Source organism: Asanoa siamensis, assembly GCF_016862555.1.
Classification (GTDB): Bacteria; Actinomycetota; Actinomycetes; order Mycobacteriales; family Micromonosporaceae; genus Asanoa; species Asanoa siamensis.
Map to the genome: position 1 here is coordinate 1 of NZ_BONE01000032.1, position 54,957 is coordinate 54,957.

57 protein-coding genes and 1 pseudogene are annotated in these 54,957 nt (G+C 72.4%); 26 read left to right on the top strand and 32 right to left on the bottom strand.

Features of this window, described 5'->3' with window-relative positions; all coding sequences use genetic code 11:
• On the top strand, positions 1-624 hold a 624-nt coding region (locus Asi02nite_RS20070), incomplete at its 5' end, for an SRPBCC family protein (RefSeq protein ID WP_203715100.1).
• A 193-nt stretch (positions 625-817) separates the two neighbouring features.
• Here the strand turns inward: Asi02nite_RS20070 and Asi02nite_RS20075 are convergent.
• Positions 818-2,161: an FAD-binding oxidoreductase gene (locus tag Asi02nite_RS20075; RefSeq protein ID WP_203715102.1), complete on the bottom strand. Its 1,344-nt coding sequence runs from the start codon at positions 2,159-2,161 to the stop codon at positions 818-820.
• A gap of 94 nt (positions 2,162-2,255) precedes the next feature.
• Between Asi02nite_RS20075 and Asi02nite_RS20080 the strand changes: the two genes are divergently transcribed.
• Positions 2,256-2,729: a fluoride efflux transporter FluC gene (locus Asi02nite_RS20080; RefSeq protein ID WP_203715104.1), complete on the top strand. Its 474-nt coding sequence runs from the start codon at positions 2,256-2,258 to the stop codon at positions 2,727-2,729.
• Positions 2,726-3,091: a fluoride efflux transporter CrcB gene (crcB, locus tag Asi02nite_RS20085; RefSeq protein ID WP_203715111.1), complete on the top strand. Its 366-nt coding sequence runs from the start codon at positions 2,726-2,728 to the stop codon at positions 3,089-3,091. The genes Asi02nite_RS20080 and crcB overlap by 4 nt, the downstream gene beginning before the upstream one ends.
• Here the strand turns inward: crcB and Asi02nite_RS20090 are convergent.
• From Asi02nite_RS20090 to Asi02nite_RS20125, 8 genes are read right to left on the bottom strand one after another with little or no spacing between them, the layout of a single operon-like run.
• Positions 3,008-4,240 (bottom strand): MFS transporter, encoded by a 1,233-nt coding sequence (locus Asi02nite_RS20090; RefSeq protein ID WP_203715113.1) that lies wholly within the window; start codon positions 4,238-4,240, stop codon positions 3,008-3,010. The genes crcB and Asi02nite_RS20090 overlap by 84 nt on opposite strands.
• On the bottom strand, positions 4,237-5,409 hold the full coding sequence (locus tag Asi02nite_RS20095) for a 4-hydroxybenzoate 3-monooxygenase (RefSeq protein WP_203715115.1): 1,173 nt from the start codon (positions 5,407-5,409) through the stop codon (positions 4,237-4,239). Before Asi02nite_RS20095 ends, Asi02nite_RS20090 begins: the two co-directional genes overlap by 4 nt.
• A 2-nt stretch (positions 5,410-5,411) precedes the next feature.
• The gene (locus Asi02nite_RS20100; RefSeq protein ID WP_203715116.1) at positions 5,412-6,533 is read right to left on the bottom strand and encodes a 5-methyltetrahydropteroyltriglutamate--homocysteine S-methyltransferase; all 1,122 of its coding nucleotides are present in this window, start codon (positions 6,531-6,533) and stop codon (positions 5,412-5,414) included.
• A gap of 25 nt (positions 6,534-6,558) precedes the next feature.
• Positions 6,559-8,016 carry a benzaldehyde dehydrogenase gene (locus Asi02nite_RS20105; RefSeq protein ID WP_203715117.1) on the bottom strand — a complete coding sequence of 486 codons (1,458 nt, stop codon included), beginning with the start codon at positions 8,014-8,016 and terminating at the stop codon, positions 6,559-6,561.
• Entirely contained in the window at positions 8,013-8,801 is a 789-nt protein-coding gene (locus Asi02nite_RS20110) for an ABC transporter ATP-binding protein (RefSeq protein ID WP_203715118.1), read from the bottom strand. Before Asi02nite_RS20110 ends, Asi02nite_RS20105 begins: the two co-directional genes overlap by 4 nt.
• Entirely contained in the window at positions 8,801-9,574 is a 774-nt protein-coding gene (locus tag Asi02nite_RS20115; RefSeq protein ID WP_203715119.1) for an ABC transporter permease, read from the bottom strand. Before Asi02nite_RS20115 ends, Asi02nite_RS20110 begins: the two co-directional genes overlap by 1 nt.
• Entirely contained in the window at positions 9,571-10,386 is an 816-nt protein-coding gene (locus tag Asi02nite_RS20120) for an ABC transporter permease (protein WP_203715120.1), read from the bottom strand. Before Asi02nite_RS20120 ends, Asi02nite_RS20115 begins: the two co-directional genes overlap by 4 nt.
• Positions 10,386-11,351, bottom strand: coding sequence for an ABC transporter substrate-binding protein (locus Asi02nite_RS20125; protein WP_203715129.1), 966 nt, complete (start codon positions 11,349-11,351; stop codon positions 10,386-10,388). The genes Asi02nite_RS20120 and Asi02nite_RS20125 overlap by 1 nt, the downstream gene beginning before the upstream one ends.
• A gap of 191 nt (positions 11,352-11,542) precedes the next feature.
• Here Asi02nite_RS20125 and Asi02nite_RS20130 point away from each other — a divergent pair, with 191 nt between their 5' ends.
• The 8 genes from Asi02nite_RS20130 to Asi02nite_RS20165 all read left to right on the top strand — a co-directional run bounded on the left by Asi02nite_RS20130 (position 11,543) and on the right by Asi02nite_RS20165 (position 17,196).
• The gene (locus Asi02nite_RS20130; protein ID WP_203715131.1) at positions 11,543-12,343 is read left to right on the top strand and encodes a CoA transferase subunit A; all 801 of its coding nucleotides are present in this window, start codon (positions 11,543-11,545) and stop codon (positions 12,341-12,343) included.
• Positions 12,340-13,098 carry a CoA-transferase subunit beta gene (locus Asi02nite_RS20135; RefSeq protein WP_203715133.1) on the top strand — a complete coding sequence of 253 codons (759 nt, stop codon included), beginning with the start codon at positions 12,340-12,342 and terminating at the stop codon, positions 13,096-13,098. The genes Asi02nite_RS20130 and Asi02nite_RS20135 overlap by 4 nt, the downstream gene beginning before the upstream one ends.
• A complete protein-coding gene (gene pcaH, locus Asi02nite_RS20140; RefSeq protein WP_203715135.1) occupies positions 13,091-13,807 on the top strand; it encodes a protocatechuate 3,4-dioxygenase subunit beta in 717 nt (238 codons plus the stop codon). Before Asi02nite_RS20135 ends, pcaH begins: the two co-directional genes overlap by 8 nt.
• Complete coding sequence (gene pcaG, locus Asi02nite_RS20145) at positions 13,807-14,355, top strand: protocatechuate 3,4-dioxygenase subunit alpha (RefSeq protein WP_203715136.1); 549 nt, start codon at positions 13,807-13,809, stop codon at positions 14,353-14,355. Before pcaH ends, pcaG begins: the two co-directional genes overlap by 1 nt.
• Positions 14,330-15,508 carry a 3-carboxy-cis,cis-muconate cycloisomerase gene (gene pcaB / locus Asi02nite_RS20150; protein ID WP_203715138.1) on the top strand — a complete coding sequence of 393 codons (1,179 nt, stop codon included), beginning with the start codon at positions 14,330-14,332 and terminating at the stop codon, positions 15,506-15,508. The genes pcaG and pcaB overlap by 26 nt, the downstream gene beginning before the upstream one ends.
• Before the next feature lie 16 nt (positions 15,509-15,524).
• Entirely contained in the window at positions 15,525-15,902 is a 378-nt protein-coding gene (locus Asi02nite_RS20155; protein ID WP_203715143.1) for a carboxymuconolactone decarboxylase family protein, read from the top strand.
• Entirely contained in the window at positions 15,899-16,693 is a 795-nt protein-coding gene (locus Asi02nite_RS20160) for an IclR family transcriptional regulator domain-containing protein (protein WP_203715144.1), read from the top strand. Before Asi02nite_RS20155 ends, Asi02nite_RS20160 begins: the two co-directional genes overlap by 4 nt.
• A gap of 80 nt (positions 16,694-16,773) precedes the next feature.
• The gene (locus Asi02nite_RS20165) at positions 16,774-17,196 is read left to right on the top strand and encodes a YciI family protein (protein ID WP_203715145.1); all 423 of its coding nucleotides are present in this window, start codon (positions 16,774-16,776) and stop codon (positions 17,194-17,196) included.
• Here Asi02nite_RS20165 and Asi02nite_RS20170 read toward each other — a convergent pair.
• Positions 17,147-18,418 carry an RNA polymerase sigma factor gene (locus tag Asi02nite_RS20170; RefSeq protein WP_275410373.1) on the bottom strand — a complete coding sequence of 424 codons (1,272 nt, stop codon included), beginning with the start codon at positions 18,416-18,418 and terminating at the stop codon, positions 17,147-17,149. The two genes, Asi02nite_RS20165 and Asi02nite_RS20170, sit on opposite strands and share 50 nt — an antisense overlap.
• Positions 18,419-18,481: 63 nt before the next feature.
• Here Asi02nite_RS20170 and Asi02nite_RS20175 point away from each other — a divergent pair, with 63 nt between their 5' ends.
• The 3 genes from Asi02nite_RS20175 (at position 18,482) to Asi02nite_RS20185 (ending at position 20,473) form a co-directional block, all read left to right on the top strand.
• Positions 18,482-18,928, top strand: coding sequence for a hypothetical protein (locus Asi02nite_RS20175; protein ID WP_203715147.1), 447 nt, complete (start codon positions 18,482-18,484; stop codon positions 18,926-18,928).
• Positions 18,929-19,103: 175 nt separating this feature from the next.
• Positions 19,104-19,769, top strand: coding sequence for a GntR family transcriptional regulator (locus tag Asi02nite_RS20180; RefSeq protein WP_203715149.1), 666 nt, complete (start codon positions 19,104-19,106; stop codon positions 19,767-19,769).
• A 38-nt stretch (positions 19,770-19,807) separates the two neighbouring features.
• Positions 19,808-20,473: a GntR family transcriptional regulator gene (locus tag Asi02nite_RS20185; RefSeq protein ID WP_203715151.1), complete on the top strand. Its 666-nt coding sequence runs from the start codon at positions 19,808-19,810 to the stop codon at positions 20,471-20,473.
• 143 nt (positions 20,474-20,616) lie between these two features.
• Here Asi02nite_RS20185 and Asi02nite_RS20190 read toward each other — a convergent pair whose 3' ends face one another.
• Genes Asi02nite_RS20190 through Asi02nite_RS20205 form a run of 4 tightly spaced genes read right to left on the bottom strand, consistent with a single transcriptional unit; the run spans position 20,617 to position 25,370 of the window.
• Positions 20,617-21,474 (bottom strand): potassium-transporting ATPase subunit C, encoded by an 858-nt coding sequence (locus tag Asi02nite_RS20190; protein WP_203715153.1) that lies wholly within the window; start codon positions 21,472-21,474, stop codon positions 20,617-20,619.
• Entirely contained in the window at positions 21,474-23,618 is a 2,145-nt protein-coding gene (gene kdpB / locus Asi02nite_RS20195; protein ID WP_203715156.1) for a potassium-transporting ATPase subunit KdpB, read from the bottom strand. Before kdpB ends, Asi02nite_RS20190 begins: the two co-directional genes overlap by 1 nt.
• A gap of 7 nt (positions 23,619-23,625) precedes the next feature.
• On the bottom strand, positions 23,626-25,281 hold the full coding sequence (gene kdpA, locus Asi02nite_RS20200; protein ID WP_203715157.1) for a potassium-transporting ATPase subunit KdpA: 1,656 nt from the start codon (positions 25,279-25,281) through the stop codon (positions 23,626-23,628).
• Positions 25,281-25,370: a potassium-transporting ATPase subunit F gene (locus Asi02nite_RS20205; RefSeq protein ID WP_203715158.1), complete on the bottom strand. Its 90-nt coding sequence runs from the start codon at positions 25,368-25,370 to the stop codon at positions 25,281-25,283. Before Asi02nite_RS20205 ends, kdpA begins: the two co-directional genes overlap by 1 nt.
• A 207-nt stretch (positions 25,371-25,577) precedes the next feature.
• On the opposite strand from Asi02nite_RS20205, the gene Asi02nite_RS20210 reads away from it, so the two are divergent.
• Positions 25,578-26,192 carry a pyridoxamine 5'-phosphate oxidase family protein gene (locus tag Asi02nite_RS20210; protein WP_203715159.1) on the top strand — a complete coding sequence of 205 codons (615 nt, stop codon included), beginning with the start codon at positions 25,578-25,580 and terminating at the stop codon, positions 26,190-26,192.
• On the opposite strand, the gene Asi02nite_RS20215 is transcribed toward Asi02nite_RS20210, so the two are convergent.
• The 4 genes from Asi02nite_RS20215 to Asi02nite_RS20230 form a co-directional block, all read right to left on the bottom strand.
• Positions 26,189-27,421, bottom strand: coding sequence for an alanine--tRNA ligase-related protein (locus tag Asi02nite_RS20215; protein WP_203715161.1), 1,233 nt, complete (start codon positions 27,419-27,421; stop codon positions 26,189-26,191). The genes Asi02nite_RS20210 and Asi02nite_RS20215 overlap by 4 nt on opposite strands.
• Before the next feature lie 237 nt (positions 27,422-27,658).
• Complete coding sequence (locus Asi02nite_RS20220; RefSeq protein WP_203715166.1) at positions 27,659-28,387, bottom strand: aminotransferase class IV; 729 nt, start codon at positions 28,385-28,387, stop codon at positions 27,659-27,661.
• Positions 28,388-28,479: 92 nt separating this feature from the next.
• A complete protein-coding gene (locus Asi02nite_RS20225) occupies positions 28,480-29,493 on the bottom strand; it encodes a S1 family peptidase (protein ID WP_373312290.1) in 1,014 nt (337 codons plus the stop codon).
• Positions 29,494-29,675: 182 nt separating this feature from the next.
• Positions 29,676-30,440 carry an enoyl-CoA hydratase/isomerase family protein gene (locus tag Asi02nite_RS20230; protein ID WP_203715167.1) on the bottom strand — a complete coding sequence of 255 codons (765 nt, stop codon included), beginning with the start codon at positions 30,438-30,440 and terminating at the stop codon, positions 29,676-29,678.
• Between the two features lie 27 nt (positions 30,441-30,467).
• Here Asi02nite_RS20230 and Asi02nite_RS20235 point away from each other — a divergent pair, with 27 nt between their 5' ends.
• Positions 30,468-30,983, top strand: coding sequence for a mycothiol transferase (locus Asi02nite_RS20235; protein WP_308440167.1), 516 nt, complete (start codon positions 30,468-30,470; stop codon positions 30,981-30,983).
• Here Asi02nite_RS20235 and Asi02nite_RS20240 read toward each other — a convergent pair.
• Complete coding sequence (locus tag Asi02nite_RS20240; RefSeq protein ID WP_239126844.1) at positions 30,970-31,923, bottom strand: pirin family protein; 954 nt, start codon at positions 31,921-31,923, stop codon at positions 30,970-30,972. The genes Asi02nite_RS20235 and Asi02nite_RS20240 overlap by 14 nt on opposite strands.
• 41 nt (positions 31,924-31,964) lie before the next feature.
• Here Asi02nite_RS20240 and Asi02nite_RS20245 point away from each other — a divergent pair, with 41 nt between their 5' ends.
• Both Asi02nite_RS20245 and Asi02nite_RS20250 read left to right on the top strand, forming a co-directional pair.
• Positions 31,965-32,603, top strand: a complete 639-nt coding sequence (locus Asi02nite_RS20245) for a DUF2461 domain-containing protein (protein ID WP_203715169.1) — start codon at positions 31,965-31,967, stop codon at positions 32,601-32,603.
• Between the two features lie 17 nt (positions 32,604-32,620).
• Positions 32,621-33,355, top strand: coding sequence for a PIG-L deacetylase family protein (locus Asi02nite_RS20250; RefSeq protein WP_203715170.1), 735 nt, complete (start codon positions 32,621-32,623; stop codon positions 33,353-33,355).
• Here the strand turns inward: Asi02nite_RS20250 and Asi02nite_RS20255 are convergent.
• Positions 33,352-33,996 carry a response regulator gene (locus Asi02nite_RS20255; protein ID WP_203715171.1) on the bottom strand — a complete coding sequence of 215 codons (645 nt, stop codon included), beginning with the start codon at positions 33,994-33,996 and terminating at the stop codon, positions 33,352-33,354. The two genes, Asi02nite_RS20250 and Asi02nite_RS20255, sit on opposite strands and share 4 nt — an antisense overlap.
• Positions 33,948-35,840 carry a sensor histidine kinase gene (locus tag Asi02nite_RS20260; protein WP_239126845.1) on the bottom strand — a complete coding sequence of 631 codons (1,893 nt, stop codon included), beginning with the start codon at positions 35,838-35,840 and terminating at the stop codon, positions 33,948-33,950. The genes Asi02nite_RS20255 and Asi02nite_RS20260 overlap by 49 nt, the downstream gene beginning before the upstream one ends.
• 133 nt (positions 35,841-35,973) lie before the next feature.
• Here Asi02nite_RS20260 and Asi02nite_RS20265 point away from each other — a divergent pair, with 133 nt between their 5' ends.
• Positions 35,974-36,732: an ABC transporter ATP-binding protein gene (locus Asi02nite_RS20265; protein ID WP_203715172.1), complete on the top strand. Its 759-nt coding sequence runs from the start codon at positions 35,974-35,976 to the stop codon at positions 36,730-36,732.
• Positions 36,717-38,240: a hypothetical protein gene (locus Asi02nite_RS20270; protein ID WP_203715173.1), complete on the top strand. Its 1,524-nt coding sequence runs from the start codon at positions 36,717-36,719 to the stop codon at positions 38,238-38,240. Before Asi02nite_RS20265 ends, Asi02nite_RS20270 begins: the two co-directional genes overlap by 16 nt.
• A gap of 70 nt (positions 38,241-38,310) precedes the next feature.
• Here Asi02nite_RS20270 and Asi02nite_RS20275 read toward each other — a convergent pair whose 3' ends face one another.
• Positions 38,311-39,000: a fasciclin domain-containing protein gene (locus tag Asi02nite_RS20275; RefSeq protein WP_239126846.1), complete on the bottom strand. Its 690-nt coding sequence runs from the start codon at positions 38,998-39,000 to the stop codon at positions 38,311-38,313.
• Between the two features lie 183 nt (positions 39,001-39,183).
• Between Asi02nite_RS20275 and Asi02nite_RS20280 the strand changes: the two genes are divergently transcribed.
• Positions 39,184-42,306, top strand: a complete 3,123-nt coding sequence (locus tag Asi02nite_RS20280) for an EAL domain-containing protein (RefSeq protein ID WP_203715174.1) — start codon at positions 39,184-39,186, stop codon at positions 42,304-42,306.
• Here Asi02nite_RS20280 and Asi02nite_RS20285 read toward each other — a convergent pair.
• Positions 42,303-43,199: a Gfo/Idh/MocA family protein gene (locus tag Asi02nite_RS20285; protein WP_203715176.1), complete on the bottom strand. Its 897-nt coding sequence runs from the start codon at positions 43,197-43,199 to the stop codon at positions 42,303-42,305. The genes Asi02nite_RS20280 and Asi02nite_RS20285 overlap by 4 nt on opposite strands.
• A gap of 56 nt (positions 43,200-43,255) precedes the next feature.
• On the opposite strand from Asi02nite_RS20285, the gene Asi02nite_RS20290 reads away from it, so the two are divergent.
• Together Asi02nite_RS20290 and Asi02nite_RS20295 are read left to right on the top strand one after the other, a co-directional pair.
• Positions 43,256-43,624 carry a hypothetical protein gene (locus Asi02nite_RS20290; protein WP_373312291.1) on the top strand — a complete coding sequence of 123 codons (369 nt, stop codon included), beginning with the start codon at positions 43,256-43,258 and terminating at the stop codon, positions 43,622-43,624.
• Positions 43,617-44,036, top strand: coding sequence for a hypothetical protein (locus tag Asi02nite_RS20295; protein WP_203715180.1), 420 nt, complete (start codon positions 43,617-43,619; stop codon positions 44,034-44,036). The genes Asi02nite_RS20290 and Asi02nite_RS20295 overlap by 8 nt, the downstream gene beginning before the upstream one ends.
• On the opposite strand, the gene fabG is transcribed toward Asi02nite_RS20295, so the two are convergent.
• Both fabG and Asi02nite_RS20305 read right to left on the bottom strand, forming a co-directional pair.
• Positions 44,033-44,794: a 3-oxoacyl-ACP reductase FabG gene (gene fabG / locus Asi02nite_RS20300; protein ID WP_239126850.1), complete on the bottom strand. Its 762-nt coding sequence runs from the start codon at positions 44,792-44,794 to the stop codon at positions 44,033-44,035. The genes Asi02nite_RS20295 and fabG overlap by 4 nt on opposite strands.
• A gap of 38 nt (positions 44,795-44,832) precedes the next feature.
• Positions 44,833-46,491, bottom strand: a complete 1,659-nt coding sequence (locus Asi02nite_RS20305) for an alpha-amylase family protein (RefSeq protein WP_203715184.1) — start codon at positions 46,489-46,491, stop codon at positions 44,833-44,835.
• Between the two features lie 77 nt (positions 46,492-46,568).
• On the opposite strand from Asi02nite_RS20305, the pseudogene Asi02nite_RS42775 reads away from it, so the two are divergent.
• Positions 46,569-46,826, top strand: a pseudogene (locus Asi02nite_RS42775) (alpha/beta hydrolase); the annotation flags it as partial.
• Between the two features lie 23 nt (positions 46,827-46,849).
• Here Asi02nite_RS42775 and Asi02nite_RS20310 read toward each other — a convergent pair.
• The 5 genes from Asi02nite_RS20310 to Asi02nite_RS20330 form a co-directional block, all read right to left on the bottom strand.
• Complete coding sequence (locus tag Asi02nite_RS20310; protein ID WP_203715186.1) at positions 46,850-47,482, bottom strand: Fic family protein; 633 nt, start codon at positions 47,480-47,482, stop codon at positions 46,850-46,852.
• Entirely contained in the window at positions 47,475-48,593 is a 1,119-nt protein-coding gene (locus tag Asi02nite_RS20315; protein ID WP_203715188.1) for a hypothetical protein, read from the bottom strand. Before Asi02nite_RS20315 ends, Asi02nite_RS20310 begins: the two co-directional genes overlap by 8 nt.
• A gap of 69 nt (positions 48,594-48,662) precedes the next feature.
• On the bottom strand, positions 48,663-49,379 hold the full coding sequence (locus Asi02nite_RS20320) for a hypothetical protein (protein ID WP_203715190.1): 717 nt from the start codon (positions 49,377-49,379) through the stop codon (positions 48,663-48,665).
• A gap of 33 nt (positions 49,380-49,412) precedes the next feature.
• Positions 49,413-49,850 (bottom strand): hypothetical protein, encoded by a 438-nt coding sequence (locus tag Asi02nite_RS20325; RefSeq protein WP_203715191.1) that lies wholly within the window; start codon positions 49,848-49,850, stop codon positions 49,413-49,415.
• Positions 49,851-49,911: 61 nt separating this feature from the next.
• Positions 49,912-50,205, bottom strand: a complete 294-nt coding sequence (locus Asi02nite_RS20330; protein WP_203715192.1) for a DUF1330 domain-containing protein — start codon at positions 50,203-50,205, stop codon at positions 49,912-49,914.
• Positions 50,206-50,265: 60 nt separating this feature from the next.
• On the opposite strand from Asi02nite_RS20330, the gene Asi02nite_RS20335 reads away from it, so the two are divergent.
• Together Asi02nite_RS20335 and Asi02nite_RS20340 are read left to right on the top strand one after the other, a co-directional pair.
• Entirely contained in the window at positions 50,266-50,793 is a 528-nt protein-coding gene (locus Asi02nite_RS20335) for a GNAT family N-acetyltransferase (protein WP_203715193.1), read from the top strand.
• Between the two features lie 91 nt (positions 50,794-50,884).
• Entirely contained in the window at positions 50,885-51,718 is an 834-nt protein-coding gene (locus Asi02nite_RS20340; RefSeq protein WP_203715194.1) for an alpha/beta fold hydrolase, read from the top strand.
• On the opposite strand, the gene Asi02nite_RS20345 is transcribed toward Asi02nite_RS20340, so the two are convergent.
• Both Asi02nite_RS20345 and Asi02nite_RS20350 read right to left on the bottom strand, forming a co-directional pair.
• Positions 51,715-53,052 (bottom strand): DUF1501 domain-containing protein, encoded by a 1,338-nt coding sequence (locus tag Asi02nite_RS20345; protein ID WP_203715195.1) that lies wholly within the window; start codon positions 53,050-53,052, stop codon positions 51,715-51,717. The genes Asi02nite_RS20340 and Asi02nite_RS20345 overlap by 4 nt on opposite strands.
• A gap of 4 nt (positions 53,053-53,056) precedes the next feature.
• The gene (locus Asi02nite_RS20350) at positions 53,057-54,844 is read right to left on the bottom strand and encodes a DUF1800 domain-containing protein (RefSeq protein WP_203715196.1); all 1,788 of its coding nucleotides are present in this window, start codon (positions 54,842-54,844) and stop codon (positions 53,057-53,059) included.
• Positions 54,845-54,957: the final 113 nt, after the last annotated feature.

Sequence of the window (54,957 nt, forward strand, 5' to 3'; positions counted from 1 at the left end):
GCCTTCACCTGGCACCTCGACGGCATCGACACCACGACCGACATCGCCCTCGCGGCCGAAGGCGAGGACACCACCGTGATCGCCGTCGACCAGAGCCACTTCGACTTCGCCGACGTGATGAGCGGCAACATCCGCGGCGTCCTCCAGACCTTCTGGGCGCTGTCGATCGGCAACCTGGTCGACCACCTCGAGGGCCGGTCGCTGACCCCCAAGGTCGACTTCACCAGCAGCGAGTTCCGGGCGGCCTTCGAGGTCGACGCTCCCGCGGACCGCGTCTTCGCCTCGCTCGTCGACTCGGACCAGGCGACCGAGTGGTTCGGCTTCCCGGTCGGCATCGAGCCGTGGGAGGGCGGCCGGTTCGCGATGGGCGGCCTGGAGAACAACCCCCAGCCGGCAAAGATCCTCGAACTGGTGCCGGACACCAAGCTCTCGGTCGACTTCGGCCCGACGGGCGTCGGCACCTGGGAGCTCGCCGGCTCCGGCGGCAAGACCCGGATCACCCTGGTCCAGAGCGGCTTCGACACGACCAACCCGCCCTACGCGGCCTGGGGCGGCGTGCTCTCGGGCGCCGCGGGCCTGCGCCGCTACCACGAGGGCCTCCCCCAGGTCTGGCTAGCGGTCTGACGACCCGGGTGTAAGCCCACGCGGACACCCGAAGACCCACCGGGCTCGGCCACCGCCCACACCGGGACGGCGGCCGAGCCCGCAGGCCGTCCCGGGCCGAGCACACACCGCGTCGGCGTGCGGGCCTGCCGGCTCGCGCGAGGGCCAAGGCCAAGGCCAAGCCCAGGGCCAAGGCCAAGCCCAAGGCCCAAGGTCAGGCCGGCTTCGCCAGGACCGAGTCCGGGTCGTAGCGCCAGCGGACTTCCGCCAGGCGGGTGTTGGCGCCTTCTGACCAGACCGTGGCCAGGCGTTCGGGCGTTGTCGGTAGGCCCATCATGTTGGGGTTGTTGTCTGTGCGTGACCAGCGCCCCAACGCCTCCCGCACGTCGTAGGCCGCGTCGGGCAGAGGCTTCGCGAACAGGTCCGGCCGCACCCCCACCATCCCCAGGGCGAAGCTCGCCCCGCGGCCCGCCACCGCCGACCCGCCCTCGACGTCGCGGGACACCGCGCCGCCGAGGTGGCGTAGCTCGACCGCCACGAACGGTGAGTCGACGCCCGCGCCGAAGAAGGACAGGAACGTCGTCACGAAGTCCTGGTCGATCGGGTCGAGCAGGGCGCCGAAGTATTGGCTCGCCGCCGGCACCGTCGAGTCGTTGTGGATCGAGGCGATCGCCGCCGCCGGCATCTCGCCGAGCATGTCCAGGTAGACCGGCGCGGCCGCCCGCAGCGGCGCCGCCAGCGACGCGCCGGCGTCGACCGGCCCCGGGTAGGCGAACCGCAGCGTCAGCAGCGTGCGCCCGCGCAGCGCCTCGGGGATCTGCTCGAACGGCGGCATCCGGATGATCGCCGCGCTGGTCGAGACCTGCTCGTCGGCGGTCGCCGTCCAGGCGACCCAGGCCCGCAGCGCCGCCTCGATGTCGGCGACGTCGAAGAAGAGCGACCCGCCGTAGAGCGTCGCCAGCGACACCAGCCGAATCCGCATCGCGGTCACCACGCCGAGGCCCCACTTGCCGCCGCGCAGCGCCCAGAACAGGTCGGCGTGGTCGGTCGCGCTGGCCTCGACGATCTCGCCGGCCCCCGTCACCACCGTGAAGCTCTCGACGTGGTCGGACGCGACGCCGTGGCTGCGCACCAGCGGCCCGAACCCGCCGCCGGTCACCAGCCCGACGACACCGACCGTGGACGCGGCACCGGCGATCGGCGCCAGCCCGTGCGCGGCGGCCGCCGCGACGACGTTGCCCCACACCTGGCCGGCGCCGACGGTCGCGGTGCGGGCGGTCGGGTCGACGGTCAGCCCGTCGAGCCGCCGGGTGGTGATCAGCATCCCCGAGGTGATCGAGGACTCGGCACCGTGGCCGGTGCTCTGGACGTGGACGTGCATCCCGTGGTCGCCGGCCCACCGGACCGCGGCCGCGACGTCGTCGGCCGACGTCGCCCCCACCACGAGATCCGGGGTGTGGGTGGCGACCAGGTTGAACGCGGCGACCTCGTCGGCATAGCCCTCGTCGTAAGGGGCCAGCACGGGGCCTCTCACCTGAGCCGACAGGGTGGAAGTCATGGCACTCCTCCGTTGGCGGGTGTGTGTCCCGTCTGTTCTATCCGCCGGGTGCGACATTCCCACTACCATCGTGACGGGCGGCGGGGGGAGATTCATGAGGTTTACGCGGCCCACGCCGGGTCTGCCCACCGACTCCGACATCGACCTCGCCGTCCCGCGGCAACGCGCCGAACCCCAGTGGCCCGTGCTGGCCGTGATCTCGGTGGGCGGCATCGGCGGAGCGCTCGCCCGGTACGGCATCGGCCACGCCTGGCCCACCCCGCCCGGTGACTTCCCATGGGCCACTTTCGTCGTCAACGTCACCGGCTGTCTGCTGATCGGCGCCCTGATGGTGCTGGTTACCGACCTCTTCCCCCACCGGCGCCTGCTCCGCCCGTTCCTCGGCGTCGGCGTCCTCGGCGGTTACACGACCTTCTCCACGTACGCGGTCGAGATCCGGAACCTGATCGCGGCCGGCGCACCCGCCACCGCCGCGGCCTACCTGCTGGGGACGGTGGCCGCCGCCTGCCTGGCGGTGTTCGTCGGCATGACCGCGGCCCGGTTCGTCACGTGGCTGGTGACGGCATGACCGTGCTGTTCATCGCGCTCGGCGCGGCCGTCGGCGCACCGGCGCGCTACCTGACCGACCGCTGGATCCAGCGCCTGCACGGCGGCCGCTTCCCGTTCGGCACGCTCACGGTCAACGTGCTCGGCTCGCTGATCCTGGGCCTGGCCGCCGGTGGCACGGCCACCACGACAGGGGTGTACGCACTGGTCGGCACCGGCTTCTGCGGCGCCCTGACCACGTACTCCACGTTCGGCTACGAGACCGTCCGCCTGCTCGAGAGCCGCGCACCGCGCCGCGCGCTAGCCAACGCGGCTGTGAGCATCGCCGCCGGCCTCGGCGCGGCGTTCGCCGGCGTCGCCATCGGCACGGCGGTCTGGCACTGACGACCCGGCCAGCACACCGAACACGATGGTGACGAGACCGAAGACCACCAGCGCCAGGTACGGCACCCGGAAGTCACCGGTCAGGTCGTGCAGGAAGCCCACCGCGACCGGCCCGACCGCGGCCAGCAGGTAGCCGACGAAGAACGCCATGCCGGAGGCCCGCGGCGTGTCGGCCGGCGTCGGCGCGATCTGCCCGACCACCGTCAACGCCAGCGAGAAGTTGGCGCCGACCCCGACCCCCAGCACCCCGGCCCAGACCGCCGGCGCGGCCAGCGGCGCGACGCCGATCAGCCCGAGCGAGACGATGGCCAGCAGCAGCCCGACGACGATGGCCGGCCGCGGGTCCCGCCGGGCCAGCGCCGGCGCCACCAGCGCGGCGACCACCTGGGTCGCGCTGAACAGCGCGAGCAGCCCACCGGCCTCCGCCGCCGACCAGCCGAGCTCGGTGTAGCGCGCGGCCAGCCAGGCCAGCGGCGCGTAGTAGAGCAGCGACTGCGACCCCATGTAGAGGGTCACCATCCAGGCACCGCGGTCCCGCCACGGCGACCACCCCGCGACGCGCGCCGTCGCCGCCGGCTGCCGTGAGGCGGACGCCGGCCGGACGACCAGCCAGACCACCAGCGCCAGCGCGGCCGGCACCGCCCAGATCGCCAGCGCCACCCGCCACGACCCGCCCAGCGCCGTGCGCAGCGGCTCGGTGCCGCCCGCACCGATCAGCGCGCCCGAGATCAGCGCGGTCGTGTAGAGCCCGGTCACCGGGCCCACCCGTTCCGGGAAGCGGGCCCGCACCAGCGCCGGCATCAACGCGCCACCGACCGCGATCGCCACGCCGGCGAGCACGGTCGCGACGTAGAGCAGGCCCACCCCGAGCAGGGGACGGACCGCCGTCGCCACGGTCAGGAGCGCCAGCGCGAGCGCCATCGTCCGCCCGGTGCCCCAGCGCACCGCGGCCCACGCGGCGGCCGGCGCGAACAACCCCATGCAGACGACCGGCACCGACGTCAGCACCCCGGCGGCCGACCCCGACAGCCCGAGCGACGCGCGCACCGCGTCGACGATCGGGGGCACGGACGCGATGGCGGGCCGGAGGTTGACCGCGGCGAGCAGCACCGCCGCCAGCCAGGCGGCCGCGGACCAGCGGGATCTCACGGGAATGGGAAGCCGACGTAGTTCTCGGCCAGCGACGTCGCCGCGGCCCGCGACGACGTGACGTAGCGGAGCTGGCTGAGCTGCAGCGCCAGGTCGAACGGGTCGTCGCCGGTCGGGTGCAGCATCGAGGTCATCCACCAGGAGAAGTGCTGCACGCGCCAGACCCGGCGCAGGCAGGTCGCCGAGTACGCGTCGAGCCCGGCCCGGTCGCCGCCGGCGTACCAACTGGTCAGCGCGTCCGCCAGCACCTTGACGTCGGCGACCGCGAGGTTCAGCCCCTTGGCCCCGGTGGGCGGCACGATGTGCGCGGCGTCGCCGGCCAGGAACAGCCGCCCGTACTGCATCGGAGACACGACGAAGCTGCGCATCGCGGCGACCGAGCGCTCCAGGATCGGGCCGTCGGCCAGCTCCCACGCGTCGTCACGGTCGAGCCGCGCCCGCAGCTCGCTCCAGATCCGCTCGTCGGGCCACTCGTCGAGGTCCTCGTCGGGCCGGACCTGCAGGTAAAGACGGGTCACCGCGGGCGAGCGCATGCTGTGCAGCGCGAACCCCCGCGGGCTGTGCGCATAGATCAGCTCGTCGGACGACGGCGGGGCCTGGGCCAGGATGCCCAACCAGGCGTGCGGGTAGTCGCGTTGGTGCACGGTCAGCACCCCGGGCGGGATCGCGGCCCGCGACACGCCGTGGAACCCGTCGCACCCGGCGATCACGTCGCACACCAGTTCCTGGGCCACCCCGGCGGCATCTACATAGGACACAAACGGAGCGCCCGAGGAGAGACCTGACAGAGCGACGGACGACACCGAGAAGTGCAGCGGCCCGTCCCACGCGGCGATCAGGTCCTTGACCACCTCGTGCTGCCCGTAGATGGTGATCTCCCGCCCGGCCAGCTCCGTCAGCGGGATGCGGTGCGCCGTACGCTCGAAGAGCAGCTCGATCCCGTGGTGCACCATCCGCTCACGGTGCAGCCGGTCGGCCAGGCCCAGCGAGGTGAGCAGGTCGACCGTGCCGTGCTCCAGCACGCCGGCCCGGATCCGCGCCTCCACATAGGACCGCGACTGGCGCTCCAGCACCACGCAGTCGATGCCGCGCTGCCGAAGCAGGTGGGCGAGCACCAGGCCGGCCGGGCCGGCCCCGATGATGCCCACCTGCGTCCGGGTCGTCCGCACGCTCAGCCCCACACCTCGTCGGCGGTCTCGGCGATCAGCCGGAGCTTGGCCACCTCGTCGTCGTAGCTCAGCGCGTTGCCCTCGACCGTCGACGAGAACCCGCACTGCGGGGACAGGCAGAGCTGGTCGAGCGGCACGTATTTCGCCGCCTCGTCGATGCGGCGCTTGAGCGCGTCCTTGGTCTCGAGCTCGCCGCGCTTGGTCGTGACGAGGCCGAGCACCACCATCTTGCCCGGTGGCACGAACCGCAGCGGCGCGAAGCCGCCGGAGCGCTCGTCGTCGAACTCCAGGAAGAACCCGTCGACCGCGAGCTCCGAGAAGAGCGCCTCGGCGACGAAGTCGTAGCCACCCTCGGCCGCCCACGACGACCGGAAGTTGCCCCGGCACATGTGGGTGGTCACGGCCAGCCCCGCCGGCCGGTTCTCGATCGCCGCGTTGATCTGCTTGATGTAGCGCAGGTGCTGGTGCTCCGCGTCGTCGCCCCGCTCCGTGAGCTGCCGGCGCTGCTCGGGGTCGTTGAGGTAGGCCAGGCTGGTGTCGTCGAGCTGCAGGTAGCGGCAGCCCAGCTCGGCGACCGCGGCGACCTGCGCGGCGTACGCCGCCGACAGGTCGGCCCAGAACTGCTCCTCGTCGGGGTAGACGGCCGGATCGATGGACGCCTTGCCGCCCCGGTAGTGCACCATGCTCGGCGACGGGATCGTCAGCTTCGGGGTGACACCGGAGTCCACCGTGGACGCGAGGAACGCGAAGTCCTCGCCGAAGATGGTCTTCTCCAGCCGGACCGGCCCGTCGACCGCCAGCGCCGCCGACGTGAAGTCGAGGTCGCCCTCCTTGTTGTGGAAGTGCACCCGGATCTTCTCGTCGGTGCTGTGGATGCCGCCGAGCTGGTAGATGAAGTCCATGTGCCAGGACGTACGGCGGAACTCCCCGTCGGTCGCCGAGCGGAGCCCGACGTCGCCCTGCATCCCCACCACCTCGCGGATCGCGTCGTCCTCCACCGCCCGCAGCTCCTGCGCCGTGATGGCTCCGGCGGCCCGGTCGGCACGCGCCTTCAGCAGCCGTTCCGGGCGCAGCAGGCTGCCCACGTGGTCGGCCCGGAACGGCGGCGTGTCGCGCAACGTCATCTCGTACACCTCACTGTGGAAGGGGTCAGAACGGGTAGGCCGGGATCTCGCCGCGCAGCGTGATCCACCGCTGCTCGGTGAACGCGTCGAGGTTGCCGGCGCCGCCGAACCGCGCGCCGGTGCCGGAGTCGAGGATGCCGCCGAACGGTGCGACCGCCTCGTCGTTGACCGTCTGGTCGTTGATGTGCACGATCCCGCTCGGGATCCGCTCGGCGAGCGCCAGCCCGCGCATCGCGTCGCCCGTCAGGATGCTCAGCGACAGCGCGTAGGCCGAGTCCGCGGCCAGGGCGGCCGCCTCGTCGACGGAGCCGAACCGGACGACCGGCGCGACCGGACCGAACACCTCCTGGGCGTACGCCGGCATGTCGGTGCGCACCTCGTCGAGCACCGTCGGCCGGTAGAACAGGCCGTCGTGGGTGCCGCCCGCGGCGAGCTTGGCGCCGGCGTCGACGGTCGCGGTGACCAGCGCGTGCACCTTGTCGCGCTGGCCGGCGTCGACCAGCGGGCCGAGCGCGACCTGCGCGGTGAACGGGTCACCGACCGGCAGGTGGTCGGCGTGCTCGGCGAGCGCCGCGACGTAGTCGTCGGCGATCCGCTCGTGCACCAGGTGCCGCCCGGCGGTCATGCAGATCTGGCCCTGGTGCAGGAAGGATCCCCAGGCGCCGGCGGAGACCGCGCGGTCCAGGTCGGCGTCGTCGAGCACGACGATCGCGGAGTTGCCGCCGAGCTCGAGGTGCACCCGCTTGAGGTGGCGGGCGGCGAGCTCGCCGACGTGCCGGCCGGTGGCGGTGGAGCCGGTGAACGAGATGACCCGGATCGCCGGCTCGGTGACCAGCGCGGAGCCGACGTCGGCCCCGCCCGGCAGCACGTGCAGCAGCCCCGGCGGCAGGCCCGCCTCGGCGAACACCCGGGCGATCGCGAAGCCGCCGCTGACCGGGGTGCGCAGGTCGGGCTTGAGCACGACCGCGTTGCCGAGCGCCAGCGCCGGCGCCACCGAGCGGATCGACAGGATCAGCGGCACGTTGAACGGCGAGATCACGCCGACCACGCCGACCGGGACCCGCTTGAGCAGGCTCAGCCGCGGCTGGTTGCTCTGCAGGATCTCGCCGGCCGGCCGGTGGGCGAGCGCCGCGGCCTCGTAGCACTCCTGGGTCGCGACACCGACCGCGAAGTCGGCGAGCCCCGGCACCGCGCCGGTCTCCCGGACGACCCAGTCGCGCAACTCGGCGGCGTTGGCCTCGATCAGCGCGCCGGCCCGCCGCAGCACGGCCGCGCGCTCCTCGAACGAGGTGGCCGCCCAGGCCCGCTGCGCGGCCGCGGCCGAGGCGGCGGCGCCCGACACGTCGCCCGCGTCGGCCACGCCGGCGCGGCCCAGCGCCGTGCCCGTCGCCTTCTCGAGAATCTCCGTCGACCCGCCGGACGGCGTGGCCCAGTCACCCGTGAACACCTTGCCGTCCCACAGGGCGGCGTCGAAGAACGTCATGCCGGTGCTCCCTCCGAAGCCGGTGCCTTCACCTTCTGGATGCGGGCGTAGACCTGGCCGCGCAACTCCGTGAACCGCGCGTCGGACCGCGTGGTGAGCTGGTCCCGGGTGGCCGGCAGGTCGATGGCCAGGTCCTCCGCCACCGTCGTCGGCGACGCCGACAGCACGATCACCCGCTGGCCGAGGTAGACCGCCTCGTCGATGTCGTGGGTGACGAACAGCAGCGTCACGCCCAGCCGCTGCCAGACCGCCCGGATCAGGTCCTCGAGGTCGGCCCGGGTCTGTGCGTCGACCGCCGCGAACGGCTCGTCCATCAACAGCACCTTCGGCTGGTACGCGATGGCCCGCGCGATCGCCACCCGCTGCTGCATGCCACCCGAGAGCTGCCACGGGTACGCGTTGTCCACGTCGGACAGACCGACCGCCGCGAGCGCCTCGTCGGCCAGCTTCCGCCGCTCCGCCCGGCCCATCCCCGCGGCCTTCAACGGCAGTTCGACGTTGGCGCGCACCCGCAGCCACGGGAAGAGGCTGCGGCCGTATTCCTGGAACACCACCGCCAGGTCCTTCGGCGGCGCGGTGACCGGGGTGCCGCGCACCGACACCTCGCCCGAGGTGGCCGGCAGCAGCCCCGCCAGCACCCGCAGCAGTGTCGTCTTGCCGCAGCCGGACGGGCCGACCACGCAGGCGAACTGTCCTTCGGGGACGGTGAAGGTGAGGTCGCCGACCGCGGTCACCCGCCGGCCGTGCCCGTCGTACACCTTGTGCAGGTTCCTGACCTCCAGCATCACCACTCCCGTTGTCCCGCGCGCTGGCCGTGGTACCAGCCGAGCAGCGACCGCTCGGCGACTCTGAACAGCAGGGAGAGCACGATGCCGATCACGCCGAGCAGGAGCACGCCGCTCCACATCTCCGGGATCTGGAACCCCCGCTGGAACTGCAGGACCGTGAAGCCGAGGCCCTCGTTGGCGGCCATCATCTCGCTGATCACCATCAGGATGATGGCGAGCGGGAGGGCCTGCCGGGCGCCGGTGACGATCTGCGGGCTGGCCGCGCGGAGCACCAGGTGGCGCAGGCGGAGCAGCCCGGTGACGCGGTAGGTGCGGCAGGTGTCGCTGAGCACCTCGTCGCGGCCGCGGACACCTTCGATGGTGTTGAGCAGCACGGGCCACACGCAGCCGAAGACGATCACCAGGATCTTGGTGCGGTCGCCGATGCCGGAGAGCAGGATCGCGGCCGGCACCAGCACCGGCGGCGGGAACGCGCGCAGGAACTCGAGCACGGGCTCCAGCAGCGAGCGGACCGAGCGGAAGGTGCCGATCAGCACGCCCAGCGCGACACCGACCACAACGGCCAGCAGGTAGCCGACGAGCAGCCGCCACAGCGACGGGAACACCTGCTCGGTGAACATCGCACCGGTCCAGGTGCGGCCGAACGCGTCCACGATGGTCGACAGCGACGGCCAGTAGAAGTCCTGGCTGCCGGCCGAGCCGAACCACCAGGCGGCGACCAGCACGACCGGCAGGCCGACGGCGAGCAGCGCGCGCAGCAGGAACCTCATCGCACGACCGCCTCGGCGCGGGCGGACGGGTGCCAGGCCAGCACGCGCCGCTCGACCTGCCGGATGACCACGTTGATCAGGACGCCGAGGATGCCGGTCACCACGATCAGCGCGTAGACGACGCGTACGGCGTTGCTCTGCTGGGCGTTGTCGATCTCCTTGCCCAGGCCGGGTGAGCCGATCACGAGCTCCCCGGTGACGGTCAGGATCAGCGCGACCGCCGCGGCCAACCGGATGCCGGTCATCACGTAGGGCAGGGCGCTCGGCCAGATCACGTAGCGCACCCGCGCCCACGGACCGAGCCGGAACGACCGGGCGGTGTCGCGGGCGATCGGGTCGACGTCGACCACGCCGTGCACGACCTGGACCATCATCTGCCAGAACGCCGCGTAGACGACGAGCACCAGGGTGGACCGGACGGTCGGGCCGTAGAGCACGATCACGAGCGGGATGAGCGCGACCGACGGGATCGGCCGCAGGAACTCGACGGTCGTCGCGGTCGCGGCGTGCAGGAGGGGCAGCGAGCCGAGCAGCACACCGACGGCGGTGCCCGCGACCACCGCGATGAGCAGCCCGTTGGCCCAGGTGCCCAGGGTGCGCAGCAACGCCGTCCAGAACGACTCCTGGCCGAGCTGGTCGGCCAGGGTGACCAGGATCTGGCTGGTCGGCGGCGCGAAGTCGATCGGCACGATGCCGATCCGCGGCGCCACCTCGAGCACCAGCGCGAATCCGAGAAGGCCCGCCGCGCCCAGGGTGACCGACCGGAAGCGCCGGCCGGTCACCCGTGGCGGGCGAGCCGCGACAGCGACCATCAGGGAAGCAGCCCCGCTACGTCCGGCTTCGCGGTGAGCAGGCCGTCGGTGACCGCGGCGTCCGCGAGCGCGTCGATCGAGGCGCGGTTGATCTCGGCCGGCCACTTGGGCAGCGTCATCTTCGCCCGTACCGGTTCCTCGATCTTGGTGTAGGTGCCGATGACGTCGCGGACCTCGTCGCCGTGCGCGTCCGCGTACGCCAGGGACTCCTTCATCGCTTCGGTGAACCGGGCGACCAGGTCGGGGTTCTCACCGGCGAGCTTGGCCGAGGTGAAGTACATGGCGACCGTCAGGTTCGGCGCCGCGTCGACGTAGCTGGAGGCGATCTTGCGCATGCCGGCCGCCACCGCGGCGGACTGGAACGGCTCGACGAGGAAGATCGCGTCGACCCGGCCGGCCTGCAGCGCGGCCAGTTGCTCCGGGAACGGCAACTCGGTGAACTTGACCTGGCTCGGGTCGCCGCCGTCCTTCTTCACCGAGGCGCGCACGCTGGTGTCGACGATGTTCTTCAGCGTGTTGGCCGCGACCGTCTTGCCGACCAGGTCCTTGGGCGACTGGACCGGGCTGTCGGGCTTGACGTAGAGGCCGGCGAAGTCCTCGGCGGCGCCGGTCGAGTTGACGCCGTTGCAGACCACCTTGAGCGGCGCGTTCTGCGACTTGGCCAGCAGCAGCGAGATCGCGTTGCTGAAACCGAACTGGTACTGACCGGAGAGGACGGCCGGCGCGATCGCGGCGCCGCCCTGCGCGGTGGTCAGGGTCAGGTCGATGTTGCGCTTGCTGAAGAAGCCCTTCTCCTTGCCGAGGTAGATCGGCGCGACGTCGAGGATCGCGATGACGCCGGCGTTGACCTTGTCAGGTTGGGCCGCCCCGCCGGACTGCGCGGGGCTGGGTTCGGACGAGTCACCGCAGGCGGCCGTGGTCAACAGGGCCAACGCGGTGCAAAGAGCGAGCAAAGGGCGTCGCATCGGAACTCCATCCACGTCAGGGGTAGGCGGGGAGGGCGAGGGGGTGTTCGGATAGCGCACAGATGTACACCGGGAAACCTAGAACCGCGCGCTACCAGAAGTCAATGCTTGTCATTATTGACGTGCATTGCGTGCGGTTCCTAGGCTGGCCGCTGAACGGTTGTTCGCATAGCGCACAGACTGGGAGCCGCATGGCCGAACTCGTCAGCCTCGCCGAGGGTGTGGCGGAGCTGGTCCACGACGGGGACGCGGTCGCACTGGAGGGCTTCACCCACCTCATCCCGGTGGCCGCCGGTCAGGAGATCATCCGGCAGCGACGGCGCGACCTGACGCTGATCCGGATGACCCCCGACATCGTCTACGACCAGCTCATCGGGGCCGGCTGCGCGGCGCGGCTGGTGTTCTCCTGGGGCGGCAACCCCGGCGTCGGCTCTCTGCACCGGTTCCGCGACGCCGTCGAGAACGCCTGGCCCCGGCCGATCGAGATCGAGGAGCACAGCCACGCCGGCATGGCCAACCGCTACGTCGCCGGCGCGTCCGGGCTGCCGTTCGCGGTGCTGCGCGGCTACGTCGGCACCGACATCGCCCGGCACACGACGACGGTCGGCACGGTCACCTGCCCGTTCACCGGCGAGGTGCTCACCGCCGTCGCCGCGCTCAACCCCGACGTCGCGGTGATCCACGCGCAGCGCGCCGACCGGCGCGGCAACGTGCAGATGTGGGGCATCACCGGCGTGCAGAAGGAGGCGGTGCTCGCCGCCGCCCGCTCGCTGGTCACCGTCGAGGAGATCGTCGACGACCTCGACCCGCGCCCCGACGCGGTGGTGCTGCCCGGCTGGGTGGTCACCGCGGTCGCGCACGTGCCGCGCGGCGCGCACCCGTCCTACGCGCAGGGCTACTACGACCGCGACAACGACTACTACCAGTCCTGGGACCCGATCAGCCGCGACCGGGAGTCGTTCGCCCGCTGGCTCGACGAGGTGACGGCATGAGCGAGTGGAACGCCGACGAGATCATGACGGTCACCGCGGCGCGCTCGCTCGCGGGCCGCACGTCCTGCTTCGTCGGCATCGGCCTGCCCAGCACCGCGGCCAACCTGGCCCGCCGCACCTGCAACCCCGACCTGGCCCTTATCTACGAGTCGGGCACGATCGGCGCCAAGCCGACCCGGCTGCCACTGTCCATCGGGGACGGTGAGCTGGGCGAGACCGCCGACGCCGTGGTCAGCGTCCCCGAGATCTTCAACTACTGGCTGCAGCCGGGCCGGGTCGACGTCGGCTTCCTCGGCGCCGCGCAGGTCGACCGGCTCGGCAACATCAACACGACGGTGATCGGCGACTACCGCACGCCGTCGGTGCGGCTGCCGGGCGCCGGCGGCGCACCGGAGATCGCCGCGTCCTGCCGGGAGACGATCGTCATCGTCCGGCACCGCCCGCGCATCCTGGTCGACCGGTTGGCGTTCGTCACCTCGCTCGGCTTCGGCGCAGGCCCCGGCCACCGGGCGGACCTCGGCCTGCGCGGCCGCGGCCCGATCCGGCTGATCACCGACCTCGGCGTGCTCGAGCCCGACCCGGAGACCTGCGAGCTGACCCTCGTGAGCATCCACCCCGGCGTGGCCCTCGACGACGTCCGCGCGGCGACGGGTTGGCCCCTCGCCGTCCACGCCGACCTGGCCGTCACCGCACCACCCACCACCGCGGAACTGACCGCGCTGCGGTCCCTGACGAAAGGAGACCGCGTTGCCTGAGCTGGAGCTGCCGGCGCCGTACCGACGTGACGTCGAAGGCGAAGGGCCCTCCCTGGTCTGGCCCGGTTACGGCTCGACCCGCCTGCGCGGCCCGCGCCAACCGCTTGTCCTGCTGCCGCAGGGGCTGACCGAGCTGACCGGCCCGGTGCTCGGCGAACGCGACCTCGGCCCGCTCGACAACGACCTGACCCGCCAGCACGACGGCGAGCCGCAGGGCGAGCGGATCGAGGTGTTCGGCCGGGTGCTCGACGGCGACGGCCGGCCGGTCCGCGACACGCTGGTCGAGGTCTGGCAGACCAACGCCGCCGGGCGCTACCTGCACGCCGGCGACCAGCACCCGGCGCCCCTCGACCCCCACTTCACCGGCGCGGGCCGCACGATGACCGACAGCGAGGGCCGCTACCGGTTCGTCACCGTCAAGCCCGGCGCGTATCCGTGGCGCAACCACCACAACGCCTGGCGTCCCGCGCACATCCACTTCTCGCTGTTCGGTCGGGCGTTCACCCAGCGCCTGGTCACCCAGATGTACTTCCCGAACGACCCGCTCTTCGACCAGGACCCGATCTTCAACTCGATCCGGGACCCGGCCGCCCGCAACCGCATGGTCGCCGCGTTCGACCTCGACGCCACCACGCCGGAGTGGTCTCTCGCCTACCGCTGGGACATCGTGCTGCGCGGCCGCGACGCCACGCCCATGGAGGAGGACTGATGACGACGCCGTCGCAGACCGTCGGGCCGTTCTTCTCGCTCGGCCTGCCGTTCGAGAGCGGGCCGTTCGCCGTCACCGCGGACACCCCCGGCGCGTTCTGGCTACGTGGGGTGGTCCTCGACGGAGCCGGTGAGCCGGTGCCCGACGCGTTGATCGAGACGTGGCAGGCCGACCCGGCGGGCCGGTTCGACCACCCCGACGACCCGCGCGGTGCGGTCGCGACGCCCGGTTTCCGCGGCTTCGCCCGCTGTCCCACCGACACCGCGGGTCGCTACGCGATCCGCACCGTCCGGCCCGGCCCGGTGCCCGGCGCCGGCGGCGCGCCACAGGCCCCGCACATCGCGGTCTCGGTGCTGGCCCGCGGGCTGCTCGACCGGCTGGTCACCCGGATCTACTTCCCCGACGAGGAGGCCAACGCCGCCGACCCGGTGCTCGCGCGGGTCGACCCGGTGCGCCGCCCGACGCTGGTCGCGAAGGAGACCGCCGACGGGTACGCGTTCGACATCACCCTGCAGGGCGACCATGAGACCGTCTTCTTCACCTTCTGACGGTCTGTTCGGCGGCATCCTCGCCCGCGGCCCGGTCGCGGCCGCGGTCGCCGACGACGCCTGGCTGCGGGCGATGCTCGACACCGAGGCGGCCCTGGCCGCCGCTTCGGCCGGCGCCGGCGTGATCCCGGCGGCGGCGGGCGCGGCGATCGTGGCGGCCTGTGCCGACCTGGCACCGGACCCGACCGACCTGGGCCGCGCGGCCGCCGCCCACGCGACCCCGATCGTGCCACTGGTGGCGGCGATCCGAGCCGTCGTGCCGGCGCCGGCCCGGCCGCACGTGCACACCGGCGCGACCAGCCAGGACGTCCTCGACACCGCGGCCATGCTGGTCGCCGGGCGGGCGCTGGCCGCCCTGCTGTCCGATGTGGACGGCGCCGCCGCCGCGGCCGCCGGCCTCGCCCGCACCCACCGCGACACCCCGATGGTCGGCCGGACCCTGTTGCAGCAGGCGGTGCCGACCACGTTCGGGCTGACCGCGGCCGGCTGGCTGGCCGGGCTCGACGCGGCCGCCGGCGAGCTGCGGGCCTACCGACCCACCGCCCAGCTCGGCGGCGCCGCCGGCACGCTCGCGGGGCTCGGCCCGGCCGGCCCGGCGGTGCTGGCCGACTTCGCCGACCGGCTGGGCCTGGCGGCGCCCGAGCTGCCGTGGCACACCGAACGTTCCCGCGTCGGGCGGCTCGCCGGCGTGCTCGGCACCACCGCCGGCGCGCTGGGCAAGCCCGCCCGCGACGTCACGCTGCTCGCCCAGAACGAGGTCGGCGAGGTCGAGGAGGGTGCCGCCGGCGGGTCCAGCGCGATGCCGCACAAGCAGAACCCGGTGGCCGCCGTCAGCACGCTGGCCGCCACCGCCCAGGCCCCCGGGCTGGTGGCGACCCTGCTGGCCAGCGCGGTGCAGGAGCACCAGCGGGGCGCCGGGAGCTGGCAGGCCGAGTGGCGGCCGCTGCGCGAGCTGCTGGTCACGGTGGGCGCGGGAGCCTCCTGGCTGCGTACCTGCCTGGACGGGTTGGTCGTGCACGCCGATGTGATGCGCGCCAACCTCGACCGGGCCGCCGTGTCGGCCGAACGGGGGGCCATCGACCCTGTGGGCAGCGCGGGCCATTTCGTCGACCGCGCGCTGGCCACCCATTCCGCCCGGAGGACCGATGCCTGACGCGTCCAGGGGACCGATGCCTGACGACGGTGAGCTGGTGCGCCGCGCCGTGCTCGGCGACGCGCACGTCGACCGGGCCGCCGCGGCGGCCACCGAGTTCAGCGCGCCCTGGCAGGAGCACGTCACCGCGCACGCCTGGGGTGCCGTGTGGACCCGCCCGGGACTCGACCGGCGGACCCGCTGTCTGGTCACCATCGCGCTGCTGGCCAGCCAGCATGCTTCGGCCGAGCTGGCGATGCACGTACGGGCCGCGATCGGGCAGGGTGTGACACCGACCGAGATCCGCGAGGTGCTGCTGCACACCGCGGTCTACGCCGGGGCTCCGGCGGCCAACACCGCGTTCGCGACGGCCCAGCGCGTGCTGGACGAGCTAGGGCTCGAGGAGGCTTCGTGACCACGGTGCGCTCGGCGGACTTCGTCCAGTCCCTGGAACGCGGCCTCGCGGTGATCCGCGCCTTCGACCGCTCGCACCCGGAGCTCACGCTCAGCGAGGTCGCGGCGGCCACCGGTGTCACCCGGGCGGCCGCACGCCGGTTCCTGATCACCCTGATGGACCTCGGGTACGTGCGCACCGACGGCCGGTTCTTCTCGCTGAGCCCGCGGGTGCTCGAGCTCGGCTACGCGTACCTGTCGAGCCTCTCGCTGCCCGAGGTGTCCGAGGTGCACCTGGAGGCGCTGGTCGCCGAGGTCAACGAGTCGTCGTCGGTGTCGGTCCTCGACGGGCCGGACGTCGTCTACGTGGCCCGGGTGCCGACGTCGCGGATCATGACGGTGGCGATCAACGTCGGGACCCGGTTCCCCGCGTACGCGACCTCCATGGGTCGGGTCCTGCTCGCCGGCCTGCCCGACGACGAGCTCGCCGCCTACCTCGACGCCGTGACCATCGACCGGCTGACCGGCCGGACGATCGGCGGGGTGCCCGCGCTGCGGACCGAGTTGCAACGGGTCCGCGCGCAGGGCTGGTCGCTCGTCGACCAGGAGCTGGAGGAGGGGCTGCGGGCAGTCGCGGCGCCGATCCGCGACCGCGCGGGCCGCACGGTGGCCGCGGTCAACGTCTCCACCGCGGCGAGCCGCACCACGCTGGAGGCGATCCGCCGCGACCTGGTGCCGCCGCTGCTCGCCACCGCCGCCCGGATCTCCGCCGACCTGCCGGCCACGGCCCGCGGGGAGCGCCGGATTTCCTGACACCTCCGTGTCGAATCCGGCGGGGCTCGTACGACGCGTTCGTGACGGTCAGAATGACCGCGACGGACAGGAGACTCGCAATGCGCTTCATGCTGATGCTCAAGGGTGACCCGCCGCCCGGTGCGATGCCGCCGCCGGACCTGGTGCAGGCGATGCACGAGTACGACGTCGCGCTCGAGAAGGCGGGCGTCCTGCTCGCCGCGGAGGGGCTCTACGACAGCTCGCAGGGCGCCCGGGTGATCTACGCCAGGGGCTCCCGGACGGTCGTCGACGGCCCGTTCACCGAGGCGAAGGAGCTGGTCGCCGGCTTCTATCTCATCGACGTCAAGTCGCCGGAAGAGGCGATCGAGTGGGCTCGTCGCTGCCCGGTCGACCGCGCGATCCCGCCGGGCGCCGACTGGGAGGCGGTCGTCGAGGTGCGCCGCGTGGCCGAGCCGATCGACATCCCGACGATCAACGAGGAGCAGCGGGCCCAGGCCGAGAAATACCACCTGGGTCGCTAGCGCGGTCCTGCAGGAGCGCCCGTTCGCGGGCGTTGTCGGTCAGCGACGCGGCCCGGGTGAACTCCGCCCGGGCCTCGTCCGCCCGCCCGAGCTTCGCCAGCAGATCGCCGCGGACGGCCGGCAGCAGGTGGTAGGTCGGCAGCAGCCTTTCGGCGACGATGGCGTCGACCAGGGCGAGGCCGGCTTCCGGCCCGTCGGCCATGCCGACCGCGACGGCCCGGTTGAGCTCGACGACGGCCGAGCGGGCCAGCGGGGCGAGCGCGTCGTAGAGCGCGGCGATCCGCTTCCAGTCGGTGTCCTCGTTGGTCCGGGCCCGGGCGTGGCAGGCGGCGATGGCGGCCTGCAGGGCGTACGGGCCGGGTTGGCCGACCACCCTGTCGAGCGCCGCCAGGCCGCGGCGGATCAGCAGCGGGTCCCAGTGGGTGCGGTCCTGGTCGAGCAGGCGGACCACCACGCCGTCGGCCGCGACGCGGGCGCGCAACCGGGACGCCTGCAGCTCCATCAGCGCGACCAGACCGTGCACCTCGGACTCGTCGGGCATCAGGCCGGCCAGGATCCGGCCGAGCCGCAGCGCGTCGTGGCACAGGTCGGGGCGTACCCAGTCGTCGCCGGCGGTCGCCGTGTAGCCCTCGTTGAAGATCAGATAGAGCACCTCGAGTACGGAGGCCAGCCGCGCGGGCCGCTCGTCCGGCTCGGGCACCTCGAACGGCACACCGGCGTCGGCCAGCGTCCGTTTGGCGCGGACGATGCGCTGCGCGACGGTCGGCTCGGCGACCAGGAACGCCCGCGCGATCTCGGCCGTGGTCAGCCCGCCGATCAGCCGCAGCGTCAGGGCGACCCGGGCCTCGGGGGCGAGCACCGGGTGACAGGCCACGAAGACCAGCCGGAGCAGGTCGTCCTCGATCCGGTCGGGCTCGAGGTCGTCCTCCACGGCGTCGGGGAGCGCGCGGCCGATCTCGTGCAGCTTCCGCGCGTACCGCTCGTTGCGCCGGACCAGGTCGACGGCGCGCCGCTTGGCGACGGCCATCAGCCACGCGCCGGGGTTGCGCGGGATCCCCTCGGCCGGCCACTGCTCGAGCGCCGCCACCAGCGCGTCCTGCGCGAGCTCCTCGGCGACGCCGACGTCGCGCATCATCCCCGCGAGGCCGGCGATCAGCCGCGGCGACTCGATCCGCCAGACCGCCTCGACGGCCCGGCCCACGTCGTTCTCCGTGCTCGGCACACGGACGAACCTACCGCGTGGTGTTATTGCACAACTATGGCAACAGCAGCGAGGATGCAACACGTGACGATCGTGGAGGTGGTGCTGCTCTCGGCCGATCGGGGCATGCTGCGGCATCGCACCGTGCGCGCTCCGCTCCCGTCCGGGCCGCACCCCGACGACCTGGCGTTGCACCTGTCGGGCCTGACGCTGTGCACGCCGGGCGCGACGCTGCACTCGACGAGTTGGCGGTTCGTCGACCGGGCGGTGGTGCTGACCTATGCCGCGCTGCCGGATCCGTCGCCTTCGGACACCGAGCCCCTGGCACCCGACCGCATGGTCATCGGCGGCGCGGCGCTCGCGCCGTCGCCACCGCACGTCGACGCCGACGCGGTCGCGGCCCACGCGGCCCGGCACCTCGCGCTGCTGGCCACCACCGACCCGGTCGTCGCCGCCGCGGCCGCGGCACAGCCGGAACTGTGGGACCTGCTGGCCAAGCTCCCCGCGGGCCTCGCGGGCGCTCTACGCTAGATCGGACATCGACGGGCGCAAGCCGGTTCCCGACATTGTGCGCAGCCATACACCAACGAACGGAATATGGCTTATTGGTATAACCTGCTTGGCAAATCGATGGTCACCACAGGCATCGGGCCGCAGATACTACACAATGTATTGTGCCTGATGCCTTCACTCGAAGGAGCAGGTCGTGGAGGCGCAGCTCATCCCCGGTGAACGGCGCACCGCTCACCAGATGGTGCGCGACTCCCTGCGCGGGGCGATCCTCGACGGCACGCTGCCCGCGGGTTCCCGACTCGTCCAGGCCGACATCGCCGCGCGGCTGCGGGTCAGCACGACGCCGGTCCGCGAGGCGCTGCGCGACCTGGCGTCGGAGGGCCTGATCCGCCTCGACGCCCACCGCGGCGCGGTGGTCCGGGAGACGAGCCTGACCGAGGTCCGCGAGATCTACCTGATCCGCCGGCTCCTCGAGCCCGAGGCGGTCCGGCTGGCCGCGGCCGAGATGAGCCCCGAGGTGCTGTCGGCGCTGGAGCGGCTGCACGCCGACCTCGAGGACGTCCGCGATCCCGGGCGCTGGGTCGCCCTGAGCCGCGAGTTCCACCGCCTGCTCAACAGCGCGGCCGGCCTCGACCGCCTCGCCGAGATCCTCAACCACCTCGACGACAACGCGGCGGCCTACGCCACCGTGACCGCCGACGCCGGGCATCGCGAGCAGGGCAACCGCTACCGGCAGCGCCTGCTCGAAGCGTGCCGCGACGGCGACGGCGAGAGCGCCGCCAAGCTCGTCACCGAGCACCTGCAGCAGACCCTGACCATGATGGAACGGTCGGTGCCGCACCCGCGCCTTAATACATAATCGACCCTGCAATCTGCATTAGTTGTAGGGTCTGCGGTGTGCTCGATGGGCTGGACCTCGCGACGCTCGCGCCCGCGCCACAGCGGCGGACCGCGCACGAGCTGGTCCGCGACACCCTACGCCGGGCGATCTTCAGCGGCCTGCTGACCGGCGGCACCCATCTCGGCCAGGCCGACATCGCCACCCAGCTGGCCGTCAGCACGACGCCGGTCCGCGAGGCTTTGCGCGACCTGGCGGCCGACGGCCTGATCCGGATCGACCCGCACCGCGGCGCGGTCGTGCACGACCTGGACCACGACGACCTGCGCGAGATCTACGAGATCCGGTCGGCCCTGGAACCGCTCGCCGTGCGGCGCGCGGCCCGGCACATCACGGCCGACGAACTGGCCGCGGCCGGCGACCTGCTGGACCAGCTGGGCCGGGAGACGGACCCGGCCGCCTGGTTGGAGCTGAACTGGGAGTTCCACGCTCTGCTCGGTCGGGCGTCGCGCTCACCGCGCCTCTTCTCTCTGGTCACGAACGCACAGGGCAGCACCGCCCGGTACGTCGGCGAGTCGATGAAAGCCCACCCCGACCGCCTGCCCGAGGCCACCGCCGAACACCGCGCCCTGGTCGACGCGCTCGCCGGCCGTGACCCCGACACAGCCGCCAAGCTGGTCACCGCCCACCTCCAACACACGCTCGAACTGCTCCTCACGACCTGACGACACCGCGCAGCGGGCCCGCGCCGGCGCCGCCCGGCGACGACCCAGGTCCGCGAGGCTTTGCTCTGCTTCCATATACGCACCGCAGGTCAGAGGGGGTGGTGCGGATATGGGTGCAGAGCAAAGCGTCCCGAACACCGCCCTCACCGCACCGGGAACTCGTCGTCGAGGGCCAGGTTCAGGCGGACCACGTTGACCCGCTTGCCGCCCATGAAGCCCACCGACCGGCCGGCGGTGTTGTCGTCGACCAGCCGCTGGATCGCCGCCTCGGTCGCGCCGCGCTCCCGGGCCACCCGGGGCAGTTGCAACGCCGCGTACGCCGGGGTGATGTGCGGGTCCAGGCCCGAGCCGCTGGCCGTCACGGCGTCCGGCGGGACCGCCGGGTTCGCCGGCGCGTCGCCGCGGACCGGGGTCAGCACGCCGCCGCTGTAGTCCTCGCCCGGCACCGCGTTCTCCACCCGTACGCCCTCGAACGACTCGACGAACGGCGTCGCCGGCGCCGGCTGGTTGACGCTCACCGCCCGCGTCGCCGGTCCCGTCAGGCCGTCCCGGCGGAAGACCCGCAGCACCGCGCCGACCCCGTCCGCCGTGCAGAACGGGCGGCGGCCGTCGACCCCGTTCAACGCGCCCACCGCCAGGCTGCGGGCACAGACCTGGGTGAGCAAGCTCGGGGAGCCGTCCGTGTCCTCGACGCTCTCCGGACCCAGGTTGCTGGCCCCGCTCGCGGTGGGGTCGTAGCCGTCGCCGGCCGCGGACGGCCGCGACTGGAAGTAGCGCGGGATGCCGTTGCCGTCCGCGTCGACGAAGCTCTGGCCGATCAGGCTGCTGCCGACGTCGCGGCCCCCGGAGGAGAGCAGGGACCCGGACGCCCGGTGGTGCAGGCCGGGGAGCAGGCCGATGCCGACGAGCAGCAACGGGTACGCGATGCCGAGCAGGACGGTGAACACCAGCACCGCGCGGAAGGCGGCGAGGTGCTGGCCGAGCCAGTTGGGTAGGCGCATCAGGAGATCCCCGGAATCCACTGCACGATGGCGATGTCCAGCACCTTGATGCCGGCGAACGGGGCCGCGATGCCGCCCAGGCCGTACACGAGGAGGTTGCGGCTCAGCAGTGCCGACGCGCTGCTGGGGCGGTAGCGGACCCCGCGCAGCGCCAGCGGGATCAGCACGACGATGATCAGCGCGTTGAAGATGATCGCCGACGTGATGGCCGACGCCGGCGAGCTCAGCCGCATGATGTTGAGGCCGTCGAGGCTCGGGTAGACCGCGGCGAACATGGCGGGGATGATCGCGAAGTACTTCGCGATGTCGTTGGCGATCGAGAACGTCGTCAGGGCGCCGCGGGTGATCAGCAACTGCTTGCCGATCTCGACGATCTCGATCAGCTTCGTCGGGTCCGAGTCGAGGTCGACCATGTTGCCGGCTTCCTTGGCCGCCGACGTGCCCGTGTTCATCGAGACGCCGACGTCCGCCTGCGCCAGCGCGGGCGCGTCGTTGGTGCCGTCGCCGGTCATCGCGACCAGCCGCCCGCCCTCCTGCTCGCGGCGGATCAGCGCCAGCTTGTCCTCGGGCTTCGCCTCCGCGAGGAAGTCGTCGACGCCCGCCTCCTCCGCGATCGCGCGCGCGGTCAGCGGGTTGTCGCCCGTGATCATGATGGTCCGGATGCCCATCCGGCGCATCGCGTCGAACCGCTCGCGCATGCCGGCCTTGACGACGTCCTTGAGCTGGACGACGCCGAGCGCGCGGGCGGGCTGGTCCGCGACGTGCTCGGCGACCACCAGCGGGGTGCCGCCCGTCGCGGAGATGCCGTCGACGACCCCGCCGACCTCCGTGGTCGGATGCCCGCCGTTCTCCCGGACCCAGCGCATCACCGCGGCCGCCGCGCCCTTGCGGATCCGCCGGGCCGGCTGCCCGCCGCCCGCGGCGATGTCCACGCCGGACATCCGGGTCTCGGCGCTGAACGGCACGAACTCGGCGTTCGGGATCACCCCCTCCTCGCGGGCGCGCAGGCCGTGCTCGTTCTTCGCGAGCACCACGATCGACCGACCCTCCGGGGTCTGGTCGGCCAGGCTGGACAGCTGCGCCGCGTCCGCGAGCTCTCCGGCCGGCACACCGCTGACCGGCAGGAACTCGGTCGCCTGACGGTTGCCCAGGGTGATCGTGCCGGTCTTGTCGAGCAGCAGCGTGTTGACGTCGCCGGCCGCCTCGACCGCGCGGCCGGAGATGGCCAGCACGTTGCGCTGCACGAGCCGATCGATGCCGGCGATGCCGATGGCGGAGAGCAGCGCGCCGATCGTCGTCGGGATCAGCGCGACCAGCAGGGAGACCAGCACGATCCCGGTGACGCCGTCGGCGTTGATGATCTGCGTGTTCGGCGCCGCGCCCTGGAAGGCCTTCGAGAAGATGGCGACCGGCTGGAGCGTCACGACGGCCAGCAGGAAGATGACGGTCAGCGCGGCCAGCAGGATGTTGAGCGCGATCTCGTTGGGCGTCTTCTGCCTGCTCGCGCCCTCGACAAGGGCGATCATCCGGTCGACGAAGCTCTCGCCCGGCTTCTGGGTGATCTTGACGATGATCCGGTCGCTCAGGACGCGCGTGCCGCCCGTGACGGCGCTGCGGTCGCCGCCGGACTCCCGGATGACCGGCGCCGACTCCCCGGTGATCGCCGACTCGTCGACGCTCGCCACACCCTCGACCACGTCGCCGTCGCCGGGGATGACCTGCCCGGCCTCCACGACCACGACGTCGTTCTGCCTCAGCGTGAGGGCGTCCACCGTCTCCTCGCGCGGCGAGGCCTGGCCGGGCTGCCAGTCGACCAGCCGCCGGGCGACCGTCTCCTGCCGGGCCCGCCGCAGCGTGGCCGCCTGCGCCTTGCCACGCCCCTCCGCGACGGCCTCGGCCAGATTCGCGAAGATCACGGTCAGCCAGAGCCAGACCGTGATGAGCCAGGCGAAGGTCGACGAGTCCTGGATGGACAGCGCGGTGGTGAACAGCGCACCCAGTTCGACGATGAACATGACGGGGTTGCGCCAGAGCGTGGCGGGGTTGAGCTTGCGCAGCGCGTCGGGCAACGACGTCCAGAGTTGGCGCGGGTCGAGCAGTCCCCCGCCGATCCGGGTCGGTTGTTCGATCGCCGCGGTGGTCATCGCCGCCTCACAACCCTTCGGCCAGCGGGCCCAGGGCGAGGGCCGGGAGGAAGGTCAGGGCGACCAGGATGATCACGACGCCGACCACCATGCCGATGAACAGCGGCCGGTGGGTGGGCAGCGTGCCGGCGGAGGCGGGGACCGGGCGCTGCCGGGCCAGCGAGCCGGCCAGTGCCAGCACGAAGACCATCGGCAGGAAGCGGCCGATCACCATGCACAGGCCCGTCGCGGTGTCCCACCACTGGTCGTTGACCGTGATCCCGGCGAACGCCGAGCCGTTGTTGTTGGCCGCCGAGGTGAACGCGTACAGGACCTCGGAGAACCCGTGCGGCCCGACGTTGAGCATGGTCTCCCGGTACTTCGTGGACATCGTCGCGGCCATCCCGATCAGCACCGTGACCGGCGTGATCAGGAAGTAGATCGAGGCGAACTTGATCTCGCGGGCGGAGATCTTCTTGCCCAGGTACTCGGGTGTCCGACCGACCATCAGCCCCGCCACGAAGACCGTGATCACCGCGAGCATGAGGATCCCGTAGAGGCCGGAACCGACCCCGCCCGGCGCCACCTCGCCGAGCATCATGTTGACCATCGGGACCATGCCACCCAGAGCCGTGTACGAGTCGAGGAACGAGTTGACCGCCCCCGTCGAGGTGAGCGTCGTCGCCGCGGCGAAGGTGGCCGAGTCCGAGACCCCGAACCGCACCTCCTTGCCCTCGGTGGCGGCGTGCACCGCGGTGGGCACCGTGCCGTTGTGCAGCAACTCGAACGTGTTGACCAGGATCACGCTCGTCACCGCGAGGATGACCATCACGGCCAGGATCGCGTGCCCCTGCCGCTTGTCGCCGACCATCCGCCCGAACACCCGGGGCATCGCGAACGGGATCAGCAGGATCAGGAAGATCTCGATCCAGTTCGTCCACGGCGTGGGGTTCTCGAACGGATGCGCGCTGTTGGCGTTGTAGAAGCCGCCGCCGTTCGTACCCAGTTCCTTGATCACTTCCTGGCTCGCCACCGGTCCGCCCGGGATGTGCTGCGTCCCGCCGGTCAGCGTCGTGACGTCCGTGCCGCCGGACAGGTTCTGCACCACCCCGCCCGCGATCAGCACGATCGCCGCGACCACCGAGACCGGCAGCAGCACCCGCAGCGTGATCCGCGTCAGGTCGACCCAGAAATTGCCGAGCGCCTGGGTGCGGCTGCGGGCGAAGCCCCGGACGAACGCCACCGACACCGCGATGCCGACCGCGGCGGAGACGAAGTTCTGCACGGCCAGCCCGGACATCTGCACGAGGTGACCGAGCGTGGACTCACCCGCGTACGACTGCCAGTTGGTGTTGGTCACGAAGCTCGCCGCGGTGTTCCAGCCCTGGTGCGGCGACATGCCCGGGAAGCCCAGCGACAGCGGCAGCTTGCTCTGCAACCGCAGGAAGCCGTAGAGGAAGAGCAGGCTGAGCAGCGAGAACGCGAAGACGCTGCGGGCGTAGACGGGCCACGTCTGCTCGCCCGCCGGGTTGACGCCGACCAGCCGGTAGAGGACCCGCTCGACGGCGGAGTGCCGGGTGCCGCTGACCACGCGGAAGATGTAGTCGCCGAACCAGCGGTAGGCCAGCGCGACGAAGAGCACCAGGGACAGGACGAAGAAGACCCCGGCGATCGTGGTCGACATCAGAAGCGTTCCGGGAACAGCAGCGCCACGACCAGGAAGATCGTCACCAGGAACGCGATGATCAACCCGGCCAGGTTGACCGCGCTCACAGCCGTTCGACCTGGCGCACGATGATCGCGAGCACGACGAACAGAGCCACCGAGATCAGGATGTACGCCACGTCGTGCACAGGGGACTCCTCAGCCGCAAACCGGATGAAAACCTCCTCTCATATGAAACCTCCCGGAGAAACCCGGCGCGGCGGTTTGGCGCAATCGCATAGGGTCGGCGGCGGAGTCGTACCTTGGGGAGGGCGAATGTCCGCGGTCACGTCACACGAAGAGCTCCGCGCACTGCTCGGCGAGCCGGCCCGGCGGGCAGCCGAGAAGGACCGGAAAGAGCTGCACCAACTCGACCGCGACTGGCTCGCGGCCGCGCCGTTCTGCCTGATCGCCACGGCCGGCGCCGACGGGAGTTGCGACGTCTCGCCCAAGGGCGACCCGGCCGGGTTCACGCTCGTGCTCGACGACACCACGATCGCGATCCCGGAGCGACCCGGCAACAAGCGCGGCGACGGTTTCCACAACATCATCGACAACCCGCACGTCGGGCTCATCTACCTGATCCCCGGCCGCACCGACACGCTGCGGATCAACGGGCGGGCGACCATCCTGAGCGACGCGCCCTGGTTCGACCGGATGGTCGTCAAGGGCCACCGCCCACAGTTCGCGCTGCAGGTCGAGATCGAGCAGATCTTCTACCACTGCGCCAAGGCATTCCTGCGCTCGGAGCTGTGGAAGCCCGAGACCTGGCAGCCCGAGGCGCTCCCCCGCCGCGCGGTCCTGATCAAAGAGGTGGAGCGGCCGGCCGAGACCACTCTCGCGGACCTCGACCGGCACTATGACGCCGCCTACGAGAAGAACCTCTACTAACGCCCGGCGCGGCTGCGCTCGCGGTGCTCGCGCATCAGGCGCGCGAACCCGTCGGTGTCCACCGGCACGCCCTGCTCCCGCGCGATCTCGACGGTGAGGTCGACCGGGAAGCCGTAGGTGTCGTGCAGCTTGAACACCGTCTCGCCGCCCAACGGCCCCCGCTCCAGCGCCGACTCGAGCAGCCGGTTGCCCGCGCGCAGCGTGCGCCGGAACGCCGCCTCCTCGCGCTCGACGACCGGGCGCGCCGGGGCGCCCGGCGGCACCTCGGTCACGCTGTCGGCGATCGGGCCGAGCACGGGCTCGTCGACGCCGAGCAGCACCAGGCGACGCACCGCCCGGCGGAGCAGCCGGCGCACCACGTAGCCGCGACCCTCGTTGCCGGGCCGCACGCCCGCGCCGACGAGGAAGACCGCGGTGCGCAGATGGTCGGTGACCAGCCGGTGGGCCGCCGGCTCGTCGTCGCGGCCGGTCGCATCGCGCACCGCGCGCAGCGTCGGGCGCGCGACGTCGGTCTCCTGCAGGTTGGGCACACCCTGCAGCACCATCGCCAGGCGGTCCCGGCCCAGGCCCGTGTCGATGTGCCGCCCGGGCAGGTCGCCGAGGATCTCGTCGTCGCTGTCGCCCCGCCGGTACTGCATGAACACGAGGTTCCACAGCTCGACGAAGCGCTCGCTGTCGACGGCCGGCCCGCCGTCGCGGCCGACGCCGGGACCCCGGTCGTAGAAGATCTCCGAGGTCGGCCCGCTCGGCCCCGGCACGTCCATGCTCCAGAAGTTGTCCTCGGGGCCGAGCCGCTGGACGCGCTCAGCCGGCACCCCGAGCGACCGCCACAGGTCGACGCTCTCCTCGTCGCCCCGCAGCACGGTCATCCACAGCCGGTCGCGCTCGAGCCCGAAGTCGCCGGTGAGCAGGTCCAGCGCCCACGCCATCGACTCGCGCTTGAAGTAGTCGGAGAACGCGAAGTTGCCGAGCATCTCGAAGCTGGTCGCGTGCCGGTCGGTGTGCCCGATCCGGTCGATGTCGACGGTGCGCACGCAGCGCTGCGCCGTCGTCAGCCGGGGCCGGGGCGGGCGGTCGAGCCCCAGGAAGAAGGGCTTGAACTGGACCATGCCCGCGTTGGTGAACAGCAGGTCGCGGTCGTCGGTGAAGAGCGGGCCGGGCGGCAGCTCGAGGTGGTCGAGGCCGCGGAAGTAGTCGAGAAAGGTCGTGCGTATCTGGTCGGATCGCATGATCTGTCGCCGTTTCGGGAGGACAGCGCGAACACGCTCACGACCCCGGCTGTCGAGGCGGGGTCCTCACCGCGAAGACGTCGCGAACGCGTGGATCGGTTGGCGCACACACGCCGAGCCGGCACCGAGGATCAGGCGAGGACGAAGCCCTCGACGATCGGCTCGGCGCGGCTAGCTCGCCGCCCACCCACGCACATGCCTCCATGATGACCATCGCGGGTCGCATCGACAACCGCTTTAGATCGGATCCCAGGGTACGGAGGCGAACAGCGCGTCGAGGTCCGCCATGAGCGCCGGATCCGGCAGCGTGGGAATGTCGTCGATCGATGCCACGGCCACGTGCCCGATCGAGTTGACCGTGAAGGCACCGCGGAAGCCCGCGACGTCGGCCAGGGTGATCCGTTGCCGCGTGGTCGGGCGGTGCTGCTCGACCAGCCGCATCGCGGTGCCGTGCAGCCATGGCGGGGCCGGCCAGACGACCGTGCCGTCGGCGGCGAAGAACCCGATGTTGGCGATCGCCGTCTCCGCGATCGTGCCGTCGCCGTCGACCAGCAGCGCCTCGTCGTAACCCCGCGCCCGGACCCGCCGGGCCCACTCCCCCTGCGCGAACCCGCCGAGATGCTTGAGATGCGGGAACGGGCGGAGGTAGGGCACCGACCGCAGGCGCTGCGGCGCCGGCACAGGCGGCGTCGGCGCGGCGACCGTCACGGCCGTGCGGCCGGGCTCGCGCACGGTGACCCGGACCGCGGCGTCCGCGGCGCCGGCCAGTGCGTGCCGGATCAGGCGGCGCACCTCGGCACCGTCCAGCGGCTCGCCGAACAGCTCGCGGTTGGCGGCGTCGAGCCGGTCGAGGTGGTTGGCCAGCCCCTGGACGCCACCGCCGCGGACCTGCATGGCGGTGAAATGGCCGTAGGCCGAGGCGACCTCCTCCGCCTCCGCCGCCCGGCCGTTCACTTCGATGCGCATCGGCCTATGGTCGCGCGACGGCCCCCGGCTCGGGGTCCGGGGGCCGTCGGTGGTCCGTCGCATGCGACGCGGCAGACCTCATCGGGGAGGGGTCAGAAGACCTGGACGCCGTACGCGTTGAGGGCCTCGACGACCGGCTGGAAGTAGGTCGTGCCACCGCTGGTGCAGTTGCCGCTGCCGCCGGAGGTCAGACCCAGCGCCACGGAACCGGTGTAGAGCGGGCCGCCGCTGTCGCCGGGCTGCGCGCAGACGTTGGTGCGGATCATGCCGGTGACGGTGCCCTGCGGGTAGCGCACGGTCGCGTTGAGACCGAGCACCGAGCCGCTGCGCGTGCCGGTGGTGCTGCCGCGGCGGTTGACCCGCTCGCCGACCTGGGCGTTGCGCGCGGAGGCGATGTCCTGGCTGCCGACGGCGCCGGAGATCGTGATCGACGTGTTGGTGTAGCGGACGATGCCGTAGTCGTTGCCCGGGAAGCTGGTGCCGGCCCGGGTGCCGAGCGTCTGGCTGCCGTTGGTCCACGTCGTGCCGGCGTTGGTGCAGTGCCCGGCGGTCAGGAAGTAGTAGGTGCTGCCGGACCGCACGTTGAAGCCGAGCGAGCAGCGCGAGCCGCCGGTGTAGATGGCGTCGCCGCCGGAGATGGTCCGGGTGAGCTTGCCGGACATCCGCTCGAGCCGGGCCGCACCCTTGGACGCGGCGACCGCGCTCTCGAGCAGGGCGAGCTTGGCGCCGGTCACGGTGGTGTCGGCCTCGACCACGACCTGGTTGGCGACCGTGTCGACCGAGATCGCGGTGCCGACGATGCCCTTGTCGACGCTGGCCTGCAGCGCGTTGAGGTCGGCGGCGCTGCGCGCGACCAGGCGGGCCTTGCCGCCGCGGGCCTGCACGGCCTTGGCGGTCGCGGCGTCGGTGACCGTGACGACCGTCGCGCCGGACGAGTCGACATAGGTGCCGGCGGAGCGGTCGGCGCCGAGCGAGTCGGCGAGGGTGACGGCGGCGTCCATGGCCAGCGGGGTCGGAGCCGCTTGAGCCGGGGACGCCACGGACAGTGCTCCCGCCACCAGGGTCGTGGCTGTGGCGGAGAGCATGACGCGTCGGGTGAGCTTCACTGATCCTCCCGGGGGATGTGGACCGGCCGGTCGGCCGATCCGGAGGCATCGATCTGCCGACATGCTTCCAGCCGAATAGATCGTCGTCAACGTTTTCAGGACGACCGATCCTGACCATTAGGTCGACGTCATACCACCGGGATAATGCAACTCGCCATTGGCGATAATAAATGCGTTGAAACTCAGGGTCGCCAGGAGAAATTCGCGCGGCGACGCTCGAGGAAGGCGGCCGCCCCCTCCGCCACGTCCCCGGCCCGCAGCATCTCCGCCTGCCAGAACGCGTCCCGCCGCACCGACGGCCGCCCCGCCACGGCCAGGTCGATCGTCTCCTTCGCCGCCGCGATCGACAGCTGCGACCGTTCCGCGATCGTGTCGACCAGCCGGGCCACGTGCGCGTCGAGATCGTCGACCGCGACCACCTCGTCGACGAGACCGATCGTGGCCGCCCGGGTGGCGTCGATCTGGTCGGCCGTGAACAGCAGCCACTTCGCCGCGCCCGGGCCGACCAGGCCGAGCAGCCGCCGGGTGGTCGGCCCCGGGTACGCGATCCCGAGCCGGGCCGGCGGCACGGCGAACCGCGCGTCCACCGCCGCGATCCGCAGGTCACACGCCACCGCGAGCTGGCAGCCACCGCCGACGCAGTGCCCCCGGACCCGGGCGATCGTCGGCTTCGGGAACGCCGCCAGCCGCTCCTCCGCCCGGGCCGGCGGGCTGTCCGGCCCGACCAGGTCCCGCACGCCGGTCAGGTCGGCACCGGCGCTGAACGTGCCGCCGGCGCCGGTCAGCACCAGCGCACGCACGGCGGGGTCGGCGGCGGCGCGGTCCAGCAGGTCCGGCAGGCGCCGCCACATCGCCGGGGTCAGCGCGTTGCGGCGCGGCGGGTTGCTGATCGTGATGGTCGCGGTGTGCCCCGTGACGGACAGCTCGACCGTGCCTTCGTCGTTCACGCGCCGACGCTACTCAACGGGGGCATCATGGTGCGGGTGAACATCAACGACCTGCTGAGTGACGCGTTCGGCCGGTTGCCGGGTCTGGTCCGCGGCGCGGTCGCCGGGCTCGACGCCGAGCAGCTGCGCCGGCCCCCGGCGCCCGGCGCCAACACGGTCGGCTGGCTCGTCTGGCACCTGACCCGGATCCAGGACCACCACGTCGCCGACCTGATCGGCGACGACCAGATCTGGGTGACCGGCCCCTGGGCGCCCCGCTTCGAGCTGGAGCCGGACCCGGACGAGACCGGGTACGCGCACGGCCCCGACGAGGTGCTCGGCGTCCGCCCGGCCAGCGGCAAGGTGCTGGTGGACTACTACTCGGCGGTGCACGAGCGGACGGCGGCGCTGGTCAACGCGGTCACCGAGGAGGACCTGAGCCGGATCGTGGACCGCTCGTGGAACCCGCCGGTGACGATGGGCGTACGCCTGCTCAGCGTCCTCAACGACGACGTGCAACACGTCGGCCAGGCCGCGTACGTGCGGGGCATCATCCTCCGCTGAGGGTGTTCCCGTGGCGGTCCCGGACCTTCAGCTTCGTCGTCGGTAGGGCGGGTGCGGGCAGCGCCTCGCCCGCGTAGCCGCGGACCACGCCGAACCGGTCGCCGGTCGTCCACTCCTCGCGGGCAGCGCGGATCTCGGCGTCGCTGCGGGCGACGAAGTTCCACCACATCACCAGCGGCTCCTCGAACGGCACGCCGCCGAGCAGGAACAGCCGCGCGCCGTCGGCGCTGGCGACGGTGGTCGTCGTGCGCTCCTCGCCGAGGTAGAGCAGCGAACCCGGGGTCAGCTCGGTGCCGTCGACCTCGGCCGCGCCGTCGAGCGAGAGCAGGCCGTACTCGAAGTCGGGCCGCAACGCCACGTCGAGCCGCGCGCCCGGCTCGAAGAGCAGCTCCGCGCCGAGCAGCGGCGTGTGCACGCGCGCCGGCGACCGCAGCTCACCCAGCTCGCCCACGACGACCGTGGTCGTCACCCCGCCGCGGGTATCGGCCGGCAGCGCCGCGTGGTGCTCGAACCGGGCCGGCTGGTGCCGGGCGTCCTCGGGCAGAGCGACCCAGAGCTGGATGCCGTGCATCAGCGGCGGGTGCACGGCCGGCGACTCCTCGGAGTGCGAGATGCCGTGTCCGGAGGTCATCAGGTTGAGCTGGCCGGGCAGGATCGTCTGCAGGCTGCCGAGGCTGTCGCGGTGCAGCACCTCGCCGGCGACCAGCCAGGTGACGGTCTGCAGGCCGGTGTGCGGGTGCGGCGGCACCTGCATGCCGGGCCGGTTGACCACGTCGTCGGGCCCGAACGCGTCGACGAAACACCACGCGCCGATCATGCGGCGGGGTCGTTGCGGCAGGAGCCGCCGGACGGTGGTGTAGCGCCCGAGCGGCACGTCGTGCCCGGGCAGCAGGACACTGGCGGGCAGCCCGGCCAGCGTCACGGCGCCATCAGTGCTCACCCTTGCGAGCCTAGCCCGGTGGCGGCGGTAGGGTCGCAGACGTGGCGTTCCGTGGCTGGCCGAGCGAGGCTCTGGAGTTCTACGAGGGGCTCGAGGCCGACAACTCGAAGACCTACTGGACGGCGCACAAGGCGGTTTACGACGACCAGGTGCGGGCGCCCATGCAGGCGCTGCTCGACGAGCTCGAGCCCGAGTTCGGGGCCGGCCGGATCTTCCGGCCCTACCGGGACGTCCGGTTCAGCGCCGACAAGTCGCCCTACAAGACGGCCATCGCCGCGCGGCTCGACCTCGGCGGCTACGTCCACCTGTCGGCGCAGGGTCTGGCCGCCGGGTCCGGCATGTACCACATGGAGCGCGACCAGCTCGCCCGCTACCGGGCGGCCGTCGACGACGACGGCAGCGGGCCGCGACTGGCGGCGCTCGTCGCCGAGGCGGCCGCCGACGGTGTCGCGATCCACGGTCACGACCAGCTCAAGCGGGTGCCACGCGGTTACGACAAGGACCACCCCCGGGCCGACCTGTTGCGGCACAAGGGCGTCGTCGCCTGGAAGGAGTGGCCGGTCGCGCCGTGGCTCGGGACCGCCGCCGCGAAGCGCAGGGTGGCAGACTTCCTGCGCGCGTCGGCTCCGCTCAACCAGTGGCTGGCCACCTTCGTGGGGCCCAGCATCCCCGACGCCTGACCGATAGGAGTCCCGCCTTGTCCGACCTCACGCCGTACACGTCGCTGCCCGAGGACTGGGAGCGGGCGCTGGCCGTGGTGGCCCACCCCGACGACCTCGAGTTCGGCTCCGCGGCCGCGGTGGCGCGCTGGACCGACCAGGGCAAGGAGGTCGTCTACTGCCTGGTCACCAGCGGCGAGGCCGGCATCGACGGGCTGGCACCCGACGAGACCACGGTGGTTCGCGAGGCGGAGCAGCGTGCGTCGGCGGGCGCGGTCGGCGTCTCGAAGGTCGAGTTCCTCGGGCTGCCCGACGGCATCCTGGAATACGGCGTCGCGCTGCGCCGGGCGATCACCGCGGTGGTCCGCACGCACCGCCCGGACATCGTCATCACCAACAACTTCCGGGAGACCTGGGACGGCGCCGAGGCGCTCAACCAGGCCGACCACATCGCGACCGGGCGGGCCACCCTCGACGCGGTCCGCGACGCCGGCAACCGCTGGATCTTCCCGGAGCTGGGCCTCGAGCCGTGGAACAAGGTCCGCCAGGTCTGGGCCGCCGGCTCCCCGGACGGAAAACACGCGGTCGACATCACCGGTACGTTCGACCGCGGCATCCAGTCGCTCGAGGCGCACGAGGCCTACCTGCGCGGGCTCGGCGAGGGCGCGTTCGACCCGGAGGAGTTCCTGGAGGGCATCGGCCGCGCGGCCGGCACCCGCCTGGGCACCCGCTACGCCGCGCCGTTCGAGGTCTTCACGATCAACCTGTTCTAGCGGGCCCCGTCGAGGAAGGCGAGCACCGCCAGGACCCGGCGGTTGTCGTCGTCGGAGACCGCCAGCCCCAGCTTCCCGAAGATGCTGGCCGTGTGCTTGCCCACCGCGCTCTCGCTGAGGAACAGCCGCTGGCCGATCGCCGCGTTGGACCGGCCCTCGGCCATCAGCTCCAGCACCTCGCGCTCGCGCGGCGTGAGCCGGCCGACCGTGTCGTCGCTGCGGGCGAAGAGCTTGGCGATCACGTCCGGGTCCATGGCGGTGCCACCGGCGGCGACCCGGCGCACCGCGTCGACGAACTGCTCGGCGTTGAACACCCGGTCCTTGAGCAGGTAGCCGACGCCGCCGGTGCCGTCGGCCAGCAACTCGCGGGCGTAGAGCCGCTCGACGTGCTGCGAGAGCACGAGCACCGGCAGCCCGGGCACCTGCCGCCGGGCGGCCAGGGCCGCCTGCAGCCCCTCGTCGGTCTGGGTCGGCGGCAGCCGCACGTCGACCACGGCGACGTCGGGCCGCTCGTCGAGCAGCGCGCGGAGCAGGTCGGGGCCGTTGTCGACGGCGGCGACGATCTCGAACCCGTGCGCGCCCAGGAGCTGCTTCAGCCCTTCCCGGAGGAGGTAGAGGTCCTCCGCGAGGACAACGCGCACGGCACCTCCAGCGTGACGACCGTCGGCCCGCCGGCCGGGCTGACCACCCGCACAGTACCGTCGAAGGCCGAGAGCCGGTGTCGCATGCCCCGCAGCCCGCTGCCGTCGGCCGGGTCGGCACCGCCGCGGCCGTCGTCGGTGACGACCGCCCGCAGCACCCCGTCGGAGTGTCCGAACTGGACGGTCGCGGCGGAGGCGGCCGCGTGCTTGGCCGTGTTGACCAATGACTCGCTGACCGCGAAGTAGACGGCCGCCTCGATCGGCTCGGGCGGATGGCCGGCGAGGTCGGCCGACACGGTCACCGGCACCGGGCTGTCCAGCGCCAGCGCGCGGACCGCCTCGACCAGGCCCCGTTCGGCCAGCACCGGCGGGTGGACGCCCCGAACCAGGTCGCGCAGTTCGGCCAGCGCCCGGGCCGTGCTCTCCCGCGCGTCGGCGACGAGCCGGCGGGCCGCCGCGGGGTCGGTCTCGATCAGCGCCTCGACGGCACCGAGCGCCAGCCCCACCGCGACGAGCCGGCCCTGCGCGCCGTCGTGCAGGTCGCGCTCGATCCGGCGCAGCTCCGCGGCCTGCGCGGAGGTCGCGTCGGCGCGGCTCTCGGTGAGCTGCTCGACCCGCAGCGCGAGCTTGGCCTTGGCGGTCGGCGCGAGCAGCACCGCGGTCCACCGGCCGTGCAGCGCCAGCGCGGCCGGTGCGAGCAGCGTGCCGACGACCACCAGGGCGAGACCGGCCAGCAGCGCGAGCACCGGCCGATCGGCGAGGACGGCGAGGCCCGGCGGGTCCTGCAGCCGGCCGAGTCGGGCCAGCGCCGGGATGGTCATACCGACGAAGCCGTAGAGGACCGCGCCGACGGACGCGGCCACCAGCGCGCCGCCGACGATCGGGTCGGTGAACGTCCAGATGAGGTCGCGCCAGGTCGCCGGGTCGTTCCAGATCCAGTCGAGGCGCTGGAAGAACCGGGTCCAGCCCTTGGTTTTGTAGAGCGAGTCACCGACCGCGTAGAGCCCGTCGGGCCGTCGCGCCGGCAGTTCCGGCTCCGGCCGGTACGGCGTTTGGATCGGCACCCCGGACCACTGCTCGGCCAGCCGGCGCCGGATCCCGGTGTAGCGGCGGGCCGCGGTGGCGAACTCCGGCACGCTGCCGACGATGCCGATGGCGAACAGCGAGAAGGCGATGAAGGCGAGCCCGGCCAGAGCGGCGCTGACGACCGTCAGGCCACCGAGCGCCAGCAGTTGGGTCAGCGTGACGAAACGCTTGCCCAGCCACGCTTTCAGCGAGCCGATCCCGGGGCGCGGCGCGAGCATCCGGGCGGTCCAGGCGTCGTGGGCGCGCACGGCCGCCGGGGCGACGGCGCCACCGGCCACGGCCAGGACCAGCCCGACGGGTATCCACCACGGCGATCCGCCGCCGGTGGCGAGCGCCAGCCCGCCGGCCACCAGCGCGGCCGGCCCGAACCCCAGCACTCCCCCGACGACGGGATTGGTCAGCAGCCAGCCGACGTCCCGCCAGGTCGCCGGGTCACCGAGCGCCCAGTCCAGGTAGTCGAACTGCCGGGGCCAGAACGGTGACCTGTAGAGCCGGCGGTCGTGCCGGTACCGCCCGTCGGGCTCCCGCCGCGGGGCGCCCGGACGGTCGCGGTAGGGACGCGGAATGCCACCGCACGTCCGGCGCACCAGGTCGGTGAACCGGCGCATCAGCACGATCGGCCACGGCAGCAGCACGACCAGGCCCAACCCGAGGCCGGGCACGAAGAGCGCGAGGTGCACGACCAGCAGCACCGCCGACCCGACCGCGTAGCAGCCGCGCAGCAGGCCGCCGGCCAGGGCGTGCAGTCCGCGTCTCATGGGCACAGTCTGGCCGAGCACGGCGTCGCCGGGGAGTGGGGCCAGACACCGCCCGCGGGGGTGTAGCTGGCCCCACCCCGGTCGGCGGCTGGCCGCATTCCGCGCGCCCGCCGGAATTTCTAGCGTTTTCGGCATGACCACGAACGCACTCCGGCTCTCCGGACTGACCAAGCGCTTCGGCGACAAGCTCGCCGCCGACGCGGTCGAGCTGACCGTGCCGGCCGGCTCGTTCTTCGGCCTGGTGGGCCCGAACGGCGCGGGCAAGACCACCGCCCTGTCGATGGCGGTCGGGCTGCTGCGCCCCGACGCGGGGACCGCGGAGATCTTCGGCACCGACGTCTGGCGCGAGCCGACCGCGGCCAAGCGGCTGGTCGGCGTGCTGCCCGACGGCCTGGCCATGACGGAGCGGCTGACCGGCCGCGAGATGCTCACCTACCTGGGCCGGCTGCACGGCATGCCGGCCGACGTCGTCACCGCCCGGGTCGACGAGTTGCTCTCCGTGCTCGACCTCGACCACGCCGAGCGCACGCTGATCCTCGGCTACTCGGCCGGCATGCGGAAGAAGATCGCGCTGGCCAGCGCGCTGCTCGGCGGCCCGCGCCTGCTGGTGCTCGACGAGCCGTTCGAGGCGGTCGACCCTGTGTCGGCGCTGACGATCCGGTCGATCCTGCGCCGGTTCGTCGCCGGGGGCGGCTCGGTGGTGCTCTCCAGCCATGTGATGGCGCTGGTCGAGCAGCTCTGCGACACGGTCGCGGTGATGAACGAGGGCCGCGTCGTCGCGGCGGGCCCGATCGGCGAGGTCCGCGGCGTCCGCTCGCTCGACGAGGTCTTCGTCGAGCTGGTCGGCGCCCGCACGGCCGGAGAGGAGGAACTGTCATGGTTGGCGTCCTGATCCCCATGAAGTACCAGATCCTGCGTCACTCCTTCACGGGCACGAAGGCCGCGACGACGGTCAGCGGCCTCGTGACCGGCCTCGCCGCCGCCGGCTGCACGCTCTGGCTGACCGTCGCGGCCGGCCCCGACCGGGCCGGCGGCGCGCTCCTGCTGACGACGGCGTCCTGGCTGATCGGTTGGGTCATCGGCCCGATGATGGGCGGCACCGACCCGGGCCTGCGCCGCGAGCACCTGCGGCACGTGCCGCTGACCGACCGCCAGCTCGCGACGGGGCTGCTCGGCGCCGCGCTGGTCGGTGTCGGACCGCTGGTCACGCTGATCGGCGGCACGGCCCTCGTCTGGTACGCGCTGCGCCTGGACCTGGCCGCCGTACCCGTGGCGCTGGTGACCCTGCCGTTGTTCGTGCTCCTGCTCGTCGCACTCTCCAATGTGGTCGTCGCCGCCGTCGGCCGGGTGCTGAACAGCCGCCTGAGCGCGGCCCTGATGGCGATTCCGTGGGGCGTGCTCGTCTGCATGGCCGCGCAGGGCTGGGTCGTGATCGTCGCGATCACCGGCGGCCCGGAGACCGCGCTGCCGCCGTTCATCGCCGACAAGCTGCGGTACGCACCCTCGGGCTGGCCGGTCGTCGCGATCGAGGCCGCCGCCCGGGGCGACTGGGCCCTGGTCGGTGCGGTCGTCGCCGGTCTCGTGGCCGCCATCGCCGTGGCGGTCGGCGCCTGGGCGCTGCTGCTGCGCCGCCCGGTCAGCCCGACCGTCATCCGCGGCACCCGCTGGAGCGGCTGGCGGCCGCCCACCGCGCTGGCCGCCGTGGTCGGCAAAGAGCTGCGCACCTGGCGCCGCGACCTGATCCGGATCCACTTCCTGGCGTTCGCGCTGGTGTACGTGGTGACCTACGTGCTGCTCCCGCTGCTCATCAACGTGACCGACTACCTGCCGATGGCCGGCGTGTTCTTCACGGTCTTCGCCGTCGGCTGCTGCGCCCACCTGCACAGCTCCGACGGCACCGCACTGTGGCAGACGCTGCTCGCGCCCGGCGCGGAGCGGGCGGACGTCCGGGGCCGGCAGCGCGCGTGGCTGATGCTGGTCGCTCCGGTCGCGATCGCGCTGACCGTGGCCGGCGCGATCTGGCACGGCGCCTGGGACATGGTCGCCTGGGCCGTCGGCCTGCTGCCGGTCGTGCTCGGCGGCGGCGCGGGCCTGCTGGTCCTCATCTCGGTGTTCATGCCGATGCGGATCGCCGACCCGCACAAGCGCGGCAGCAACCCGGGCTCGGACGGCGGCGGCCTCTCCGGGATCGTCTGGCTGGCGCTGCTGTCGATGACGCTGCTCGCGTCGCCGGCGCTGGCCCTGCTGATCGTCGGCACCGTGCGTGACGACGCGGTGCTCCGCTGGCTCGCCACGCCGGTGAGCCTGGTGCTGGGGGTCGCCCTGGCGGTCGGCCTCGGCCGGCTGGCGGTCACCCGCCTGACCCGCCGCGGCCCGGAGTTGCTGGCCAAGTTGGGGTGATGTGACGCAAGGAACGGTCCGTTCCAATCGCTTTCCGATTGGAACGGACCGTTCCTAACGCGGTGCCAGGTCAGCTGGCGCCCGGCGACGGCGTGTTGCCCGACGACGGCGGCGTCAGCACCGAGTCGATCAGGTAGACCGTCGCGTTGCGGGTCTGGATGTTGCCGCAGACCACGCTCGCGGTGTTGTTGACGGTGAAGTCCTCACCGCTGCCGGTGACGGTCAGGTTCTGGCCTTCCATCGTCCGGTGGGTGCCGGCCAGGTTCTGCGGGCTGAGCCGCTGCGGCACGACGTGGTACTCGAGCGTCTGGGTCAGCTGCTGCTTGTTGGCCAGCAGGGCGTTGAGCTGCGACTGCCCCACCTTGTTGAAGGCGTCGTTGGTGGGCGCGAAGACGGTGATGTTCTGGGCGTTGTTGAGGGTGTCGGTCAGCCCGGCGGTCTTGATCGCGTTCGCCAGCGTCGACAGCTGCGGGTTGCTCGCCACCGCGGTGGCGACCGGCTGGTTGGCCATCGACGAGACGCTGCCGGCACCAGAGCTCGGCAGCGAGGAGCAGCCCGGGCCGAAGACCTGGCCGCCACCGCCCGCCGTGTTGGTCCCCGTGGGCTGGGGGCTGCCGGTCGCACCCCCGGGCGACGTGGCCGTCGCTCCCCCGGTCGGCTGAAGGGCGGTGGACGGGCTGGTGTCCGAGCCGCACGCCGCCATGGCCAGGGCCATCGCGGCCACCGTGACGGCGAGACCCGCTGTCCTGAAGACACGCATGATGCAGAAATCCCCTCATGTCGGTTTTGAGGTGCTTTACTCAGATTCGTACCAGCATGCACCGTCCGACGTTGCCTACTTGACGTAATCGAGACCTCACACCAGCGCCGTCGTTCGACGCTCCGCCGCGGCGGTCGTACCGTTTAATGCTTCTTCAGCGGCACGTCAACGGGGAGTTGGTGGATGACGCGGCGGATGGGGCTGGCCGCGTACGGACTGTGGATGGCCGTGCTGACGGTCGTCTACTACGTGGCCCCGCTGTCCTGGCGCTTCGGGCTCTGGACGGCGATCAGTGCGAGCGGAGTGCTGGCGATCCTGGCCGGCATCCGGCTCAACCGACCCCGGATGGCCGGGACCTGGCTGATCTTCCTCGTCGGGATGATCTTCTACGCCGCCTCCGACCTGTCGTTCAACCTCACCCTGCCCGGCGGCCCCGCCAGACCCCCGGTCACCCTCACCGACGACATCCTGCTGCTGATATCGCTGGCCCTGGTCGGGGTCGCGCTGGCCAAGTTCGGCCGCGCGGCGGAGCCGAAACCCGACCGGCCGGCGCTGATCGACGCGCTGGTGCTGGCGCTCGGCACGGGGCTGCTGGCCTGGGTGCTCACCATCGAGGCGCGGCTGGACAGACCCAACATCGGCGGGATCACGCTGTTCCTGCTGATCGCGTACCCGGTGGTGGACATCATCGTGCTGGGCCTCGTCGCCCGGCTGGCCACGGCCGTCCGCCTCACGCCGGCGATGGCGCTCCTGGGCCTGGGCGTGGTCGGCTACGTGATCGCCGACGCCCTGTTCCGGATCGGCCGGATCGACGACCTGTGGCTGGTGCGCACGCCGCTCGACCTCGGCTACATCGCCCTGTACGCGTTGTGGGGCGCGGCCGCGCTGACGCCCTCGATGAAGAGCATCACCGACCGGCGACCACCGCGCGAGCGCGAGACGACCGTGCTGCGCCTGGTGCTGCTGGGGCTCTCGTCGATGATCCCCCCGACGATCCTGCTCTACGAGACCCTCGCGTTCGGCACCGTCCGGCACGGCGAGGTGATCGCCGTCGCGTCGTTGGTGATGTTCCTGCTGGTGCTGGCCCGCCTGGTGAACCTCGCCCACCGCCTGCGCGAGCAGATCGGCCGCGAACGGGGCCTGCGCGCCGTGACGACGGCCCTGGTCGCCGCGAACGACGACGAGGGCATCGCCGACGCGCTCGACGCCGGGATCCGGGGTGTGCTGGCTCCGGGCACCGACTACCGCTTCGCGCTGTTCACCAAGGGCGCCGATCCCGACGCGACGGGCCGGCTGCGCGGCGTCCCCCGCGACGACCTGGCCCGGGACCGGCTCCGCCAGCTCCGCGAACCCACGCTGATGGCCAGCACCGAGCTGTCCCCGCTGGTCGCCGGCGCGCTCGGCGCCGGCCGCGGCACCGACGGTCAACCCACCGGGCCCCCGATGGCCCTGGCGCTCCCGCTGCGGGTGAGCGAGGACGACCAGAACGACAGCGCGATCGGGGCCATGATGGTCGCCGCCGCGGAACGCCCGTTGAACACCGCGCAGGACCGGCTGGCCGTGCTTGCCTCGCAGGCCGCGCTTGCCATCGACCGCGTGGCGCTCACCGAACAGCTACGCCGGCGGACCAGCGAGGAGTACTTCCGTGCACTGGTCCACAACGCCGCCGACGTCATCCTGATCGTCGACAGCGACGACCGGATCTCGTACGCCAGCCCGTCCGCGCGGGCGATGTTCGGTGAGGTCGACCTCGTCGGCACCGCGTTGCTGGACCACGGCGACCCGGCCGAACGAGACCGGGCCGAGCGGGTCTTCCACCGGATCCAGGCCCGCCCGGTCGGCAGCGTCGAGCCCGACAACTGGGGCACCACCGACTGGACGCTGCGCCGCCCGGACGGCACCGCCGTGCAGGTCGAGATCTCGGTGCGCGACCTGCGCGCCGACCCGACCGTGCGCGGGCTGGTCTTCACCCTGCGCGACGTGACCGACAAGCGCCGCCTGGAGCGCGAGCTCACCCACCGGGCCAACCACGACGCGCTGACCGGGCTGGCCAACCGGGCACTCTTCGCCGAGCGGATGCAGAAGGCGATCGAGGCGCGCCGCGGTGTGGTCGGGGTGCTCTTCATCGACCTGGACGACTTCAAGGTGGTCAACGACACCCTCGGTCACGCCAGCGGTGACCAGGTGCTCAAGGCGGTCGCCGGGCGGATCAGCGCCGCGCTGCGCCCGCACGACACCGCGGCCCGGCTCGGTGGCGACGAGTTCGCGGTGCTGATCGACGACGCCGGCGACACCGGCGACGTCGAGGACGCGGCCGACCGGATCACCCGGACGCTGCGCGAACCGTACTCCGTGGGCGGTGACCTGGTCAGTTGCTCGGCCAGCATCGGCATCGGCACCACCGCCGACGCGCAGGACGGCCCCGAGCTGCTGCGCCAGGCCGACCTGGCCCTCTACGTGGCCAAGGGCGCCGGCAAGGCCCAGTGGCGGCGCTACCAGCCCGAGCTGCACACGACGATCGTCGAGCGGCTGGAGATGCGGGCCGAGCTGGACCACGCGATCCACGACGGCGGGCTGACGCTGGAGTTCCAGCCGATCGTCAGCCTGACCGACGGGCACACCGCCGGCTTCGAGGCGCTGCTGCGCTGGAACCACCCGACCCGCGGCCGGCTGCTCCCCGACGCGTTCATCGACGTGGCCGAGGAGTCGGGGCTGGTCGTGCCGATGGGCGAGTGGGTGCTGAAGAAGGCCATCGCGGGCGCGGCGACGTGGCGCAAGGGCCAGCCCTACGGCGCGCCGTACGTGGCCGTCAACGTCTCGGCCCGGCAGTTCCGTACGCCCGGCTTCGTCCGCCTGGTCAAGCGGGAGCTCGCCGCCAGCGACCTGCCGCCCTCGTGCCTGATGCTGGAGATCACCGAGAGCCTGCTGCTCCGCGACGACGACCAGGTCTGGGACGACCTCGCCGAGGTGCGCCGGCTCGGCGTGCGGGTGGCGATCGACGACTTCGGCACGGGCTACTCGTCGCTGAGCTACCTGCGGCACGTGCCGCTGGACGTACTCAAGATCGACAGGCTGTTCACCGGGACGGTCACCACCTCGACGCAGCAGCGCGCACTCGTCGACGGCATCGTCCGGCTGGCACACACGCTCGGCCTCGAGGTGGTCGCCGAGGGCATCGAGACCACCGACGAACGCGACCTGCTGCGCCGCATCGGCTGCCCGTACGGCCAGGGCTTCCTGTTCTCGAGGCCCATGCCACTGCCCGACGCGCTGCGCTGGCTGCGCCGCGCGGAGCTCGCGGCCTAGAGGGTCTCCGCCCGGCCCGTCTCGCGGGAGCGTTCGGCGGCGGCGAGGATCGCGACCACCTCTCGTCCGAAGTGGACACCGAGCGGATGGGTCGTCCCGGCGATCTCGGCGATCAACACGTCGATGGCGGTGGTGAAGGCCTTCTGGACCCCGCCCGTGCCGTTGGGGACCGAGGTGACGCCGTGCTCGCCGTAGAACGTGACGTCGCGCAGCACCGCCGCGGGCGGCGCGTCGACCGAGAGCGTCATCGTGCTGACCGCGCCGGCGGTGTGCCGCAGCAGCAGGCTCGTGGTGGACCGCGGGCCCTCGACCGCCGACACCTCGGCGACCGGGCCGAGCACCGGCAACACCTGGGAGAGCGCGTGCGGGCCGACGTCCCACAGGCCGCCGTGCGCCCGCCGCCAGGGCGAGGCACCGTACGGGTTGCCGGGCACGAAGATCGACGCCAGGTGCGCGACCCGGCTGCCCTGCCAGCCGCCGGTCGCGGTGATCTCGCGGAGCGCGGTGGCGACGGTGTCGTCGAACCGCCCGGTGAAGAAGACGACGGAGGCGACCCCGGCCGCGTCGGCGGCGGCGACCACCCGGTCGGCGGCCTCGACGGTCAGGGCGACCGGCTTGTCGAGCAGCAGGTGCCGGCCGGCCTTGGCGGCCCGCTCGGCGATCTCGGCCTGCACGTCCGGCGGCAGGGCGAGGGCGATCGCGTCGACGTCGGCCAGCAGCGCGTCGACGTCGCTGTAGGCGCGGGCGCCGGACTCGCCGGCCAGGGCGGCCGCCTTCGCGGGGTCGCGCCCCCAGACACCGACGAGCTCGGCGTCGGGGTGGGCGACGATCGCGGGCGCCTGGGTGGCGGTGGCCCAGGGGCCGGTGCCGAAGAGGCCGAACCGGAGAGGCATGCGCCCAGTCTGCCCGATGGCCTGGGGCGTCACGCGGGCGAGTACGGTGTGTGACCGTGAACGGCACCCTCTCCGGCATAGTGATCGCGCTCTCGCTGCTCGTCGGCGCGTGGGCGCTGGTCGAGGCGCTGCGGGAGCGCGCGCCCGGCCGGGGCCAGCTGCTCGGCCTGGCCGTCGTCGAGGTCTCGCTGATCGTGCTGCTGATCGCGGCCGCGATCGCGGCGGCCGGCGGCGACCGCCCGGCGAGCGGGGTGACGTTCTTCGGCTACGTCGTCACGATCATCTGCCTGCCACCGCTCGGCTGGGTGCTGGCCAGGCTCGAACCCACCCGCTGGGGTTCGGTGATCGTGCTCGTGGTCTGTCTGACGGTTCCGGTGCTGGTGCTGCGCCTGCACCAGACGTGGCAGGTGGTGACAAGTGGCTGAGCGGACCGCGCCGCGCACGTTGGGCACGGGCCCCGGCCGGGCCCTGATCGCCGTGTACGGCATCTTCGCGCTCTCGGCCAGCGCCCGGGCGGCGGTGCAGATCGGCGCGAAGTTCTCCGAGGCGCCGCTGGCGTACCTGCTCTCCGCGTTCGCGGCGGCGGTCTACATCGTGGCCACGGTCGCGCTGGCCAAGGGCGGCGAGACCTGGCGCCGGGTGGCCCTGGTGAGCTGCTCGATCGAGCTGATCGGCGTGGTCACGGTCGGCCTGCTCAGCATCTTCGACGCGGGCGCCTTCCCGGACGACACGGTCTGGACGGACTTCGGCCGCGGCTACGGCTACGTGCCGCTCGTGCTCCCGGTGATCGGCCTGCTCTGGCTCCGCTACGCCGGCCGGGATCGCGCCGCGGCCTAGATCCCCGCCTGTGGCCCGCCCGCCACGTAGATGACCTGGCCGCTGACGAAGCTCGCGCCCTCGCTGGCCAGGAACGAGATCGTGTGGGCCACGTCCTCCGGCTGGCCGACCCGCCTGACCGCGATCTGCTCCGCGCCCGCCTTCTTCATCGTCTCGAAGTCGATGCCCATCCGGGCGGCCGTCGCGGCGGTCATGTCGGTGACGATGAAGCCCGGCGCCACCGCGTTGGCCGTCACGTTGTAGCGGCCCAACTCGATCGCCAGCGTCTTGGTGAAGCCCTGCATGCCCGCCTTGGCCGCCGAGTAGTTGACCTGGCCCCGGTTGCCCAGCGCCGACGTGCTCGACAGGTTGACGATCCGGCCCCACTTCGCGGCCACCATGTGTGCCTGGACCGCCCGCGTGACCAGGAACGCGCCGCGCAGGTGGACGCCGAGGACCGTGTCCCAGTCGTCGTCGGTCATCTTGAAGATCAGGTTGTCGCGCAGCACGCCGGCGTTGTTGACCAGGACCGTCGGCGGGCCCAGCTCGCTCTCGACCCGGGCCACCGCCGTCTCGACCTGCTCGCGGTCGGCCACGTCGGCGCCGATGCCGACCGCGGTGCCGCCCGCGCCGGTGATCGCGTCCACAGTGGATTTGATCGCGGTCTCGTCGAGGTCGAGCACCGCGACCGCGAGCCCGTCGGCGGCCAGCCGCCGTGCCGTGGCCGCGCCGATCCCGCGCGCCGCACCGGTGACCAGGGCAACCCGTCGCTCCGCCAATGCCATCGACCTCCCTCGTGGTTACCGGAGGGTAGCAGCTATCCGGCGGGGTTGCGGTTGAGGCGGATCCAGCGGTAGCCGTAGCCCGCCACCTTCAGCGCCGTCAGGTCGCCGACCTCGTCGTAGCGCTGGTCGGCCAGCACGTCGTTGGGCTGGTCGGCCTCGGCCGCGAGTTTGCCGAGGTCGACGGTCGCCGCCTTCCGGCCGAGGTTGTGCACGAAGAGCATGCAGCCGGTCGGGCCGTCGGCCCGGTGCGCCAGCACGCCGGCGGGCACGGGCACGTCGACGTGCGTGCACGAGCCGGCGCCGACCTCGGGGGCCTCCCGCAGCGTGCGGATCATGCGCTCGAACCAGGACAGCAGCGAGTCCGGGTCGTGCCGCTGGGCGGTGACGTTGACGGTCTCGTACCCGAACTCCCCGCCGGTGACGACCGGCCTGATGAGCTTCTCCGGGTCGGCGGTGGAGAAGCCGCCGTTGGGCAACGTCGACCACTGCATCGGCGTACGGATCGCGAAGCGGCCCTTGAGCGAGAGGTCCTCCCCCATGCCGATCTCCTCGCCGTAGCGCAGCACCGGGGTGCCGCGCAGCGAGAACTGCAGCGCGTAGGCCAGTTCCAGGCGCCGGCGGTCGTTGCCGAGCATGGGTGCGAGCCGGCGCCGGATGCCCCGGTCGTAGAGGCGCATGTTCTCGTCCGGCCCGAACTTCTCGTACACCTCGGCCCGTTGCTCGGCGGTGAGCCGCGACAGGTCGATCTCGTCGTGGTTGCGCAGGAAGGTCGCCCACTGCCCGCCCGGCGGCAGTTTCGGGGTGTCCCGCAGCGCGTCGACAAGCTGCTCCGGGTCCTCGCGGGCGAGGGCGAGCACCAGCCGGCCGTTGAGCATGAAGTCGAAGAGCGTGTGGACCCGGCTGTTGGCCTTCGCCTCGCCCCCGTCGCCGAAGTAGTTGACGAGCTGCGCCGGCTCGACGTTGGCCTCGGCGAGCAGCACCGCATCGCCGCGCCGCCACTGGGCGTGCTGCCGCAGCTCGTCGAGGAAGGCGAAGTCCTTGGGCGAGTCGGGGTTCCCCGGCTCGGTCAGCTCGATGATGAACGGCAGCGCGTCGATCCGGAACCCGGCGACGCCGAGTTGGAGCCAGAAGGAGACGACCCGCTTGACCTCCTCGCGGACCTTGGGGTTGGCGAAGTTCAGATCGGGCTGGAACTTGTAGAAGCGGTGGTAGTACCAGGCTTTCGCGGTGCGGTCGTAGCTCCAGGTCTCGTCCTGCTCGCCCGGGAACACCATGCCCTGGGTGCGGTCCGCGGGGGCGGTGTCACTCCAGACATACCAGTCGCGGTACGGCGAGTCCGGGTCCGACCGCGCCTGCTGGAACCACGGATGCTCGTCGGAGGTGTGGTTGACGACGAGGTCGATGATCACCCGGATGCCGCGGTCCTCGGCCTGGTGCAGCAGCTCGGCGAAGTCACCGAGCGTGCCGATCCGGGGGTCGATCCCGTAGAAGTCCGTGGCGTCGTACCCGTCGTCGTGGCCGGGCGTGGGGTGGATCGGGTGGAGCCAGAGGCAGGTCACGCCGAGCCTGGCGAGGTAGTCGAGCCGCCCGATCAGCCCGCGCAGGTCGCCGACACCGTCACCGTCGGAGTCCTGGAACGTGTCGACGTCGACGCAGTAGACGACAGCCTTCTGGTACCACCGGTCACCCATACGTTGATGTGTTAACCCCACGCGGGCAGGGCCAAACACTTCTCCTCAGGTACGTTCGCCGCGTGCGGTATCTGCTCGTGCCCGGGCGGGGCATCCCGCTGGCGGGCCACTGGATGCGCGTGTTCGCGGCCCGGCCGGGCTTCTCCTGGGCACCGGAGCCGCCGGGCCCGCCCTACGTGGCGGCGGAACGGGTGGCGGCGCTGCGGTCGGCGGTGGAGGCAGCCGACACCCCGGCGCTGCTGGTGGCGCACAGCGCGGGCTGCCTGACGGTGGCGCTCTGGGCGGCGGAGCACGAGACGGGCCTGGTGCGCGGCGCGTTCCTGGCCACGCCGCCGGACGTCCCTCCTGAGTGGAGGCTTCACCCGCACCGCCCGCTGATCGCGCGGCGTCGGCTCGCCACGGCGATGCCGTGCACGAGCCGGGCCAGGTCCGCCGCCCCCTCGGGGTCGTCGGCGCGGCGCACGGTCGTGAGGATCGGCCTGACCTCGTCGAGCTCGACCCCTTCGCGCCGCAGCACGAACAGCAGCGTCAGCGCGGCGAGACGGGCGTTGCCGTCGTCGTACGGGTGGAAGAAGGCGACGTCGAGGTAGGCGCGGGCCGCGCGGGCGGTCACCGGTATCTCCCGGTCGGCCGACTCGGCCAGGCATACGGCCAAGCGGTGCGCGGTGTCGGCATGCAGGCCGTACCGTTCGCGGCCGTTCTTCGCGTGTGCCGGTGCCCGGCGGAAGTCCGCGACCGGGACGCCGCGGATGGTGCGGTTCCAGCGGGCCAGCAGGTCGACGGTCAGGTCGGCGCCCGCGGCGGCCTCGTGGCGCACGTCCTCGTACGCGGCCAGCCATCGCCGCACCCGTCGCGGATCAGGTGTGGTGCCGGCGAACGCCACGAAACCGTCGCGCAGCGCCGACAACACCGGCGCGGGCGGGTGCGGGACGACGTCCCGCCAGCCGACGACTTCCCGCACTGCCTGCCAGACCGACAGATGGTCATCCACCGGCCACCCGCCGGGCCACGTCCTCGGCCACGGACTCCACGACCTCGCGCGGTGGTTCGACCCAGCTGTGAAAGCGGCCGCCGATCGCGTGGTCGAGCAGCTCTTCGTGACGCGCGGGGTCGACGCCGGCCGCCTCGAGGAACCAGCGTAGGACGGTTTCGCAGCAGCCGTACCAGGCGGACTCATACTGCGTGCGGTCGCCGACCGCGGTCACCAGGTGGGCGACCGCGCGCTCCCAGCCGTCCAGGTTCTCGACAGGCAGGAACCGGTCGAAGCGCTCCGCCAGGTCATCGAGCCAGTCGCGCCACTCGACGAGGGCCGCGTGGATCGCGTCGGCGGTCGCCTCCGGCGTGGTGACCGAGTGCCGGAAGCAGCACCAGGCGCCGACCGGGCCGCCGTCGAGGTCGCCTTCGCCGACCGACCAGCGCCAGCCCACCGCCCAACTCCCGTAGCGGTCGATCAGCCCGGCCGAGATGCTGTCGAGCCACAGGTCCTTGATACGCCAGTCGGCTTCCTGCGCCGGAATCTCCTGCGCCGACAACACCGCGCGCACCACGGCCGGCACGGTTTCCGGATCCAAGGACGCGTCGGTCTCCGCCCATGTCAGCCGATACGGGCTGGGCCCCGTGCGGTCCCACCGATCGATGTGGACGGCGATCCGGTCAGGACCTTGGACGACCCGCCAGGCGGGCGGCGCGCCGTCACCCGCGGGGGCTCCCGCGGAGAACCGGCCCCGGGCGTCGGTGGCGATCTCGACCAGCAGCTCGTGCCATGCCACCACGTCCGCCGCGAGGCGCGCCAGCGTCTCCTCCGGCGTCGTCACGAGGCGGGCTGCCGAACGCCAGACCGGAACGACACCGCGGCCCCGGTAGTCCTCCATCGCGATGGTGTACGGCCAACCCACCACCCAGTCGCCCAGGCGGTCGATAAGCGCTTCCGTCATCCGGTCGAACCAGAAGCTGACGAGCCGCCAGTCGGCGTCCGCCGGCGGGACATCGGCGGCGGGTGGCAGCCCGCGCACCAGTTCCGCGACACCGGCCGGATCGAAAGCCGGCCGCGCGGCGGGATCGACGTCCTGCCAGGAGAGCCGCCAGTGATCCGGCAGATCCACGCGATCGACAGCCACGGTCACCCTTCCGCCGAGCAGCCGCTCAGCGTAGTCCCATCCTTCGAGGACTGTTCATTCGGCGGCCGCGACGTCGATCACCGCTCGTCTGGCGCGCCACGCCGTCAGGCGGTGGATGAAGTCCGCCGTCGCGGTCGGGCCGTCCGGGTGGGTCACGACGTTTCGGCGTGTGCCGTCGAACCAGCCGACCTCCGTCCCTTCCAGGTACGCGCTCGGCGTCCCGCGTTGGTCCGCGCTCCAGGTCTCCCACCGCTCGACCAGCGCCGGGCTCTCGCGGAGACTGCGCGCCAGCGCGTCCTCGAACTCCGGATCGGCGAAGTAGCCGTCGGCCAGCGTCAGCAGGAGCGGGAACGACGGCTGCGACCGGTGGTCGACGATCGAGGCGACGGCCGCCGCGGCGCTTTCGTCCACCGCCCGCGGCAGCGCGAACGGATCGTCCGGGAGGAAACAGCCGTAGTCCTGCAACGGCCGTGCATCGTCGTCGACCACCACCTGCCGCAGCCGACCGGCCGGCGACAGTCCGTCGGGCCGGTCCGTCACCCGGATGCCGGGCAGCGGCCCGCCGACGCCGATCACCTCGCTGTCCCGGACGTCCGCGGCCAGATCGCCGTCCCGGTCGAGCAGCGCGTGCACGGCGTCGTAGACGTCAGACACGTCCGGCGCCGCCTGTCGTGCCGCCGCCAGGAACCGGTCCGGGTCGACGACCACGACGTCGCGGCGCGATCGGATGCTGATCGTCATGCCCGCTCTCGGCACCACGGCGTCGGTCATGCCCGGCAGGTTAGCCCGGACCGGCGAGACCTCCTAGGCGTCGACCACCTCGCGCCGCGACAGCCACGCGGCCAGCCGCCGGATGAGGTCCGCGACCGCGGCCGCGCGGTCGGGGTGGACCCGGATGTTGCGCCGCGCCCCGTCGAACCAGCCGACCTCGGTCCCGTCGAGATAGGCGCTCGGCGCCCAGCGCTTCTCGGCACTCCAGATCTCCCACGACCGGACCACCGCGGGATTCTCGCGCAGGCTCCGCGCGAGCGCGTCCTGAAAACCCGGATCAGCGAAATAACGGTCGGCCAACTTCAGCAGGAGTACGAACGCCGGCTGCGACCGGTACTCGACGATCGACGCGACCCGCGCCGGCGACGCCGCGACCGCGCCGAAGTCCTGCAACGGCCGCGGGTCGTCGTACACCGCCTGGAGAACGTCCGGGTTGACGACGTCCCGGCGCGTGCTGATGCTGATCGTCATGCCCGCGAGGCTAAACCGGCGGCAGCACCGGTGACTTGGGTCCGAAGACCCTGTTGTTCCATCAGTCGTCCACGCCGTCGACGACGCGGATGTCGCGGGCCGCGCCGTCGCCCAGTGCCGCGAGTGCCTCCTGGTACGCGGCGCTGCGGTACGCCGCCACCGCGGCGTCGGCGTCGGCGAACCGGATGACGACGGTGCGCAACGCCGACGCGCCTTCCAGCACGTGCACCGGGTTGCCGCGGGCGAGGAAGACGCCACCCGCCGCGCGGATCGCGGGGCCGGCCAACTCCACGTACGCGGCCAGCTTGGCCTCGTCGTGGATGGCGGTGAACGTGTTGATCCAGTAGGCGACCATGCCCCATGATGTCGCCTGATCGCCTTGTGTGTCGCGCCCGGGGTTGATTCGCTGGCGGCCGTGACCGCACTTCGCACGCCACGCCTGCTCCTGCACGCCATCGACACCGCCGAGGGTGAGCGCATCGCCGGGCGGCGCGCCGGCGCCGGCGACGCGTGGGCCGACGACTTCCCGTTCGACGGCGACGTCATCGGTGTCACGGCCTTCCTGCGCACGACGGCCGTGCACGGCGACCAGCGACCGTTCGGGCATTACCGGATCACCCGCGCCGCCGACGGCAAGGCGATCGGTGGCATCGGCTTCAAGGGCCGGCCGTCCGACGGCTGCGTCGAGGTCGGCTACGGGCTGTCGCCGTCGGCCCGTGGCAACGGGTACGCGGCCGAGGCGCTCACCGCCCTGCTGAGCCTTGCCGCCGCGCACGGGCTGTCCCGGGTGGTCGCCGACACCACCGCCGACAACGTCGCGTCCCAGCGCACCCTGGAACGGGCCGGGTTCCACCGCACGGGCGTCGACGGCGACCTCCACCTCTACGAGATCCGCCTGGCACCTGAGGTCGCGTCGGCACCAGGGGTCGCACCCGCAACGTGACGGCGGCAACGGATCGGCCGAACCGCCGAAGGCCGGCACCGCCGCCCGTAGCGTCGGAAACAACTGACCGACGCACGCGCATGGGGGACTCATGACCACCGGGCACGTCTCTACCAAGGACAACAACGAGATCTTCTTCAAGGACTGGGGCAACAGCAACGGGCAGCCGGTCGTGTTCAGCCACGGCTGGCCGCTGACCGCCGACGCGTGGGACGACGCGATGATGCACGTCGCCGAGAACGGCTTCCGGGGCATCGCCCACGACCGCCGTGGTGGCGGGCGATCCAGCCAGCCGTGGGAGGGCAACGACCTCGACGCGTACGCGGACGACCTGGCCGCCGTGATCGACTCGCTGGACCCAAACGACGTCGTGCTCGTGGGGCACTCGACCGGCGGCGGCGAGATCACGCGGTACGTCGGCCGGCACGGCACCTCGCGGGTCGCCAAGATGATGCTCGTCAGCGCGATCCCGCCCGTGATGATCAAATCGTCGAAGAACCCCGACGGAACCCCGAAGGAGGCCTTCGACCAGCTCCGCGACGGGCTCTCGGCCGACCGCTCACAGTTCTACGAGGATCTGGCCGACCCGTTCTACGGCGCGAACCGCACGGGCTCCCACGTCTCGCAGGGGCTCAAGGACCAGTTCTGGCAGCAGTCGATGACCTGCGGGCTCAAGGGCGCGTACGACTGCATCCAGGCCTTCTCCGAGACCGACCTGACGATGGACCTCGAGGTGATCGACGTGCCGACGATGTTCATCCACGGTGACGACGACCAGATCGTGCCGATCGACGACGCGTCCCGCAAGGCCGTCGAGATCGTCGACAACGCCGAGCTCAAGGTCTACCCGGGCGCACCGCACGGGCTGACCAGCACGCTGAAGGACGAGTTCCACACCGACCTGATGAACTTCTTGCGGTCCTAGCGGAACACGCCGATCTTCTTCGCCGTGTAGCCGGGGAAGATCTTCTTCCAGTCCTTCACGCCCATCCGGGCGCCGAGCAACTCGGTCATCACGTCGCGGTAGTCGTTGGCCCCGGCCAGGTCGCCCTGGTCCAGCGAGCCGGCCGACAGGCCGGGCCAGCGGCCGTGCACCCGGCCGCCGTTCATGCCGCCGCCGAGCAGCAGCATGAGGCCGCCGTGGCCGTGGTCGGTGCCCGAGTTGCCGTTGGCCTCGACCCGGCGGCCGAACTCGCTCATCGTCACGATCGACGTGTCGTCGAGGGCCGGGCCGAGGTCGGTGGCGAACGCGCCGAGGGCGCCGGCGAGCTCGTTGAGGCGGTTGCGCATGTCGCCGCCGTCCGGCCCGCCGATGTTGGTGTGCATGTCCCAGCCGCCGATGTCGACGGCCGCGACCCGCAGGCCGACCTTCGCGCGGATCAGCCGGGCCACGTCCTTGAGCTGGTCGGCGAAGCCGCCGCCCGGCCACTGCGCCGTGCCCTGGTAGTCGGACTGCGCGATCTTCCGGGCGGTCGAGATGGACTTGAGCGTCTCGGCTGCCTGGCTGCCCAGCGGGTGGTCGCCCACGCCCGTGTAGAGCGCCTTGAGCGCCGTCAGCGTCTTCTCCCGCATGCCGCCGCCGGAGCGCAGGTCGAAGTCGCGGATGCCCTGCAGCACCAGCTTGCTCTGGCCGCCGACCAGCGACCGGGGCAGCGCCGAGCCCTCGGCGACCGCGCGGAACGTCGTGCCCGGGCCGAGCTGTTCGAGCACCCGGTCGAGGAATCCGGTGTGGACGGCCGTAGACGCGGCGCCCCGCTCCAGGCAGTCCTGCGCCTGGAAGTGCGAGCGACTGGCGTCCGGCGACGCGACCGCGTGCACCGCGGCCATCTTGCCGGCCTCCCAGAATGGCGCGAGCGGCGCGAGTCCAGGATGGAGCCCGAACCGGTCGTCGCCGGCGAGCAGCGCACCGGGCTGGATCGCGATGCCGCGGCGGGCGTTCAGATAGTTGCGGTCCCCGCGGGGAACGACCACCGACAGCCCGTCCATGCCGCCCCGCAGGAAGACCACGACCAGCGTGCGCGTGGTGGTCGACGGTGCGCCGAACGCGACCCGGGTGGTGACGACCTGGTTGGCCAGGCTGGCCACGCCGACCGCGCCCGCACCGGCGAGCACCCGGCGCCGGGTGAAGCCCTTGCGCCACTGGTCGCGCTGCGCCTGCAGGTCGGCGGCGACCGCCTCGGCCTGCACCCGGATCGCCGCCTCGGGCAGGTTCGGCCCGTGCCGGGCGAGGTCCGCCAGTGGTCCGTTGTCGACAGTCATGAGATCACCGCAGTGCGTGGTAGATGGAGTCGAGCAGCAGCGGCGCGACGTATTCCAGCTTGCCGCCCAGGCTGCCGTTGCGCACCGCGGTGCTGTCCTTGGCACTCAGGAACGACAGCAGCGCCTTGCGGTGCGGCTCGGCGACCTTCTGGAACACCAGCCGGTCCGCGAGGCTGTCCAGGTACGGGCCCGTGGTGCCGGGCCGCTTACCGACCAGACCCTCGACCTTCGGGTACGACAAACCGCGCTCGTAGCCGCCGATCAGGGCCCGGTGCGCGTTCCACAGGGCGAGCGTGGCGTGCGCCGACCGCCAGGCCGCCGCGACGTCCGGGTAGCCGTTCGGCGGCACCCAGGCCAGCGGCGCGTTGCCGAACCTCTGCGTCATGAAGTAGAGGCCCTCGACGCCGGCGCGCGTGTCGGAACCCGGTGCCACGCCCAGCGCGCGGGCGGTCGCGACGAAGTTCTCCAGCGGCCGGCGGGTCTTCATGCCCGTCGCGATCCAGAACTCCTGCGAGCGGAAGAGCACCCGCAGCACCGGCGCGATCGCCGTACCGTGCTCGAGGTAGGTGTCCGCGAGCCGTTGCACGAGCCCGTTCGGCGGCGCGTCGCAGACGAACCGCACGGCGAGCTTGCGCGCGATGTTCTTCGCCGTCGCGGGGTGGGTGGCCAGATAGGACAGATATTTCTCACCGACGTCGAGCCCCTTCGAGCGCGACCCGTTCTTGTCCTTGAAGCCCAGCACCTTGACCGGATCGATCCAGTGCCGGTTGGCCTCGTAGCGGAACTCGCCCTCGTTGCTCACGGTCCGGCCCGTCAGGATGTACGCGCTGTTGCGCACGTCCTTCTCGACGTACCCGCCGTCGATCCCGACGGTGTGCAGCTCCAGCAGCTCGCGCCCGTAGTTCTCGTTGACCGACCGCCGGTCCGACGCCGCGTTGTCGAGGTAGCGCAACATGGCCGGGTGCCGGGCGCTGGCCTTGAGCATGTCGACGAACTTGCCGAGCGCGTGCTTGCGGATCACGTCGTTGTCGTACGAGGTCCGCACGTCCCACCCGCCGTCGAACGGGTTGGTCACGTTGAGGTGGTTCGACCAGAAGTCGACCATCACCTCGAAGAGCTGGCGGTTGCTCCACATCTGCCGGGCGATGGTCGCCTGACCGAGCTCGTACTGCGCCTGCCAGTCGCCGTCCTTGACCGTGCGCCGGATCTGCGCGGTGCTCATCGCGACGGTCGGGAACGCGGCGAGCGCCCTGGTGGCCACCGGGTCGTCGACCTTGCCGGGGTTGAGCTGCTGCTCCAGCCACTCGTCGACGCCCAGCTTGCCGGCCGCGTCGACGAGCGTCCGGGACGGCCCGAATGTCGTACGCCGCAGCATGTGCAGGATCGGGTCCCGGCTGAGCAGGTTGGGGTTGGTCGGCGTGGCCTTCGCGGCGGCCGCGGCGGCGGCGCCCGCGCTGTCCATCAGGCCCGCGGCACCGAGGTTGATCGAGTCACCGAGCGACTGCGTGTAGCTCGCGTCCCGGTCAGCGAACGCACCCGCGTCCCGCGGCGACCGGGTCGAGGTGGCGGAGTCCGCGAGCGCGGCCGCGATGCCGTCGCCGCCACCGAGCACGGCGACCGCCGACCCGACCGCACCGGTGGCCACCACCGCGGCACCGGCGCCCATGAGCACCTGCCGGCGGTTGCGGACCAGCTTGAGCAGCGTCGGCTCGCTCGCCCGGGCCAGCCGCGCGACCGTGGGCACCTGCGGGTCCGGTGCCCGGTGCCGAGACGCGGCACGCCGTCGCTCCATCCCCCCACCCCAGTTCTACGGATCGATCCAGGCCGGACCATAGATGCACGCACCCGCGCCGCTCAATGCGGGCGGTGGTTTGTTAAGCCGCCCCTAAACCTTCGGGCGGCCTT

What these genes read in the sequence shown, in the direction of transcription:
- Asi02nite_RS20330 (WP_203715192.1), bottom strand. Translation starts at nt 50,205, where the DNA reads ATGGTCGCCTACTGGATCAACACGTTCACCGCCATCCACGACGAGGCC.
- Asi02nite_RS20305 (WP_203715184.1), bottom strand. Translation starts at nt 46,491, where the DNA reads ATGGGTGACCGGTGGTACCAGAAGGCTGTCGTCTACTGCGTCGACGTC.
- Asi02nite_RS20120 (WP_203715120.1), bottom strand. Translation starts at nt 10,386, where the DNA reads ATGGTCGCTGTCGCGGCTCGCCCGCCACGGGTGACCGGCCGGCGCTTC.
- pcaB (WP_203715138.1), top strand. Translation starts at nt 14,330, where the DNA reads ATGAGACCGTCTTCTTCACCTTCTGACGGTCTGTTCGGCGGCATCCTC.
- Asi02nite_RS20215 (WP_203715161.1), bottom strand. Translation starts at nt 27,421, where the DNA reads ATGCGATCCGACCAGATACGCACGACCTTTCTCGACTACTTCCGCGGC.
- Asi02nite_RS20220 (WP_203715166.1), bottom strand. Translation starts at nt 28,387, where the DNA reads ATGCGCATCGAAGTGAACGGCCGGGCGGCGGAGGCGGAGGAGGTCGCC.
- Asi02nite_RS20135 (WP_203715133.1), top strand. Translation starts at nt 12,340, where the DNA reads ATGAGCGAGTGGAACGCCGACGAGATCATGACGGTCACCGCGGCGCGC.
- Asi02nite_RS20320 (WP_203715190.1), bottom strand. Translation starts at nt 49,379, where the DNA reads ATGACCGACGCCGTGGTGCCGAGAGCGGGCATGACGATCAGCATCCGA.
- Asi02nite_RS20130 (WP_203715131.1), top strand. Translation starts at nt 11,543, where the DNA reads ATGGCCGAACTCGTCAGCCTCGCCGAGGGTGTGGCGGAGCTGGTCCAC.
- Asi02nite_RS20115 (WP_203715119.1), bottom strand. Translation starts at nt 9,574, where the DNA reads ATGAGGTTCCTGCTGCGCGCGCTGCTCGCCGTCGGCCTGCCGGTCGTG.
- Asi02nite_RS20075 (WP_203715102.1), bottom strand. Translation starts at nt 2,161, where the DNA reads ATGACTTCCACCCTGTCGGCTCAGGTGAGAGGCCCCGTGCTGGCCCCT.
- Asi02nite_RS20260 (WP_239126845.1), bottom strand. Translation starts at nt 35,840, where the DNA reads ATGAGACGCGGACTGCACGCCCTGGCCGGCGGCCTGCTGCGCGGCTGC.
- Asi02nite_RS20275 (WP_239126846.1), bottom strand. Translation starts at nt 39,000, where the DNA reads ATGCGTGTCTTCAGGACAGCGGGTCTCGCCGTCACGGTGGCCGCGATG.
- Asi02nite_RS20325 (WP_203715191.1), bottom strand. Translation starts at nt 49,850, where the DNA reads ATGACGATCAGCATCAGCACGCGCCGGGACGTCGTCAACCCGGACGTT.
- Asi02nite_RS20285 (WP_203715176.1), bottom strand. Translation starts at nt 43,199, where the DNA reads ATGCCTCTCCGGTTCGGCCTCTTCGGCACCGGCCCCTGGGCCACCGCC.
- Asi02nite_RS20210 (WP_203715159.1), top strand. Translation starts at nt 25,578, where the DNA reads ATGTCCGCGGTCACGTCACACGAAGAGCTCCGCGCACTGCTCGGCGAG.
- Asi02nite_RS20080 (WP_203715104.1), top strand. Translation starts at nt 2,256, where the DNA reads ATGAGGTTTACGCGGCCCACGCCGGGTCTGCCCACCGACTCCGACATC.
- pcaG (WP_203715136.1), top strand. Translation starts at nt 13,807, where the DNA reads ATGACGACGCCGTCGCAGACCGTCGGGCCGTTCTTCTCGCTCGGCCTG.
- kdpA (WP_203715157.1), bottom strand. Translation starts at nt 25,281, where the DNA reads ATGTCGACCACGATCGCCGGGGTCTTCTTCGTCCTGTCCCTGGTGCTC.
- Asi02nite_RS20110 (WP_203715118.1), bottom strand. Translation starts at nt 8,801, where the DNA reads ATGCTGGAGGTCAGGAACCTGCACAAGGTGTACGACGGGCACGGCCGG.
- crcB (WP_203715111.1), top strand. Translation starts at nt 2,726, where the DNA reads ATGACCGTGCTGTTCATCGCGCTCGGCGCGGCCGTCGGCGCACCGGCG.
- Asi02nite_RS20100 (WP_203715116.1), bottom strand. Translation starts at nt 6,533, where the DNA reads ATGACGTTGCGCGACACGCCGCCGTTCCGGGCCGACCACGTGGGCAGC.
- Asi02nite_RS20350 (WP_203715196.1), bottom strand. Translation starts at nt 54,844, where the DNA reads ATGGAGCGACGGCGTGCCGCGTCTCGGCACCGGGCACCGGACCCGCAG.
- Asi02nite_RS20270 (WP_203715173.1), top strand. Translation starts at nt 36,717, where the DNA reads ATGGTTGGCGTCCTGATCCCCATGAAGTACCAGATCCTGCGTCACTCC.
- Asi02nite_RS20155 (WP_203715143.1), top strand. Translation starts at nt 15,525, where the DNA reads ATGCCTGACGACGGTGAGCTGGTGCGCCGCGCCGTGCTCGGCGACGCG.
- Asi02nite_RS20165 (WP_203715145.1), top strand. Translation starts at nt 16,774, where the DNA reads ATGCGCTTCATGCTGATGCTCAAGGGTGACCCGCCGCCCGGTGCGATG.
- Asi02nite_RS20340 (WP_203715194.1), top strand. Translation starts at nt 50,885, where the DNA reads ATGACCACCGGGCACGTCTCTACCAAGGACAACAACGAGATCTTCTTC.
- Asi02nite_RS20235 (WP_308440167.1), top strand. Translation starts at nt 30,468, where the DNA reads ATGGTGCGGGTGAACATCAACGACCTGCTGAGTGACGCGTTCGGCCGG.
- kdpB (WP_203715156.1), bottom strand. Translation starts at nt 23,618, where the DNA reads ATGACCACCGCGGCGATCGAACAACCGACCCGGATCGGCGGGGGACTG.
- Asi02nite_RS20125 (WP_203715129.1), bottom strand. Translation starts at nt 11,351, where the DNA reads ATGCGACGCCCTTTGCTCGCTCTTTGCACCGCGTTGGCCCTGTTGACC.
- Asi02nite_RS20105 (WP_203715117.1), bottom strand. Translation starts at nt 8,016, where the DNA reads ATGACGTTCTTCGACGCCGCCCTGTGGGACGGCAAGGTGTTCACGGGT.
- Asi02nite_RS20280 (WP_203715174.1), top strand. Translation starts at nt 39,184, where the DNA reads ATGACGCGGCGGATGGGGCTGGCCGCGTACGGACTGTGGATGGCCGTG.
- Asi02nite_RS20345 (WP_203715195.1), bottom strand. Translation starts at nt 53,052, where the DNA reads ATGACTGTCGACAACGGACCACTGGCGGACCTCGCCCGGCACGGGCCG.
- Asi02nite_RS20190 (WP_203715153.1), bottom strand. Translation starts at nt 21,474, where the DNA reads ATGCGCCTACCCAACTGGCTCGGCCAGCACCTCGCCGCCTTCCGCGCG.
- Asi02nite_RS20265 (WP_203715172.1), top strand. Translation starts at nt 35,974, where the DNA reads ATGACCACGAACGCACTCCGGCTCTCCGGACTGACCAAGCGCTTCGGC.